Raw genomic sequence first — 57,671 nt, 5'->3', positions numbered from 1 at the left:
AGTATGCTGGAAAGATAAAGTGTATCTATATTGATCCGCCGTATAACACTGGAGAGGCATTTGATGAATATGATGATAACGTTGAACATTCTGTTTGGCTGCAGCTTATGCGTGCCAGGCTTAATCTGCTATGGTGCCTGCTTGCAGATGACGGAGTTATTTTTGTGCAGTTAAATGATGATGAAATGAACTATTGTAAAGTACTTATGGATGAGGTATGCGGCAGAAGTAATTTTATCAATCTCATCGTTGTAAAGACAAAAAATTCTTCCGGCGCTTCTGGCGGCGGGGAGGATAAGCGCCTTAAAAAGAATGTAGAATTTATCATTTGCTATGCAAAGCCCGGATTTGACAAATTCAATGAATCTTATTCAAAGGTTGAACTTGGCGAATACCTTGAAAGTATGAAAAATAACGGCAAAAGTTTTAAGTACACCACTGTTTTCAATGATTTTGGTAAAAGAACGTATTACACCACGATTAAAGATGGAGCCGGCGAAGATATTGTCATCTACAAACACAGTTCCTACAGCACAAAAAGTGTTGCGAAATTAGCCCGAGAAGATGGCATTACCGAACTGGAGGTATTTTATAAATACAGCGATTTGATATGTACTACAGAAAATGCGCAAACCTCGATTCGCACGCGTGTAAGAGAAGCGACAGATGAAGAAGACAACCTGTACTCTATTGAATATTATCCTATTTCCGGGCGAAATAAAGGAAAACTTACAACCATTTATTTTGTTGGAAAAAGTAAGCGTCTGGTAAGCTGGTTTAAAAATGTTACCATTATGCAGGATGGAGTTCTCTATAAACGTGAGAAAACAGGTTCGCTTTGGGATACACTGAACTGGAATAACGTTAATCGCGAAGGCGGCGTGGCCTTTTCCGGCGGTAAAAAACCAGAAGTTCTTCTGGAAAAGATACTTGAATTAGCAACGCGGCCAGGAGATCTCGTTTTAGATAGTTTTCTAGGCTCCGGTACGACTGCCGCTGTCGCTCACAAAATGGGACGAAAATATATTAGTATTGAAATGGGTGAGCACGCCTTTTCTCATTGTAAATATAGAATGGATCGTATCATATCTGGCGAAGATAAAGGCGGCATATCAAAAAATGTTAACTGGCAAGGCGGAGGCGGCTATCGTTTCTATGAATTAGCGCCGACACTTATCAAGCAGGATGTTTTCGGGGAAGAAGTCATCAACGAAGAATATGATGCTGATATGCTTGCTGCAGCCGTAGCTTTACATGAAGGCTTCACCTATGCCCCGGACAGCAAATTATTCTGGAAACAATCCAATGGCAGCGAAAACAGCTATCTGTTTGTGACAACAAGGCATCTGAACAGCAACTATCTCGATTCTATCAAAGACACCATGGAAGATGACGAGTATTTAATTATCGCCTGCCGTTCCTTTGAGAGCGGGTTAGATAAGGCTTATGATAACATTAGAGTGAAGAAGATTCCGCAAATGCTCCTTGAGCGCTGTGAGTTTGGAAAGGCCGACTATAATTTAAACATTGTGCATCCTCCTGTATATGAGGATGAGGAGGACTGTGATGAGTAATTTTTTTCCACAATATACAACTGATTATATCAGCGGCGTCATGTCACTGCGAAAGCCGCAGACGCACTCACTTAAAATTCTCGAAGAGATTGTAAACAGCGTTACTCTGCGAAAGGATATGAATTTAAAAGCTGCTCTTGGCGCTGTGCATGCGATGTATCCGACCTGTTCCGATTTTGAGAGGGACTTTATCTCTTTAACCTTCGCCCTTGCGACAGGCGTTGGAAAGACAAGACTGATGGGCGCGTTTATCGCGTATCTGTATACTCAGCATGAGATCAAGAACTTTTTCGTTGTGGCTCCGAATACCACAATATATGATAAGCTAAAGAAAGACTTGTGCGACAGCGGCAGCCCTAAGTACGTATTCAAAGGACTTGGCTGCTTTCGCACTCTGCCGCAGATTATCACGGATGATGATTACCGTGAAAAAACAATCTCATTATTTGAATCTGACATTCACATCTACATTTACAATATAGACAAGTTTAACAAAGAAGACGCCCATATGAAAAAGGTAAACGAGGTGATTGGCGACTCTTTCTATCAGTTTCTTTCCGCTCTTCCTGACCTTGTATTGATTATGGATGAATCACACCATTATCGTGCTGCGAAAGGCTCTCAGGCATTAAACGAGCTGAATCCTTTATTAGGTCTTGAGCTTACAGCTACCCCTTTCGTAACAAAGGGCCGCCGACAGGCACTATTCAAAAATGTTGTGTACGAATATCCACTTTCAAAGGCTATCGAAGATGGTTACACCCGTACTCCGTTTGCTGTGACACGCTCTGATATCGATTTTTATAATTTTGGAGATGAACAGCTTGATAAAATGATGCTTTTAGATGGTATCACCTGCCATGAAAATACCAAGAGAAAATTGCAGGTATACGCTGAAAATAATAAAGCTCGTCTGGTTAAACCCTTTATGCTGGTAGTCTGTAAGGATACGGAGCATGCAGCATGGGCAGAGACTTTTGTCAAGTCGGATGAATTCCGTGAAGGAAAATATAGGAACAAGACAATCGTTATTCATTCAAAGCAGAAAGGCTCTGAAACGGAGGCAAACACACGACTTCTTCTGGACGTAGAAAATTCGGAAAATCCAGTAGAAATTGTTATTCATGTAAATATGCTCAAAGAAGGATGGGATGTCAATAACTTGTATACCATCGTGCCGCTTCGTACTGCTGCTTCCAAGATTTTACGTGAACAGATGGTAGGCCGAGGTCTGCGTCTGCCTTATGGGGCGCGTACAGGAGAGCGTGATGTAGATGCGGTTATGCTTACTGCTCACGATAAATTCAGTGACATCATCGATGAGGCGCAGAAAGGCGATTCCATCTTTAAGGCTGGAAATGTTATTCAAGCAGAAGATATCCAGGAAGAAGAAATTACCTATACACAATTATCCTTCAAAACAGATCCAGATAAAGAATTGGAAAAAGCGTATGAAGAAACGCAGATTGAGAAAACCGAAAAGAATGCTGCTCTTATTAAGAAAGCGACATCATTAATAAAAGAAAAAGTATCTCAGCATATCCAAAAAACACCTGCACATACGGTTACTTCTGCGCAGGTAAAGGAAATAGCGGCTGCGGTTAGTCAAAAGTTGTCCGATGACAAAGACCTGGGCGAAGCATTCCATGAAAATGAGAATCCGCTGATGGCATGGTTAAATCAGCAGACAGAACAAACTCACAGAGAGGCCGTAGAAAAATTTATTCCTATTCCTCGTATTAAGGTGACGGATGAAGGTGTTGAAGAATATGTCTTTGTTGACTTCGATATTGATATAACAGAGTTTTCCCATGTTCCGATTAAAAACGAGCTATTGGTTCAAAATTTGGAGGATATGCAAGATAGACAGCGTATGAAAGGTGGAGTCATTGATTTCGAGGGTTATAATCCCAAAAAGATTCTGCTTGAGCAAGTGCGCTCGAAACCCGAGATCGATTATGAAAGATGTTCCAATCTGTTATTCAAATTGATTTTTCAAGTTTGTGATTATTATGAGAATCAGCATGGAACTAATGGTATGCAAAACATCGTCATGATGTATAAACGAGACGTTGGTAATAAAATCTACAAACAGATGCTTCAGCACTTCTACTGTGAAAACGGATTTTTACAGGAAGAAGTGATCGGAACTCGAGATTACAACCTACAGCAAACGTATACCTTTAAAGAACGCGTGAACTTATATTCGACTTATACAGAAAATATAAAATCGGTGTTGTTTGAAGGTATAAAAAAAGGAGTTTTCAGTACGGCAAAATTTGATAGCGAACCGGAGTTGATTCTTGCACGAGTGCTTGAAACCGATTCCGAGGTTCAGAATTGGCTTCGCCCGGCGCCCCAGGAATTTAATATTACCTATAATCACGGACATAATTATGAGCCAGATTTTGTTGTCGAAACGGTGGATATGATTTATCTTGTGGAGGTTAAGGGAGAAGATAAATTAAACGATCCGGATGTTATTGCTAAGAAAAATCGTGGTATTCAGTATTGTGCGGCAGCTACTCGGTGGAGCAGAGCAAACCATTATAAATGTTGGCAATACCTGTTTATTCCGTCTAAGAAAGTGATGCCAAACTCAACATTTTTACAGCTTGCAAAGCAGTTTAAAGCGCTCTAATGAGCTGAATTTTTACATAAAAAACAGCAGTCATTCAGTAGCATTTCGCCGCTGCATGACTGCTTGGCTTCCCTTGAGTAAATTACGTTTTCAAACTCTCTTCCGACGTTTCAGCAACAGAAACCGCCTGTTCCATAACGCCCTCCTCCCCCAACGCCTTAACCAACGATATACACGCCCCAATCATTACAAACGCAAATGGGAAGGCTGCAACAATCGATATGGTTTGGAGCGGTTTCAGCCCGCCGCTGACAAGCAGGCCAATAGACATAAAAGACTGCAGAAGACCCCATACAATTTTTTTAGCCCTGGGCGGATTCATATTCCCCTCTGAGGAAAGCATTGCCAAAACAAATGTCCCGGAATCAGCCGATGTAACAAAGAATATCAACAGTAGTACCAGTGCAATAACCGATAAAATCGTCCCGAATTGATAATGACTCAACACCGAAAAAACTCCCGACTCAGGCGCGGCAGCAATTTCCTGCATTTCTCCCTGCCCCATCGTGCCGTTCTGCCCCAGGTGAATCCCCATGGATCCAAAAATAGCAAACCAAATAACCGACGCAAGGGTTGGCGCCCCAACAACTCCCAGCACAAACTCCCTGATGGTCCTGCCCTTTGAAATCCTAGCAATAAACAGTCCTACAAAAGGCGCCCACGCAATCCACCATGCCCAATAAAAGATACGCCATGCCTTAATCCATTGGGCAGTCTTTGCATACGGGGAAATTGACAAACTATCCTGAAGGAAACCATTGATATAACCCCCGATACCATTCACAAGATTACTAAATATCTCGATTTTAGGGCCTACGAGAAACGTCCCAGCCATCAACGTAATCGCAAGATATACGTTCATATTAGATAAAATTTTTACACCTCTGTCAATCCCTGAAATGGCAGACGCCATAAAAATAGCCGTCACAATCGCAATGATAATAATCTGTACCCTGAGCGTGTCTGGTATGCCAAACATTTTATGAAAACCGCTATTAATTTGAAGAACGCCTAATCCAAGAGAAGTCACAATACCTGCGATACTTGCGAATGCAGCAAGTATATCGGTTGCCATGCCAAGCCATCCTCTCGTATTTCCCCCAAGGATTCCGGTTAACGCCGAACTCATTAAGCCTGGTCTTCCTTTCCGGTACTGAAAGTATGCAAGCGCCAGCCCGACAACTGCATAATTTGCCCAGGGATGGATTCCCCAATGCATAAAAGAGGCTCTCATAGCAAAATCCGCGGCTTCTGCTGTTCCCGGCTCTATTCCTGCCACAGGATTCACATAATGGGAAACTGGTTCCGAAATCCCCCAGAATACTAATCCAACGCCCATCCCCGCACAGAACAGCATTGCAAACCAGGAAAACACACTGTAATCCGGCTTTGAATCGTCCCTGCCAAGCCGGATGTTCCCGTACTTAGAAAATGCAACGCATAAAACAAAGACCACAAAGCCGAACATCACAAGCTGATAGAACCAGGAAAAGCTCTCCGTCAAAAAGCAAAATACTGCATTGGAAATGCGCGAAAAATGCTCTGGAAAAACAATGGCGTAAATAGAAATTACCAACGAAATTACCAACGATACGATATATACCACATTTCCGTTCTTTTTCATTATTCATTCCCCCTTTCTCTATCCCGATGATATGAAACCGATTCGCCAAATGTATCTGGATGATTCGGATCAAATATTTCATTCGCCCACATTACAGTGACAAGATTTTCTGTCCCACTTAGATTAATAATGTTGTGAGTATATCTTGTTTTCCATATCGATTTAACTCCGAATAATTTTGACGGTAAAATTCACCGCATGGCTGCAAGCTGCTCCTGTACATAATCTGTTGTGAGAATCTTATCTGCGACTCCGTCAACATCGAGCAGCGTGGTATTGTGAGATGTATAAGACTCCTCTGCCTGGGTCAAGACCTGTCCCTTCACAAAATATTTGTCATAGTTCAGGTCACGGTTATCTGCAGAAACGCGGAAATACCGCCCCATGTCTTCACTGCGCAATCTCTCTTCCCTGGTCATCAGCGTCTCATAGAGCTTCTCGCCATGCCGTGTCCCAATCACATATGTACCGGTATCTCCAAAAAGTTTCTGAACTCCTTTTGCCAGGTCTCCGATTGTAGACGCGGCCGCTTTTTGGATGAACAGGTCGCCTGGAGCCCCATGGTGGAATGCGAAACGTACCAACTCCACCGCTTCATCCAGATTCATAAGAAACCGGGTCATCTCCGGATTCGTAATCGTGACAGGGTTCCCCGCTTTAATCTGCTCAATGAAAAGGGGAATTACGCTGCCGCGGCTGCACATCACATTCCCATAACGGGTACAGCAGATCATCGTGCCGCCTTTCCTGGCAGCAACGCGAGCGTTTGCGAAAATAACATGCTCCATCATCGCCTTGCTGATTCCCATCGCATTAATGGGATATGCCGCCTTATCCGTTGAAAGGCAGACGACCTTCTTTACACCGGCGTCCACCGCCGCGTGAAGGACGTTGTCCGTGCCTTCTACATTCGTCTTAACTGCCTGCATGGGAAAGAACTCACAGGACGGAACTTGCTTTAAAGCCGCCGCATGAAATATGTAATCCACGCCCGACACAGCGTCAGCCACAGAACGCGGGTCTCTGACGTCACCAATATAAAACTTAACCTTTCCGGCATAATCTGGATGCTTCACCTGAAGCCCGTGACGCATATCGTCCTGCTTCTTTTCATCACGGCTGAATATGCGGATCTGTCCTATGTCTGTCTCCAGAAAATGTTTTAACACAGCAGCCCCGAAACTGCCGGTGCCGCCAGTGATCAGCAATGTTGCTCCACGAAACTCGCTCATAGGTTTTTAGCCTCCTTTTTAACCTCTCAATCTGATGCGCAGGCTTTTGAACGCCATTACGCACATTTCACCAAATCCGTATTCTTTTGAATATCTGATTGGTTTAGAATTTAATAATCGATATCGAAATCTTTGACGGCTTGCCTGATATCTGCGAATAAGGCTTTCGTCATAAGCAGTCAAGCCGCCTTTATCCGGCATGTCAGGATTTATTGCATCTTTAAGCCATGCCATCCCTGACTCCACAGCATCCGATATCTGCCTGTCAATCCTTTCATAATCTACTTGTGAAAGTTTAAATTCCCCGGATAATGCCGTTGACGCTGACTGCAGAATATATTCATCCAGTCCAAACATAGCGGCGTAATCATGGAACCTTGCCGCCCCTCTCTTCTGATTGACCACCGCCGTAAAATTCTTATGAAAGATGAGTGATACACACATTCCATGAAACGAATCAGTCAATACATACTCCGCATTTTGAAATAACCACAGCCAGTCCTCCAGATGAGCGTCTACGCGGACATAACCTTTCCATGCAGGATCTATTGCCTGGTTTGGATCTGTAACCACCACACTCTTACAGCCTGTCCTATTACAGATTTGGTTAAGCACATTAACCTTATCCTTTGAATAATCAAGAAGATACGCAAACACATACCTGCCAGATACATCCACACTTGCCTTTCGCGCAAGCCCGGAAAGCACGTCGGCGCCGGCTAAAAAAACCGGATCGATTACCCAATCCGCATGACAGCCAAACTTTTGACTGCATAATTCTACGCCCGACGTCTCCCGAACAGAAATTTTATGAAATCTATTTAAGCAAAACTGAAAGAACACCCTTTCTATTTCACTCCCTTTCCAGTAATTCCCTCCAAAAGAAGCCGCATATGCGATTTTATTTTTATTCGAGAACACAAAATCCAGCAAAGTGAATTCTCCGAAATGTTTATAAAGCCCATAATTCCAGACTTGATCCGAACCAACTACGAACGTATCCGCCAATGCGTTTGCTTCAATCATTTCAGGCCGGTTATCATACTGACGGGAAATATCATATGCAGGATAGGGATTGTCTCTGAACAGTTCCGCCGTTCCGACAGATTGATACTGTGCTTTTTTGTGACAGCCAATCAATACCGCCGAATACCCCATTCGATTCAGTATTTTGTAAAGAGAATAATAGGTAAGCTGCGAGCCATAGTTTTTTATATCCCAGCACCCGACAATCCCAACGTCATGACGGCACGAAAGGGCATAATTACTTGATTTGTTAAAATTGGAAGACGCTTGATATAGATCGTAGAATCTTTTGCATGCTTCGCTTCTTACAACGTCCGCATCTTTTCCAATTCGGTTGCCTTTTATGTATTTTAAATCGGTTTTCTTTATTTTCCTGAGCTTTTTACCGCAAAGCTCCAGAAGTTTTCTGCCTTTCTCACTGTTTACGATAACGATGCTGGTTCCCTTCTCATCCGCAAAACTCTTATCAAATTTTGCTATCCCCCAAAAGTCTCCCAATGTGATATCTCCCTGACGAGGGATTCTGTTAAAATTACACTTTTGACAATGCTCGCTCATCAGCAGATGCGAATGGAAAGCCTGTTCAAACAGATCGATATCCCGGGAACGGATGATTTTTTTCACAGTCCCATCCAAATTCTTTGTCCCTAAATCCTCAGACGTCTGCCGCTTCATATCCGGGACAGTGAAAACCGTTAGGTTTTCACAGTCCCATCCAAGTTCTTTATCCCGAAAATTCCAACTTTTTGCTGTTCCACGATAAGTTTCTTTTAAATAATCCTGGAACATCCGAACAGAGGGCGCATAGTAACACAGCAGGTCTATTGTATATAAATTTTCATCGTCTTTGCCCAAATATGAATATAATCCCGCCACCTGACAGGGACACCCACAGAATAGAACCGTCTCCTTGTTTTGCAGTAATTTCTTGATTTGGCGGAACGTGCCTGACATATGGCTCTGTATGTATTTAGAACCGCACAATTTAAGCAAGCCGTCAACATTATCTACGCCGCAATGATATAAAACCTCACCCTCCCATGCCGCGCCGAATACGGTTCCTTTTTTTACATCAATAACGGCTTGTGCGGCGGCAAGAAATACTCCTCCGGATGAACACTTGCTCCTGAGTTCGTCATGCATTTGGACAGCATAGGACGCCGGGCGTTTACCCCGATATGGATATTCTTTCGGTGAAAGGATTGGGCAGATGTTGCTGCATTTATTGCAATTGATACATTTCGACGCATCAAATTCCGAAACATAATATCCCGTTTCGTCTTGTACCATATGCAAAGCGTCCGTAGGGCAAACCGCCGAACAAGCGCTGCATCCTGTACAAAATTCTGTTCTGTTTGAATTCAAATACTCTCTAAAGCTCATTATCCCCCACCATTCCGTAAATCAATAAACATTTTTAGATAGCACATCCATCTCCGCCTGAATATCAAAATCATAACCAGGCCGATAAAAACCAATCCATATCTTATGATTGGATAACGATAGGTAAACATAAAAGCAAACCCCAGAAGAAGGAACAGCCCCGAACCAATTACTAACAGTTTGGTATCATAAGGCCTGCTCCCCTCCATATATGTATTACATATTTTAATCATAAAATAATAATGCAAGACCGCAAATAAAATGTAACAGACAAGCGTGGTATAACCGGCGGCAAAATATCCGAATAACCGGATAAATAAAAAGTTTAATATCAAATTAAGAACAGCTCCTGCAACAGAAGCGAAAGTTGCCAGATATGGTTTGTCATAATAGAATTCAAAATCTGCAAACAAACCATATGAGAAATTAAACAAACTGCTCATAGCTACCGGAGGAATTACCCAGATTGCTTCCCGATACTGCGGCGGCGCAAATATTGCAACCGCTTCCGGCGCGAAAATAATCAAAACTAAATTAACAAAACCGATAATGAAAAAGGCAGGATATACTACCGTCTTAATCTGTTTTGTATTCCTGTCTTTTATCTTCTGGTAAAGCCAGGGGTGAATCGTCTGAAGCAATGCGGAATTAAAAAAAATCATCGTCACCGCCACAGAGTATGCAAGGTTGTAGATACCGGATTCCGAAGAACCAGCCATTTTCTCAATCATAATTCTGTCAGAATTACTAAGTAAGGTCTGGGACAGATAATGGGGGATCAGAGGAATGTTAAACAGCAGCGCATACCTCCAATACCTGGTATTGATTATTTTCCCCCCGTTGAAAAACTGAGAAAAAACAGGCCCCATATAGACGAGAACATTCACTATAAAAGTTGCAAATACTCTTCCAAATACTCTATCCGGGAATATGTTTACAAATACGACGCCAAGGGATGGTCCGCATATTGCCGCAGTAAGCGTCGTGAGTATTAATTTCCGGTAATGATAATCGATTCTCTGTTCCGCCGCCCATAATCCATAAGCTGCAGACGTCCAGGACGATCCAAGCATTACCAGCATTTCTCTCGTACTAAGCCCCGTCATACGGTTCAAATTAACGTGAAACAATATGTAAATGAATATCCATATACAAAACAATACAAATGTTAATCCCTGAAATGATGCGGCAAATGATTTCCTGTCGCCGCTGTTTTTAACCATACCTTGCGTGAATACTCCGTATGACAGATTCAGGGTAACAAACACAGAAATAATCAAATCCCAAGAATTAAAGATCCCATAATGCCCATATTCCTGCGTTGTCAGCAAGCGTGTAAAGATGGGCGTAAATATCACTGCTACCGCCTTTTGTACAAAATTACAGATTAAGTACCAAAATGAGGCTCGCAGTTGTTTCGGGAGTGAATCATATTTTTTGATTAATCCATTCATTTTCCACTCTTTTCAACCTTCTCTTTTTCAAACAATATAGAAATCTGCAATATGCCCTGCCCACAGGATACATTGCCTTCAAATGTGCCTTGTCCAAGAACCGGAATATATAATTCACCAGTCCCCAATGAAACTGTTCCGAGTATCCTTTGAACGTAAACTTATTTCGTATCTCTGTAGTCTTAGCGCCAAAATTCTCAACCACAATGTTTCTATAATCAAAATAATATTTATAATTCTCAGGCTGCCGGACGCATAAATGGAACAGATAGCCGGATTTTAAAGCATATACCAGGTCAGAATATCCATAGATTGAATCGTCAAACTGCAGGCAAAGCCTGGCAAAGGACTCCGCCAATCTATCCTGTCCCTCTTTCATATAGCGATAGATTGCCAATTCCTCTTCTGATTCAAGAATTTTCGGTTCAATCATTTTTCCCTTTCTGTCATATCCGATAACAGGACCATGATCCGCCGCACATACTTTTTCCAAATCTAAATAGTTAAAAGACATCAGACTGTAATTTTTCTCATCTTCATAATTATCAAAAATTATTCCAATCTTTTTATTTTTTGCCGTTCTCACTGCATTTTTCAACCCAAAATAAAGACCGGTAATCTCTACTTTCCGCCCAAACGCCAAAAACAGATTATCCTGGATAGACCCCCGCCATCCAATATCTACCATCCAGATCGGGGAATTCCCATTTATCTGCCGTATATATTCTTTTAAAAGTAAATTTGCTTCTTCTCTCTTTTCATTAAATAGTCTGATAAATTCATCATTTTCAAGAAACTCATCAAATTCAGCCCTCTTTCCCCTCGGAACCGCAGGCATATCCCGTTCAATACCGGTCCTGCCAAGGACGTCCGCAATTTCACCTTGATTGAATCCAATATTATCTAAAAAATCTACGACCGTCAAAGAATCATAATTCAGGAACATACGAGAAAAATCCTCTTTTCCACATTCTCTCAAAGATGCAAGAAAAGTAGCCCTTCTCGATATATAGAGATACTCGTTGTCAATCCAATGATCCTTGTGTGCAATTTCTTGGTAGATATCAAAAAGCTTCTTTAACAGCTGCCCCTCTCTGGAGCAAAACAGTAGTTTTCGGCATTTTCCGACGGATGCAATCTCATATAGCCTGGCAGTAAATAGATACATAATTCCCACGTAGCCATCTAAAACATGTGCTCCATTGCTCATACCACGGGCAATCCGTTCCATTTCGTTTTTGTCAGTAATAAATCCGCTGACGCCCGTATAGCTCACCGGAAACACCTGAATCCCCATCTTTCCTGGTACTCTCTGATCCGATATCGGATGGTCGCCAATCATCAAACATCTTTTTGGAGGCGTATCATTTAATTTTAATACAACCTTATATAATTCTCCGGTGGATTTCCTTGCATTGTAATCGCAAGAGACGTAGATATCTTTGAAAAACTGACGAATCCCCAATTTTTTGCAAATATTTCCGATAAATTCTTTACTATGATAAAAATCCGAGATTATGATTACATCCTTTCCATTTTCTGTACATATCCTGGCAAGTTCCATATTCTCAGCATCCAGGAAAAGATGCTCTAATTCATATTGATACTCGATTTGGTAAGATTCGGATTCAAATTCTGAAATATTAATTTGTTTCAGGAAGCCCAAAGCTGTTAATTCTGAATGGATCCCACGGAGCATCTGACGGTATGTCACATCCTGGAATCCGGATTTGCGCAGTTTTATCTCAGATTGCTTTCTGATTTTATATATCTCCGATGAGGAGATACTTAAACTGTACTTTTCTTTTACCGCCTTTGCCCACATCGACAGTATTTTTTCAGGGTCGCACGTTCTATGTACAAGGGTATCAAAAAAATCGAAGGCTACTAAATCGACAGAATATAGCTTCTTAATATCCATTGAAACCTCCTCCTATATCCTTTGACCTTTATAGTCTATCTTGATTAAATCTGTCGTCAGGAAAAATTTGAATGCAATCAGGAAGACTACGAATTTTAACATATTGACCGTGAAAAACTGATAATAGAACCGATTTGAAAAATTACATTGAATATAGTCAAAAAACAGATAACCGTATATAACCATCGGAATGTTGATTCTGCCTCCCCTGAAACTATTAATCGTCATTTTCAAAAGCCACTGTCCGATAAATGCCATAAGAGCGCAATACAGCACAACAGCAGCCATCTCTCCATCATGATAATAACTGGCGAACATCGTATAAATATTTCCCGTTCCAAATCCTCTTCTTGACATGTATACATCGGACAGAAGACCTCTATACTGTAAATGTCCTTGTCCTGTCAGCCTATAATAAAAGTTGACCAATTCAACGAATGTATAATTTCTATCTGTCTTGTAAAATTCACTGTGTCTTAAATAAGTGTCTAAATTAGCCATTCCCCCTGATAAGTAGGTAAATAGCGTATCCCCTAATTCTTCAACCTCGCCTCTTCCAAGCCATTCTGACATCTGCCCAAACAAAAGCAGAAATACTCCCGCTATCACCAAGGCATAAAATACCTGTTTAAATGAAAACGCACGATAATACTTAAAAGTATATAGTGTAAAATAGATTGCAAGCCCCGCTATCAAATACTGGAGCAGACTCCCCCGGCTTCCCCCGATTAGCAGAGAAGTAACGGCGGCACAGACGATATTGATGATATAGTATTTATTTAGCTTTGATTTTATCTTGTTGACTGCGTTATAGAATAATAAATACAAAAACAGATAACTTGAGTATATGCACATACTCCTTATAACCCTGGTAAAAAACGGAAGGGCTACCGCGTCGCCTGTCAGATAAATCGAATTGCGATAGGAATTAATCGCCACTTGTAACGACAGAGTTCCAGTCTGAGTTCTTAAAAATTGAATTACCAGATAGAGATTCACAACCTGGATGACCGTCCAAATAATAACTCTTACTTTTTTTACGGAAATTTCTGAGCCATCATTCCTTCTTACCGCCTCTGCCAGATTACCATTCAGCCGATATTTATGCTGAAAAAATAAAGACACGAATACAATCGACGCAAAACCAGCCAAAACAACTAAGAGCGTGATTGCAGAAAATTCTAAATTCCACCGCTTTGCATATATCATGCAGCCAATCAACGCTAAAATAAAGCATACGAGCAATCCAAACTGCGGAGTTAAAAGATATCTCTTGAACGACAACATACAGATTGCCAGCATTGTCGTCAATACACATGTTAAAAAGATAATAGAAACCATACGGAAAATGTCCTCTTCAATTTTTAAACGCTTTTATTTTCTGAATACTATCAAATATTCATCAGACAGCATATTCCGAAGCGTTGCGTAGTGTTTATGATTTTTAATCTGAAAAAACAGTAATTTTACCAGCGCTCCTCTTTTTAACATCCTGGCTCTTTCTGTCACAAAACGGATATGTCCATTTATAATTTTTACTTTGTCATCCATGCCTTGCTCTTCGCATCTTTTTACAAAAAAACCGCAAAGCCTGACGCTCTCTTTCATTTCCTGATATCTTCTTTTTTTGCTTAATGATAGTTCCGGAGTCGAAGCGCTGTCTGAGTGCCGTCTGTATCTCATGGTTATTCTGTTAAACAGATATAATCCATCGTTGATTGCCGCATAATTCCACAACATCTGATCATGCGGCTCATGAATCAGGTCTTTTTCCCACAATTTATCAATCAGTGATTTCGCTGCACAATACGTACATCCGGGCCGCATTAACGTAAGGGCGTGCTCCTGAAACGGCAGCCGCGTAACTGAACCGTCGTTTTTATTCAAGCCGGGTATTCTTACTTTTTCTTCTCTGTCAATATCCATTACAGAATAATTAGAGACAAGCAGTGATATGCAAGGATTATTTTCCATAACCTTCTTCATTTCATAAATTTTGTAATCATGCCATACATCATCCTGATCGCATAAAAAGATGAAATCTCCCCGGCATTTTTGGAAGGCAATTCTGAAATTACGTTTCCAGCCCTGATTTTCAGGATTTTGGAATACCACCCAGCCAGATAGATTTCGCTCCCGTATATAATTGCAGACATATTCATATGTACCGTCCGTTGAACAGTCGTCGATAATCACAACCTCTTCCGGAGTATATGTCTGTCCTGCAATCGAGTCTAATTGTTCCTTTATGTACTTCATTCCGTTATAAGTTGTCAATGCGACAGAAACAGTCATGCTTCTACTCCTTTTTAACCAGCTTCCTCAGTTTTGACATCAGGATTTCCGCTTTCTTCGTTCCAAAAATCCTGAGTATCAGATAGTAGGCATAGGACACGGGATACATTCTCATATCAAGTTTTTTCAGCATATCCCAATACTCTTCAAAATACTTGATTCCTTCCTCTCTTGCCATCGATAATCCGGAATAAGAATGCAGGGAATATTGCTTTTCAAACGCCTTGATGATATGGCATCCGGTCTCTTCATCAAATTTTCTTATGGTTTTTATGAGTGTTCTATTAAATTCCAGATTTGACTTCACACTCTTTCGGTTCGCCAGAAGCTGATTCCCACCGCTTGAATCGGATATGCCATACGCATTTTCACCGTCTCCTACGCACACAACCATTGGTTCGTTTATATAATATGCGCCATATCGGAACATCATCTGCAAAAACAGATATACCTGAAAATAGTTATAATTAACGAATTGCGATGCGTCGAAATCCTGGACAAATTTTTTCTTGAATATCAAACCAGAAAATAAAATAGAGTCATAGACATACTTCGCTGCGTTTTCTTCTCCGGCAGATATATATCCATTACAACTTCTCACCCTGTCCCTGGTCTTGTCTCTCGAATATATAAACGGACCGTAGAGTACGCCGCATTTCTCTCCATTTTGTTTCAATATCGGAATCAGCCTGTCAATACACCCCTCAAAGACAATATCATCATCGCTCATAAAGAAAATATAATCGCCCCGGCATTTCTGAATGATTGCGCCAAGATTCCTGTCATATCCTAAATTCACTTCATTAGTGGTAAAACGAATATCATAAGGACTGCTTTCTTTCATCTTTTCAACCTCGGCTTTGAGCTGAGCAGACTGCGGTGAATGATCTTCGCTTACCAGAATTTCTATATCATCCACATATTTTGTTCCAATGCTGTTAATACACCTTACTAATTCATTCACACGTTTATAGGAGGTAATGCCAATAGAAAGAATCTTACTCATGCTTCTGCCCCTCCGCTAAAACGGTGCAGACCGCCAGAGACTCCCCGCCCTATGATTATCAAAAATATCGTCCTTTTTACCCCCCCCCCCTTATAAGAGAGGAATAGAGCGCCAGATATTGCTCTATTGTTCTATTAACTGAAACATCATACATCATTGGATCTCCCGACTCTAATTTTTTGCCTGCGTATTCCTTTATTGCTTTTTTCATTTCTTTCCTGTCCCCACGCTTCACCACGCATCCGAATTTTGACGCGCTTTCTCCGCTTCCTCCCGTATCATATGTAATAACTGGCGTCCCGCAGGCAATCGCCTCAATATTTGTTGTTGGATAATTATCATCATAGGTAGGATTTACAAATACATCCGCCGCCGAATATAGCTCTGCCAATTCCTGTACTGAATTCGTATGTTGAATTCCAATAATATTCGATGGCAACGACTCCATTTGCCTATTGGTAAGACCAACCACAATAAACTGATATTCCTCATCTAATTTCTGCGACAATTCTACCAAATCCATGAGCCCTTTTCTTTCATCCCATATTGCCGCTACTCCTAATGCAATCTTTTCCTTTTTGATTCCATATTTTTTCCTGATATCATGCTTGACCGGCTTAAAATTCTTTGTGTCAACTCCGTTATGTATCACATGAATCGGGTATATTCCTAAGAACGACTTTTTTGTAATGTCCGCAAGCCAATAGGACGGAACCACGACATTCAGTTTTGTCAAACTCCTTATCAGGTTTCTTTTTCTCCTCCAATTCAGCTCTGATCTATCCAGTAAGCTTTCCGGGTATGCTTTTTTCCTTGGGCAATCAAAACATCCCTCAATATATCTAAAACATGGAACCCCTACACAGAAAGCTGCATGACCGGTAAATGCCCACATATCATGTAAAGTCCATACAACCGGCTTATTTCTCTTTTTCAAAAAGTCAAAAAGGAGTGTTATATTCAGATAATAGCCATGAATATTATGAAGGTGAATGATATCTGGATTATATTCCTCTACCCATTTTATAAATTTTTTCGTTGCCCTGACGCTCCCGTATCCTTGTGCGTCAAACAGGCGCGACAACGCCGCGTGTGATAAATTATCAATACCATTCCCAACTCTGATGGACATATCTTGGAACTCAGCAGGCGCTTGCTTCCTGCCGTATGCTATTTTCACTTCATTGCCTGACTGCTTTAGAGCATAGGCAAGGTCTGTACAGATTCTTCCAGTGCTTCGGATGCCGCATACAACATTAACCATCAGTATTTTCATTCCCATTATCCCTGTTTACTGCTAATAATTTCATAGCACCTTTCCACGTGGTAATTATCGTTTAAGTAAGCGAACCCCTTTTCACCTTGCAGCTGTATATTGCTCTTTACCGCCTGCTCTACATATTTCACAAAACCATCCACATTATCACTTTCACACCACCATCCAAATCCGCCGTCCATAATTACCCTGCCGATATCGGTATTCGGATCTGTGACCGCCAATACCGGAAGTTTCGCAGACATGTATGTAAGAATCCGGCTGGGAAAATTCGGAATAGTAAAGCAGTGATCCAGGAAAATCATTCCCACATCGCAGGCACCGACCATATGGTCATAGTCTTCCTTAGGGAGTTTTTTCATAAGCTTAACATTCGCTGGATGTTCAGAATGAATAAATGTTTCCAGTTTTCTATACTCACTGCCGCTTCCAACGATTAAGAAATGTGCATCTTTTTCTTCCCGGCACCTTCGCAGACATTGAATCAGAAACGGGATTCCCTGTGGCTTTCCAAGATTCCCGCCATAAACGAAAACTTTTTTATCTAAGGGAATCCCATATTTTTCTCTGATTAATTTCCTTTTCTCATCGTCCACACTCTGATCGATTACTTCCATTGCATTAGGACAGATTTCCATTTTTTCTTGTCTGATTCCGGGGTTATTCTTTATTATGTAATCTACGTTTGCCTGAGACATGCAGCCGATGCGATCCGACAATGCATACAATCTTTTTTCTTTAGCGCGGAAATAATGATAAACCAGGCTTTTTACACCATCCTTTGACATCATCCCCAAATCAACTGCATTCTGAGGAAATATATCTTTCAGAAGCAAATAACTCCTTGCCCCGTCTCTTTTCTTCACATACTCAACCACTTTACAGAAAGTAATCGGAGGTGTAGAATACATGACTAACTCAAACCTGACATCAGAAAAATACCGCTTTATCGCCTTGATAAAAATCGGCTCAACCTTCATCTGCTCGACGCCTTTTTTCAGGATATTACAAGCGCCTGTGACATCCCCGGTTTGAATACGTAAAATATGGGAACTCTTCTCATGAATCATTTCCGTCTTCCTGCCCGTTTTCTTCTCATTCGGAGTTATGGTATATATCTCATGCCCGTGATCGCGGAAGCAGCGTAACAAATCCGGATAAATAGAATGCGCCTCTATGCTGTCAAATCTCCCTATAGTTAAAAACAGGATGTTCATATTTTTCCTCACCCTATTTCCTGATAATTTTTAACTCGTTATACTTCATCATATAAATGCCTTCCTCATAGGCGCCAATATGCTTCCTATTTGCCCTGCCGTTCAAGTTATTCCATATTAGCTCCATGTGATTGCAGCCGGATTCATAGGCGTGCGGATATCCGCCGCCAAACCGCGGATTGATCTCAGAAATGTAGTATTGTCCGTTGATACGAAAGATATCGATATCAATCTGCCCTTTAAAACCAGCTTCCAGCACAAATTTCTCAATGAACGCAAACAGTTCGGGATCTTTAAAACTGACAGCTTTATCCGTTTCCCCGGCGCGCATATGAATTTTTTTCTTTGTGAAAATAGACACAACTTCGCCTGAGAGCATATCTATGTACACGTCTGCGCCGATCTCCTGTCCGTTGAGAAACTCCTGAATCATCAGGTTATCTTCATGGGTAAAAAGATTATCAACCGTCTCCTTGTCATAGACCTTGGAAATGCTGATGGAGGCGGAACCATACGCAGGTTTCACAAATACCGGATAAGTTATGCCGCCTTCTTTTACCTCCTTATAAAACTTGTCCCGCTCCATCCAAGACCGCGCGCAGTTGTATCCGCGAGAAGCTAACCACTGATACATCCGGTATTTGTCTAATGCGAGTTCACACAGCTCGTAAGAGCTTCCAATCACCGTCGTCCCGATGGCTTTGAACTTCTCTTCGTTCGCTGCCAAAAGGCTCAGCTCAGGATCTATCAGGCTCAAAATGCCATGAATCTTTTCCTTCTTGCAAATACTTAATATTACATCCAAATACCCAGATGCAGTTATGGGCGGTACAATATAATATTTGTCAGCATCATAAATTGCTGGTCCCAGTTTGCTTGAATCCGTAGCAACTACCTCTCCGTCATCTCTTACCGTGTTTCTAAAATATTGGACAATTTTATTTCTGGTTCCAGCCGCAAGTATCAGGATGTTCATATTCTTCTTCCTCCCTGAAAATATCAAAAAATAACGGCGTCCCGCCTGTATGGATGAACAACACATTTTTATTACGAATTTCCGCCAAATACTCATCCATCCCCAAAAACGCCTTACCTGTATATGTCATATCCAACGGAATACCATATTGTTTCAGCACATTTTCTACAGTCTCTTCTACCTTTCTCTCCCTTTTCCCATACCCGTTTGCATAATCATCAACAAATATTGTCGCACCTTCAGCAGCATCCATATCCGCATCTTCTCCTAAATAAGATTTTATACTTTTCAATACAACATCCCGCCCTCTTGGATTCTTCCGCGCGATACTGATACCGACAACCTTTCGCTCATCGCCGTTCATAATCTGCCCGCAAACTAACCCTGCATGGGTAGTTCCTGTCCCTGATGCAAAAAAGATATAATCAAAGAAAACCCCTAATTCCTTTTCTTGTTCTTTTATTTCCCCATAGCACTGTACATAAGCCTCTGTTCCGATATTACCGTGACCGCCGCCTTCAATGAAATAAGGGTGATATCCGTCCCTGCTTAGCTCATTCAATTTCTCTTCAATCGTGTCATGGACCCTGTCCACGGGAACTGTGATAATCTCTGCCCCGAATAACTCCATCATTCGGCTGTTGAAGGTCTTTTTACTTACCTCCTTCGGGCTAATAACACAACACTTCAAACCTCTCTGGCAACATATATTAGCAACCACGCGACAATGGTTGGAGCTTCCGCTGCCATACGTCACAACGCTGTCACATGCACTTTGCTCAATCTCCCGGAGGAACAACTGTACCTTACGCGCCTTATTGCCGCCAAATGAAAATGGAATCAAATCTTCCCGTTTCATCCATAGACGATTGCCTTTAAAATCTCCCAGAGATTGTATTATCGTTTTGTACTTCAAAACTGCCGCCTCCCTGACTGTGTTATTTCGTATACCTTATCTGACGAAGTCCGCCCACAGGGCATGCATTACGGTGTGCCCTTAGGTATAATCGTCTACACCAAGCTGGAAATCTCTTCTGACTGCATCGAAATCCGTAAAATAGAGAATCAAATCCTCTCCTTCTTTATTCAGAATCCTTAGATTCTTATTAATCGCATCAATCTTCTCAATCATTTCCTCGCATGTTGCGCCATAAGCCCTGATAACTCCCATGGCGCTATGATATCTGGCTCTGCTTCCCTCTCTCTTAGGCATATCAATGATGACGTCGGGAATCTTTGCAACCTCATCAAGCCCAATAATCTTTGCAATCTTATCCTCTTTTACGGCAAACAAATAGTAAGCAGCCGCGCTTCCCATATACAAACCGGTAAGGGCTGCAGGAAGATTCGCCGCAGTATGCTTCACACCCAGGCTAGTCTCTACCATCCATTTGATAGAATTGAAACCGCATACTTTTTCATAGGATGCATAGGACATATCGCCGCCGTATCGGTAGCCGCACTCAATCAGGTAAAAATGCCCATCGTCGTCAAGCATCACTTCTACCCACGCAATACCTTCTTTAAACTCAGCTTTCTTGAATACTTCAATTACCTTTTCATTGGCTTCTTCAATAAATTGTTTCAGGTGTCCTGACGAAGTGTTCATCAAGGAGTAGAGATTTGCCAGCTGCCCTGGCTGATGATGCTCCCTACTGAAATAAAACAGGTTAATTTCTCCGTCCGCCAGAATATAGTTCACCGTCCATTCCGGTCCATGAAGCTTGCGCTCAACAATAATTGTCTCGTTGTCCGAAACGCTCTTCGCATACCTGTATGCCTCTCTGAGTTCTTCTACATTCCTGCAATAACTCATTCCTCTGTTACCGCTTTTGTCAACAGGCTTCACTACCACAGGAAACGGAATCTTTGCAAGCTCCTCGTCTGACATATCCTCAGAGTAATGCACATCCTCAGCAATCCTCGCTCCTACCTCTTTACACACCTCTTTGAATTTACTCTTATCTGTAGCAACTTCCCACGCCCTATCGCTTTCGCAATAAATGGGAAGATGAAGCCTTTTACACAGTTTGCGGGCGCAATTGATGTTAAAATCGCTTGCACCAACCATAATTGCAGTAATATTTTCTTCAATACATTTTTGTTCCAAAGAATCGATATCCGTTGTGCTGATCATCCATGCTTCATCTGCAATTTCTTTCGTAGGCGAAGTTTCCATCAAATCTGTGACAACTAGATAAATCCCCAGGTTTCTAGCTTCAACCGCCATGTCATAAGTTCCATAATCGCTTCCAAGAATCAAAGCTTTACGTCCCATTTTTATCCTCCTGCCATCCATGTTGAATGGACTCATTATTGATTAGAAAGTGTCTCTTTTGAATACTGCGATAACGGTTCTTAATAGAATCAATATATCCATTCTAACCGAAAAGTTCTCCACGTATCTGACATCTACCGTAATCCTTTCATCCCAAGTCGCATCACTCTTCAATTCAACTTGCGCCAGACCTGTCAAACCCGGAAGCAACTCAAATCTTTTTTTTGCCCATTGTGGATAATTCTGATATCCATCATAAGGATGATAGGTAACAGGCGGGCGCGGTCCCACTAATGACATGTCCCCTTTAAGAATATTAAATAACTGGGGGAGCTCATCGAGACTGCTTTTTCGCAGTATCTTTCCTATTTTTGTGATTCGCGGATCACTCTTTTCGTTTATATAGACGCCCGTTCCCATATGTTCCGCATTGACAACCATTGTCCGAAACTTTAAAATCTGAAACGACTCGCCATGTAATCCAAGCCGCTCTTGCTTAAATAGAACCGGACCTTTTGACGTACATTTAACCAGCAATAGGATAGTCAAGAGGATTGGACTGATTAGGATTATACTAATCAGGCTTACAAGAATATCTAACATCCTTTTTATACTTAGATTTAACATCCTCATTTTCCACAACCTCATTCATCTGCCTTTGATTGACAATTATAGGAAACATCTGTGAATAATGTCTATCACCATATCCTGCTGCTCAGGCGTCATCTTATTGTCGCTTGGCAGACACAATCCTCTTCGGAAAATGTCTGCGCCAACGTCAATACTGCTGCTGGCGATATACGCATTCGTACTACCTCTTCCATTTCCCTGTGCCGTCACAAAGGGATGTGTACGGTAAATTGGCTGCAAATGCATCGGTTTCCAAATCGGCCTGCCTTCTGCGCTAAATGCGGCCAAGGCCTCTAAGATTTCGGTCGGGCAGGATTTTTTGCTCTCCCTGAGGTACAAAGCATCTGTTTCTCCTCTCACCGTCTCACACATCGCTTCTTCGTCAATTATGAGACAACTCAGCCAAAAGTTAGGAATGCTCTCTACTCCATATGGGTTCATCTTCACAGGAAGATCTGCCAATCCGCTCTGATAACGCTTATAGATTGCCTTCTTCTGTCCAATATGTTCTTCCAGATATGGGATTTGACCTCTCAAAACTCCTGCAATAAGATTGCTCATCCGGTAGTTATATCCAAGCTCCTCATGTTGATACCAGGGAGCATTTTCCCGGCTCTGTGTAGACCACTTCCTGACTTTATCCGCATCCTCCCTGTCATCCGTCAGGAGAAACCCTCCGCCAGAACCGGTTACGATCTTATTACCGTTTCCAGACAAGATGGATGCCGTACCAAAACAGCCTGTTTGGACATGTTGATAGGCAGCTCCAAAAGACTCAGCAGCATCTTCCACAATTAAAGCGCCATGACGGCAGGCGATTTCCTTGATCACGTCAATCTTTCCCGGCGTGCCATACAGATGCGCCACAACAATAAGCCTTACATCTGGATAGAGTTCAAACGCCTGCATAAGAGCCGCCGGATCCATATTCCAAGTATCGCGTTCTGTATCGATAAAAACTGGAATGCCGCCTTCATAACAGATAGGATTCACTGTCGCATCAAAAGTCATGTCGGAAGCGAATACCCGCTTTCCTTCCAGTACGCCATGTCCCACTGCCGGCTTGCCATAGAGCTTTTCTCCGCATAGCTTAATGGCAAGATGGAGGGCTGCAGTACCGGTGGACAGCGCTACCGCAAACTTCCGGCCAACTTTTTCCGCCACCTGCTTTTCAACTTCATCTATATTTTCTCCAACTGTAGATACCCAGTTCGTCTGAATTGCGTCGTCCACCCATTTCTGTTCATCACCATGCATCGTTGGGGAGGACAGCCATACTTTTGATTCAAATGGTTTTATGCCGTCGAATCGGGGATCTGTAAAAAAATTATTCATTCCTACCCACATCTCCTGTTTCTGTTTGTTCTGTTTCTCCTACCATCTCAATCCCCAGGTAAATCACCGTCTTACTCCCCATAAACTCTACCTCCACCGCCGCAGTCCTCTTATGCAGGTTCACTTTCTTAATCTGTCCTTCCAGATTTATAAGCGGTCCGGACAAAATTTTAATCTTTTTTCCTTTTTCTACTGCAACTTTAGAAATCTCTGCCTCTAACACATTGTTCTTCCCTGCCCCATCCTGAAGTTTCCCCATCATCCAGACATCCGCTTCCGGCAATGGGACAAAATATTCCTCACAACGCCCAAGCATACGGGTCAGTCGCGGAATCTGTTTTAATTCTTCATATAATAACTGAGGTTGTTCTGTAATCAGGAATACATACCCTGGAAATAGCTTCTCCGTCACCTCATGCCACGCTCCCTGGAACTTCTTCCTGAGTCTGCGCGTAGGAATAAAGCATCTTTCTAAAATTCCCTCAGAAACCATGCTTTCCACTAACATGACCGTCCGGTTTTCCTGACCGGAAACCACCTGCATTACGTACCACATACACGTTCTCCCTGCTATTTTTCCGCCCAATATGCATGGCTTCGCCATCCATGCCCATACTTATACAGCCACAGTTATTACCTCTATGTCTATCATTCCTGAACCCAAGTGCCAAAGCTTCAAGGGGCATTCCTGATATCCTTTGTACTACCTATATTTCTCCGTTATTTCCAATCCTACTTGAATGTAACTTAATTCCCCGCCACTTCCTATCACAGTCCGGATATGCGCCAGCCGTTTGTGCCGGTCAACCTTACAGATCCGATTCTCCATTCCTTTCAGCGGACCTTCTGTGATCCGAGCGGCTCCTTTGAAAAGAATTCCTCTGGACATTTTCAGATGACAAGCTTTCCCATACAGTGACTTCAAGAACTCCTCTTCTTCCGGATTTATCCTTACAGTACACCTTCCGGACTCCGATATTCTTCTAAAGTCTTTCAGTTCTTTTAACAGACGTTCTTCATTTTCACTTTCCAGCAATACGCACGCCGGGAACAAAAGCCTTCTCTCCAGATGCCACTTCCCTTCATAACGCCGCATTCTATCGTATGTTAATAGAAAAGAACTTCTAAGCGCTTTCTGTGACAAGTACTTATTACAGGACTCCATTATTCTCTGTTCTTCCTGCTCATGGCAGGTCAATAAATACCAGATAGCAATCCCTTCTTTCGTGGAGTAAGATACTCTGCGATTTTTCTTTAAACAGCGTATCTATTATATCTATCTAAATTTGATTAGTCAATACTTTATTTGTTTTTGTAAAATTTTGTAAAATTTTACTCTAAATTTACATTCATATAACGAATAAAATTCTTTTAATTTCTAATTAAATTCAATATTATCTGATATATATTCAAATAATATCACAAATTTCCACAAAACAATCAACCATATTTTCGCAGAGTATCTTATTCTGCGATTTTTTGTGGATTATATAAATTTATTCCGCCACCTTCTCAGAAAAAGTGTCCGGATTGTCGGGATCAAAAGGCTCATTTGCCCACATAACCGTGATCAGCTCTTCCGTATCCGACAGATTCGTAATGCTATGGGTATAACCTGGCAGCATTTGAATCGCCCGCAACTCTTCACCTGTGACCTCGAATTCATATACCGGATACCGCGCCCCCGTCTCCGGGTCGACGCCCACCTTCCGCTCCCGGATTAACCCATGGCCGGAAACCACGATAAAAATCTCCCACTTAGAATTATGCCAGTGTTCCCCACGGGTAATTCCCGGCTTTGCAATATTCACCGACACCTGCCCGCAGTTCTGTGTGCGGAGCAATTCCGTAAAACTCCCCCTCTCATCGCTGTTCATCCGGAAACCATATGACGTCTTAGGCTCTGGAAGATACGACAGATAAGTACTATATAGTTTCTTGGCAAAGGAACCCATAGGAATCTCAGGTACCATAAGCGTTTCCGGCGCAGCCCGGAATGATTCCAGCAAATCTACGATCTCCCCCAACGTCGCATGGTGCGTAACCGGCGCATAGCAGTAACGTCCATTCTCCACGGGAACCGCATCCACGCCTTCGTACCCGCACCGATGTTCTTTCCCCTCCAGTGCGTCAAGCAGCTCTGCCGTCAGATCATCAATATAAAGCAGCTCCAACTCCGTAGCACGGTCATTTACCGTATAATCACGCCCATTGGCCACTGCATCGCAAAACGTCGCAACCGCTGAATTATAATTAGGCCTGCACCACTTCCCGAACAGATTGGGGAAACGGTAGACCAATGCTTTAGAGCCGGTAGCTTCTGCATACTGAAAAAACAACTCTTCCCCGGCAAGCTTGCTCCTGCCATACTCCGACTGCGCATACCGTCCCGCAAGGCTTGCCTGTATAGAGCTTGCCAACATAACCGGGCAGGTATTGCTGTTTTCCTTTAAGGCTTCTAACAATTCAGAGGCAAACCCAAAATTCCCATCCATGAATTCGGCGTCGTCTTTCGGCCTGTTTACCCCTGCCAGATTAAACACAAAATCACATTCCCGGCAATATTCGTGAAGAAGCGCCGGCTCCGTATCTTTATCATATTCATAGATTTCCGAAATGGATAGACCGGGTCTCGTCCGATTCTTTCCGTCTTTTATATTTTTCAGATTTTCAACCAGATTTTTCCCTACAAACCCCTTACTGCCTGTTACTAATATCTTCACTCTTTTTAACTCCTCTCCGGAACATGTTCCCATTGATATTTTGTACTCATTAGAATATTTCGACCGTTTTCCCATGTTCCTTAATCATTTCATATCCATAGCATGATGTTATTTGCCTGCTATCTGCTTCTCCTCCCAGCTTTCATTAGTTTTCAGCTATGAGACCTTACTAATGCTTCCTGTACATAATCTGTAGTCAAAATCTTCCTGACCGTCCCCTCAACGTCCAGAAGCCTTGTATTATGGGATGTGTAAGCCTCATCCGCCTCGGTAGCCACCTGCCCGTCAATAAAATATTTATCATAATTCAAATCCCTGTTATCCGCCGATACACGGTAATAATCCCCCATGTCTTCTGAACGGAGTCTCTCTTCCCTTGTCATCAGAGTTTCATACAGCTTCTCCCCATGACGTGTGCCGATAATATGAACCCCCGTTTTCCCGAACAATTTTTGTACCGCATCTGCCAATACTCCAATCGAACTGGCATCCGCTTTTTGGATGAACAGATCTCCTGGACTCGCATGTTCAAATGCAAACCGGACCAGCTCCACAGCTTCATCCAGATTCATCAGAAACCTGGTCATATCTGGATTGGTAACCGTCACCGGATTGCCACTTCGGATCTGCTCAATAAAGAGGGGGATAACCGATCCTCTGGAACACATGACATTCCCATAACGCGTACAGCAGATGACCGTATCCCCACGCTCTGCCGCAACCCGGGCATTTGCCCGGACAACATGCTCCATCATTGCCTTTGACGTCCCCATCGCGTTAATGGGATATGCCGCTTTATCCGTACTCAGGCACACGACCCTCTTCACCCCTGTTTCAATGGCAGCGTGCAGGACGTTGTTAGTTCCTTCCACATTCGTCTGCACTGCTTCCATCGGGAAAAACTCGCAGCTTGGTACTTGCTTCAACGCCGCAGCATGAAATATAAAATCCACCCCCGGCATAGCGTCATGCACAGATTGTGGATTACGGACATCCCCGATATAGAATTTTACTTTTGAGACAGCATCGGGATAGTTTGCCTGTAATTCATGCCGCATATCATCCTGCTTCTTCTCATCCCGGCTGAACCGTAACTTCCTAAACTTAGGTATTATAGAGTCAAGAAATTACATAAGAATTAGCTATGGCTCTTTTTTATATGCGGGAACAAATGGAATCAGTCCTTTTTCATAACATATCTCCTGTATTTCTACTGGAAGCATTCTGGCATCAAATACCAATCCATCTATGGAAACCATCCATAACATAGGATTACTGGCAGCTTCTGATGGAAGACACCATTCAGCGTGAAAATAGTCAATTTTCAACATTTTCTTAATCTGGGCTGCCTTAGAAGATGCTGTAGATGCAGCAACCTCGAATGGGGCTGCCAGATCTTTCGCTGTCATATGGATTGGTTGGTTTTTATCAAATATAAAATTATTACTCCCAATTGCATAGACAATCCCTGCAGCCCAGGTAGTACTCCTGCCACTTTTTAATGGCGACGGCCGTTTACGGCATAACTTTTCAAGTGCATGAAGGCACAATTCTTCATATTCTTTATTCAGATATTTTTCACTATACTCAATCAACAGCTTTGAAATTTTCTCATAGGTTTCTCTCATTTCTTTTGGAACATTCATCTTTAGTCTCCTTCTCTGTTAGAAGTATTAGTTCTTTTTATTCGATTTTTCGGGAACGATTCTTTTCATTTCTTCCGGAAAAATATTACGCAGTTTATCTATAGAGACCTTTGTTGGAATTTCCCGGATTTCTTCACCGTTGATTTTCTGGTAAGTAAAACGTTTAAGGTATGTCATTATGTCTTTGACAGAATACCTAGACGTGAGGCCGGCTGCTTTAATACAGTTAAATACACGATAGTAAAGCATCATGGAAATATGGTTCAAAAACAACCATCCATTATAAGCATCCGAATCCTGCATATAGGACTTATCATCTTCCAGAACATCTTTATAGACTTTATTTGCATCTTCTATGGATTCACGTTCTTTGTAGGTTTCATAAAGTTTTTGCGCTTTCAAATCCATGTCAGTCCGAAGTGTCAGTGTGCCCATACGTACTTCCTTTTCCTGAAAATCCACAAAGGTGTATCCTTTGCAGCCACGCTCAATACGTTCATTATAATCTTTGATTTCCTGGTTCTTCAACCCTAGATCCGTAAATGTTATGACCAAATCTTGCAAAACAGTTATTTTGCGTTCCGCTCCTGCCTTTACCCGTCCGCGTTGTTTGACCGCTTTATATTTTTTCATAGTGCAGTAGTAAATCGTCCGGTTATGATATTGGAACATTCCTTCCATATGGCTGATTCCTTTCTTTAGACTTTGATAGTCTATCATGGAATCATTTCTTTTGAGCGGCACGATATAAGAGATTCCATTGTCCTGAAGATATCGAAAATTTTCATCCGAACCAAACCCCTTGTCGGCAATCATTATAAAATTTATCATACCAAATTCATCTAATGCATTTTTCAGGACGGATACATCTGGTTTATCGCCGGCATTTACTTTGAAATAAGCAGGCCCGAAAGTCGGACACAGACTAAAGCAATACAGAAGGTTCATTTGAGGATCCTGAATGGAGCAGTGGTTATAACCAATCTGGGCAAGGTTTAAATTCTCTGAATAAGACACAATGCGTGTTCCATCAAAAAGAAGGAATTCACTGCCTACCGTATAAAGTTTCATAAAATTCACCTGTGCCAGCCGGTTTCTGCCAATTTCCCTAAGCAGAGCGGTAAGCTCGTTTTTTCCAAGTCTTATGCGGGGATGAAGTACCGTATCATAAGAATTCGAGTAAAGGAAATCCACTCTTTTTAAGGCAGTTGGTTCAATCAACCGTATTTTGCCTATAATAAAGATTGCTTCCGCAAGTTCATCCCGGTAAAAAAGCTGAAGGTTTTCCAAAATATCCGAACCTAAAAGCTCCAACATCTCGACAGCGCCGGCTTCAAGAGGCCTGCCAAGCTCCAACGGTTTCATAAGGGTAGCTTTTTGTCTATGTTTTGCCGGGATCAACCCGGAATCTTCGGTAATCTTTCCAAGATAACCCGTAGATATTTTTTTTGGTTTTTTAGTCATCGGATCATAAACTGTTTTGAAAGTATATAAATAATAGCAAGAGCCTACTTTCTTAATTTCACGACCTTCTCCCCTGAATTCTTCTACCCATTTCGGATAGTTTGCTCGTTTACTCTTCATATCTTCATCTCCTGATATAATACCTAATAGGTATTATATCATAAAAAATACCGAAAAGCAAGGAAATCCAATGCTTGTCGGCATCCTATAATACCTTTATGAATATGGAATAAGAGGGTAATACCTAAACTAAGGAAGTTACGGGCTGAATATCCGGATTTCCTTGATATCGGTATCCAGAAAATGCTTCAGGACAGTGTGTCCGAAAGAACCGGTTCCCCCTGTAATTAATAAAGTTGAATTATTAAATAATGACATATTTCCTATCTCCTTGCCAATAAAGCTTTTCCTATTGCTACCGTAGACACGTAGGCAATAACAGCCGTAATTATACCCGCTGTTAACGCATATCTCCATTCTCCCAACCATCCGAACGTAACAAAAACATTCAAAATAATCACATGGTATAGGAAAAGCCCATAAGAGATATCTATTGGAATTTTAATTTCAGGAAACCTGTAGGCAAACCCAATTACTCCCGCAACCAGAAACATACTCCAAAATACCCCGTATCCACAGTAAAAATCTATTTTAAAAATATAGATGCCTAAAGCAACTGCCAATATCAGCCACCAATATCTTTTGCATATAGGCAGCATATAGCTTTGAAAAGCAGCTATAAACATCCCGGCATAAAAAAGCCAGAAATAATGCAATATAGTCTGACCGTACAATTTATCTATGATTTCATTATGGAAAACCCAATGTACCAAATAGCTTCCACCCGCACTAAGACTGACAGCGGCTGCAAATCCGGCAATCCAAAAACCTACTTTCCTGCCTTTCATATATTTGTAAAATCCCCATGCAACAATATAAAACTGTACCATTATTCCAATCGTCCATAAGGCGTCATTCGGAGTACCGATCCCATATCCCCTAAGGCATTCGGGCGTCCAAAATTGAAACACCGTTGCCTGACACAGGATAAAAGGAATCAACCATTCTATCTCCCAACTGTCATATAAAAACAGCATGGGCAGTATTTCCAGACAAACAGCAACCCAAAGTTCCGGATATATCCTCCGAACACGCTTTCTCAGATACTGCGTATAGGAAACTGACCGCTCCATGGAAAACCAAATCAGATACCCGCTGATACCCAAAAAAATAGGTACGCCACTAAAAAAATATATACCTAACGAAAAGATCCTGTTGACAGGTAAATGAAGATGCATAATAAAATGCCCCACCATCACCTGCACTGCCGCAACTAGCCTAATAAAATTGAAAGAATTGCTTGCTAAATAAGTGTCCATTCATCGAAACCCCTTGTCAATATTTATTCAGAATATTTTTTCTCCTTATTTTTTCTTCAATAAACCTACACGATAAAACAATCTTAAAGCGGGCTTTTCTACCACATTTGTTAAAATAACCGAAAGCGCCAACGCACCCCCTGCTAACACACAGTACCCCAACATCCACCTCAAGCAGGCATTCATGTTTATCCGGCCAATTCAGTCCCTTTGCCCCATAATGCCCAAGAAGCACTCCCAATATTGCCGTACCCTTAAAGCGCATCCAAAACATCTATGTGTTTCCTCTCCACCCCATACACCACCCATTCACAATCTTTTCCTATTATCGCCTACGGAACAAGTCAGAAACAATACCTTTTTCATATTCATTAAAAATAAAAAAATAACATACCACCGCATATCCCATCGAATATACAAAAATACGCGCCGCCAACCCAACCATGCCGCTCCATAGTCCTATTTTCCGATCAATAAACCACATTATTGCCGCATAAATAAGCAGCCTTACCGTAATCCCACCTATATTTTTCCAGAACTTTGGAATATCCAATCCCATTCTGTCATAGTAAATATTAAGAATCACACCGCTAGTCAATAACATAGAAATCCCGGTCGAAAGAGCCGCCCCGTTCATCCCAATCCATTTCATAAAAATAATCGTCGTAAATATATTTAAAACCGCCCCTACAAAATATATTTTTGCACGGAAATGATATCTATTAAGAACCTGAAGGATTGTAAGCCCCACATTCTGTACCAGGTCGATGGAGAACGGTATCATAATAATTAACGCTACCTCATATGCCGCCGCATAATTTTCTCCTACCCAATATCCGATAAATTCTCTTCCAAAAACAGCAAACCCGCTTAGCATCAGGAACAAAACATAATATACCACCCGCCCTGCCTTTATAAAAAAATCAGATAGCTTAACCATATAATCTGGTTCTTGATAGAGCCTGCTGAGCTTTGGATAAAAAATTGAATTTACCGACGTGCCTACCTGCATATAGTTTGAGTATATCTGACTGCCCACAGAATAGATTGCCACCATCGCAGTGTTATACATTTTCCCGATAATTACCTGATCTGTCTTCCAGAAAATCTGGTTTGCAATATCCCCCAAAAGCATAGAGCCTGCAAACGCTAAAATACTTCCAGAAAGCTTCTTGCCGTTTCCGTGTCTGACTGCTTTAACCCTTAGTCTCCTTTTTGCATAAATGAACCGAACTAATACTTGAACCATATTGAACAGTAACTGCGTCAGCACGACCGCCAACGCATATGGATGACGGACGATCACCAAATAGCATAAAACCGGCTGTCCAATCTGAATGCAGATTGCTGTTACCCTCAGAAATACAAACCGTTCATTACCGCTGATTGCAGCAAGATAAATTGCATTCCGTAAAATAATCAGGAGATTCACGAGCAAGGCTGCCAGCATAAAGCAGCCCTCCACCAACTCCGTATGGGAAAACGATGACCGGTAAAAATAATAAAATACTACGACCAACATACTGCCTGCGGCTAAAACAATGAGGCTCAAGATGTTGTAAATATATCTGGCAACCGCAAGAACATTTTCAACCGCATCCTCATCCTTTTTTGCTTTCGCATTACAATAAAACCGAAGCACCCCCACCGAGACACTGGATTCAAAAATCGCAATATATGAAAAGAAAGACGCTGCCAGCTGGTATAACCCATACTCTGAATCACCAATATAATGAATAAGCAAAGGAGAATAGATTAAATTAACAATAATGTGTAAAATCGTCAGCAAATATGAAAGCAGCGCAGCCGATACCCTGTCCCCTTGTTTCTTCTGTATCCGCATTCTCTATGATACCTCGCATATCCTCGTTTTAGCAGAATCATAAAACCCGCCAACCGATAAAATCAGATAACCCATAATGGCAAAATGCCCTGCAAACAACGTGGACTCGGCAAACCCGATTACCATAAGCGCAAGATACATCATGCGGCTTCTCTGTGTCTCCCGCCTCTCAAGATCTGGCTTATTAAAAAAGCCAAACAAGAAGGTCATCATGAGAATATAGGTTACCAGGCCGCAGCAAATAATAATCGTAAAAAAAGAATTATGGAAATTTCCTCCAAAACTATCGCTGATATAATGGCTCCCAATTCCCAGAAGCAGGTTTTGCTTAGACTCCCCTAACTGATCCAATGCAACCGCCCAAAGGGACTCTCTTCCCGTAAAAATATTTTTCTTAAAATAGCGTAAAGACAATCCGGTGACAGTCTGTGTAAATGTATTATTATAATTTCTTGCAAGCCAGACATATGCAATCGGAATACAAATCCCGAAGACAGCTTCCGCCCAAAAAGCGATCTTAATCCACATCCCTTTTATCTTTTTTTTCCTGCTCACCATAAGGTAGAGAAGGATTAAAACCCCGGATACAAATGCCGTCCGTGATCTGGTATATAATATTAAAAAAACAGAAATTGCATTCATAAATATCCCAGCCCTTCCTCTCCGGTTTTCTAAAAACATATTGATTATGACCATGTCAAAAAGAGACTGCATCCCGATTGTATTGGGGTTATAAACACCTATATACCCAATTTCATTAAATCTATTATATAGTGTGTAAAAAAAGAGGTAGAGCTGAAACACATAAATTAATTTCGCAAAATAACGATAATCGTCCCATTGAAAAACTAACTCATAAAATACAAAGATATAAATTACGGAGGACAAGTTATTGACAACGCTTCCCAAACCTCCTCCAACAAGAACATAACTTAATACGACCAAGAATACCAAAGTAAGCGCCATAAAAAAATTCCGCGCATTGAACCTAAACTTCCTCAGGATGAGAAAATAAGAAACCAGTATAATAAGCGGCATAACAGCCATTCCATAGCTACTTTCAAATGACATTGCCATATTTCCGTAAAAGTAAAAAGTGGAGCAAAGAAAGAGAATCGTCAAGAACATCCTGTTACTGCTTTTAGAACCCATATTCATCTTACCTCTTTCTCTGCCCGTACTTTTTTAATTTCTCCATATTCCTCAAAAATACCGTCGGATCTTTTAAAAGGACAATCGGGGATAGCAGGTTAAAACGGTTATAAATACGGCGGATCCTGCATGCCTTGGCCATGAGGCGAAGCTTGGGGAGTTTCCTGTGCTTTTCATAGTACTCGTATGCCCAGATTAATGCATACCTCTTTTCTGCCGGCAGATGCCAGAGTATGATATCCGGATCGGCATAATTGACCTTATCTACCCAGTATTCCCGGAACCCAATATTTGCAAGCAATACATACGCCTTTGGGCTATACACCTTCAGGTTGGTTTTGCCAAGCGCAAGCGACCAGATAATCTCATCCCCTGCCTGAGGCATGATATCTCCTTTTTCCATTATCATCCCGTATGCCTCTCTGCATTTTTGCAGCACAATCTCTAAATCATTTTTTGTTCCTGCAATAAAACCGGAGCTTATATGCGGGATTTTTCTCCCATCTCTATAAATCCGATTATAGATATCATTGATTTCTCTCCTGACACCCGCACTGAGGCAAGACTCGTTCGGAATAACCAAAAATGCATTCTTCACCTCTTCCCATATGTCCTCAAAGGAAGACACCCCAAACGTATCGCAATCTATAAAGCAATAATTATCGTAATGATGTTGTACTAAAACATATTGAAATGCACAAATCTTGTAATATGACAAAGCATAAGTAACGGAAAGCGGCATCTTGAAACACTCAAACGGACACTCCCATACAAGTATCTTTTCCTCTTCAAAACGTTTCCGCCACTCCTTCCCCAGCTTGAAATTCACCACGAAAGCAACATCCGTAAATCTCTGGTTTTTATTATGCGCTTTTACAGATGCCAAACTGATAAAAGCGTTTTTCAGATACACATCCCGCACTTGTTTCGGATTTTTCATATTCTGCATACTTGGACTTGGCTCGCCTCCATTTTCAAAAGCCAACGCCTCGAATATCAAATTCTTCATATCATCTATCTCCAAAAATAATTTGTCTCTCCCGTTAATTACCGGCTAACCGAGACTTATAATATCCTTTGCCGCTTCTAGCAGACTGCCAACCGTCTTGACCCTTCTCTCCCTCGAAACATCTGCCTCAAAGAAGCCGCCTTCACACCGACTATACGCCAAGCCACATGACATTCCGTCTGACAGCTCACTCGATAAATGTCTCTCCGGATGGCTGCCTGATATTCCCACCAGATAACCCCGGCATGTTTTTTTTCACAGATTGCAAGATCACGAAGCTTATCTCCTATGGCGAAACTCTGCGAAAAGTCAATGTCATGCTCTTTGGCTGCACGGATAAAAAGCCCGATTTCCGGTTTCCTGCAAGGACAGATACATCTGTATTCAGGAATCTTCCCCTCTGGATGGTGCGGGCAATAATAGGAGCCTGCAACTGAAATACCTGACTTGCGAAATTTTTCAAACATATAATGCTCCAGCTCCCGATATTCCCGCTCCGTGAAATAGCCTCTGGCAATGCCCGACTGGTTCGTGATAATAACCAGCAGATATCCTGCATCCTGAAGCATTTTAAGCCCCTGCAATGCCCCTGGCAGGAACTCAAAGTCCTCGATTTTACAGACATACCCGACATCTTCGTTTATCGTACCATCCCGGTCTAAAAAAACTGCCTTTTCCATATCCAGCGCCTTCCGTATTACAACATCCGTTCCACAAGGTCACACACCGTATGGATGATGCAGATGTGGCATTCCTGCACCCGTGCCGTAACATCACTTGGGACCACAATCGGATAATCCACCAAACCTGCGATCTTACCTCCTGTTTTCCCTAATAGCCCCACAGTCTTGCCAGAGAGTTCCTTCGCCTTCACAACCGCCCTGTATATATTTTCAGAATTTCCGCTCGTGCTGATTCCAATCAAAATATCCTCCGGGTTCATATAAGCCTCGACACTTCGTTCAAATACCCTCCCATAGCCATAATCGTTTGCGATTGACGTCACAGACGCCACGTCCGCATTCAACGCAATGGCAGGAAACCCTCTCCGCTCCTTTTGGAACCTCCCTACGATTTCCCCGCAAAAATGAAGGGCGTCGGATGCCGAGCCGCCATTTCCGCAAACCAGTATTTTTCCCCCGTTTTTCAATGATTCCGCAATCTCCTCGGATATCTTCGCGACAGCATTCAGAATTCCTTCATCCTGCGCCACCCTTTTTTTCAAGGACGCGCTGTCTGCCAAGGCAGCTCTGACAACTTTCTCCTGAAATACAGATGTATTATGAATTATGTACATTTTCAGCCACCTTCCGTCTTTACCTGACTTTATCAATCATATTTGTTGTAGATCTTCCTTCCAACAGCGGGATAAGCACCACCTTGCCTCCGTTTTCTTTCACAAAATCTGCTCCTGCCACGGCTTTGTCTTCGTAGTCCCCGCCCTTTACCAACACGTCCGGCTTCACAGCATGAATCAAGTTTTCTGGCGTGTCCTCGTCAAAGACGACCACATAAGATACACATTCCAATGCCGCAAGTACTGCCGTCCGGTCTTCTGCTTTATTGACCGGCCTCGCAGAACCTTTCAGCCGTTTTACGGACGGATCGCTGTTTACCCCAACTATCAGGATATCCCCATACTCTGCCGCTTTCTGCAAATACATCGTGTGCCCTGCATGTAAGATATCAAAGCAGCCGTTCGTAAAAACAATTTTGCCTTCTCGTTTTTCCCCATGCGCCCGTCCAAGTTCCACCATCAGTTCTGGAACCGTCACGACTTTGCCCTTCCTGCCCTTCCATGCCGTCTGCCCCATTCCCAGACATCTTTCCACCTCTCCAAGAGAAACCGTGGCCGTGCCTGCCTTACTGACCTTAATTCCACCTGCCACATTAGCAATTCTAGCAGCCTCTAAAATCTCCATTCCATTGGCGGCACATGCCGCGACATATGCAATGACCGTATCCCCGGCGCCACTGACGTCAAACACTTCCTGCCCCACGCAAGGGATAAAATCAGCAGTCTCTCTGATGGATTTTCAGCTGCCAAACTGATTCCTTATGAAGAACATGAAAAGAAGGGAGGTAAAAAAAGAAATAATCTTGAAAGCAGATATGAATACTATGATGCGGAGGAGATAGCGGAGTATCCTGACGACAGACATAAGCATGCCGTGATTTCTTTGGACAAGTCAGGGAAAACTGGGGCCGGGACTAAAGAGTTTATGACAGCGACCATCGATCCTGGGACGTCGGAATACCATATTCGCCTGAAGACAGACAATAAGCACACAGTTCGCAGAGACGGCAGTAAAGTACACATAAGAATGCCTGCAGTGGAAGCGCTTAGAGAAGAGCCGTATTATGGCTACAATATTGAGGGTATCATGGATGAGCTTGAGAAGAGAAACTGGCGGGGTTTATCCCTTTTTTCTGACTTCATGGTAGATGGAAATGCCGTATGGATTCCATCTCTTAACATAGACGGGCGTTTTGAAGGATTTGATTATCCTTCTAACAATTACGTGATTGACAGGATTGAACCAGACGCAACTCTGTTGAAGCCCTACATAGAATGGACAAGCGACACCTTACAGCTGTCGCCTCTGCTTGTTTTCACTGATTTAGATGAAGAAGCCCAAAAGTCAAAGCAAAATATCATAAGCGCTATCTTGATTGCGATATCTGGGATTTTGATATCCAATTTTGTGTCGGAATCGATAAAGGAGAATTCAGAAAGTATGTCAAAAAGAAAATACAGCAAACGAAAAGGCGGCGGTGCGTCAAAAAATCATGCCGTGGGAAAGGGCGCACAGTCTCAAAGCAAAGCACATTCCCCTACGGAAATAATTACAGTTGGTACAGAAATATCAGATAATAAGCAGCCGCAAAGCATGGATATGAGACTAAACTTTTTGAATGCTGCCATTACAGATATTTCAGGACACATGAAGCATAGTGATAACAATGTCTGCATCTTTATATTGGCACACAGCGTGATAATTACAGGACTGACCTCGTCTGTATTGAAGATTCAAACTATTTTTAGAGAGAATTTTTTGCAATGGGAGCGTATAGTCTTTTGGATTACGATATTAGTATTTGCGATTTTTACAATGTTTTTCTATGTGTATAGTGTCCGGACTCTGTTATCGCGCAAAGACAGAGATAGTGATATGGTATTGTCATTATGGCATATCAACCATCCTGAAGATGAATATTCTTCCGAGAAATATTTGAAAGATTTCAGAGAGACTTCGGATAAGTCCCTTATTGATAATATGGCACTGCGGTTGTACAAGCTGAATGAAATCAATTTTGTAAAGATGAGATATGCCAATAAGACAATTCAATGTTTTTTGGGAGTACTTGCAGCATTTGTTATATTGCTTGCAGAGCTGATTTTCTTATAACATTATAGTTTGTGAACTCCCATCCTGTCCGCTTTCCCTCTCGTAATTTGGACAGGAGGGGAGTGTTTTCGATGCTTCTCAAGCAGGCTAAAAAGTAGTACATTCATCAACAACACTTATAGTTCCAATAGCTAACAGACACTTAAACCTCAACTGTATGAATCCGCCCTTCCAGTTCTTCCTTCACATAATTCGTTGCCATAATCTTAGCAGCCACGCCATCCACATCAAGCCTTGCAGTGTTATGGCTGGTATACGCTTCATCAGCTTCCGTAGTCACCTGTCCCTCAACGTAGAACTTATCGTAATTCAAGGAGCGCCCATCAGGAGAGATTCTAAAATAATGGCCCATATCAGCAGAACGGAGCCTTTCTTCTCTGGTCATCAGAGTCTCATATAATTTTTCTCCATGACGAGTCCCAATAATTTTCTTCTCCGTTTCGCCGAACACTTTCATCACACCATCGGCAAGGTCGCCGATCGTAGAGGCATCCGCTTTCTGAATAAATAAGTCTCCGGGTTCGGCATGCTCAAATGCGAACGCCACCAGATCCACAGCTTCATCTAAGTTCATAAGGAAACGCGTCATATTCGGATCCGTGATGGTAATCGGAGCTTTCCGCTTAATCTGATCAATGAATAGCGGGATAACGGACCCACGGCTGCACATGACATTGCCATACCGGGTACAGGCTAAGACCGTGCCGCCGCGCTCGTATGCTTTCTGCGCCCTTGCGGCGACAATCTTCTCACCGATAGCTTTTGTCATTCCCATGGAGTTGATCGGATACGCAGCCTTATCCGTACTCAGAAATACAACCCGTTCAATCTTATTTTCGACCGCCGCCGTTATCACATTATCGGTACCGATGACATTAGTCCGCACTGCCTCCATCGGGAAGAACTCACAGGACGGGACTTCTTTCAACGCCGCAGCATGGAATACATAATCTGCACCGTACATGACGTCCCGCACAGAATTGATATTCCTGACATCCCCCACGTAGAATGATACCTTACCGGCATACTCCGGATAATCAGCCTGTAATGTATGGCGCATTGTGTCTTGTTTCTTTTCGTCACGAGAGATAATTCTTATCTCACCTATATCGGTTGCCAGAAAATGCTTCAGCACTGTGCTTCCGAAACTGCCTGTGCCTCCTGTGATAACAAGAGTCTTTCCTCTGAAGGCCTCTGTAATAGTTTGCATTTTCTCCTCTCTTTCCACAGCCGCAGTATGGCTGTCATATTCATTCACAGACAGTAGAATCTGCCGTTTAAGAAACAAAAGATTCTAACGTCCACTTAAACATCGTCTCAATATTTGTCACAGGTTTCCATCCCAATTCCTGCACTTTACCTGTATCCAGAATAGCAAGTTTGAAAGGTAAATACTGTAGCTTAGCGTCCTCAGAAGCAAATCTAACCTTACAAGTACTATCCGGAACTAATGTAACCATCATCTGCGCCAGGTCGCGGATACTTATCAAATTATTCTCATTGGCAACATTGTAAAGTTCATCTCCACCCTTATCCATGATTAGGAACATAGCGTTTACTGCGTCTGCAACATATGTATAGGTTCTCATCGCTCCGCCATCTGAATGAAGGACAATATCTTGATTCTTCAGAACGCAGTCCATAAACTCAGCAAATCCCCGGCCATCGTCAAGAGCAACACCCGGACCAAGCGTATGGCAGAGACGAACCCCGCAATAAGAAATTCCGTACTGCTGCTTATATGATGCCAGCATTGTTTCGCAAAGCCTTTTGGCTTCAGGGTAGCAAGCTCTGGAGTTAAGATGGCGCATGGTGCCCATATCAGTCTCTCTAATCTTTTCATCACTCTTCCACTCACCATAGGTTTCGACGGTAGATACATAGAATACCCTCTTCGTTTGATGCGTTCTGGCACACTCCATAACATTATGCGTACCATTAACATGAGCCCAAATGGTATCTACAGGCGTGTCGTAATCTTTCGGAGCTGCAGGTCCCGCTGTGTGAAAGATATAGTCGATCTTTTCATTGTACCCAATTGAAGTATTTACATCCTGATAGAGGAATTCCACATTTGGAAGATCCAGCAGATTATCAAAGACTTCTCTCGCCTTCTCCTCACTTCTTGCCAGACCCAATATTCTCATATTTAGATTGTACTTCAAATCAACATCTGCCAGCGTCTCCATAATATATCTGCCGAGACGCCCCGTTGCTCCGGTAATAAGAACTGCGCAGTTAAGATACATTCTCCAATTGACTGCGCAATTCGTGATAATATCCAAATCTCTTTTTTCCATGAAACTAACCTCCTTAATTAATTCCAAAAACATACCGATTTTCTTCAAGTTTCAGCATTGCTTTCAGGATATAGTAATCTTCCGGGGTGGTCACTTTAAGATTATTGTTATTTTCTTTAATAATATGGATATTGTTCCCAAGATATGTAAACACAAGCGCTGAGTCAAGCAGAGGCATAGGTGTGTCTTTGCCTCCAATATCATTATACGCTTTTGTCAGCACGTTAAGCTGAAACGACTGAGGGGCTGTGAGGCTGTATGTATCATCACGTTTTTTGAAATCACCAAACTCCGCCTCATCGTTGCCTGTTATCACAACAGACTCAATGACAGGCCTAACCGTCATTGCACTGCCATATTTCTTTGCTACCCTGACATTCTCACTCAGGATACTTTCCTGGATAAGCGGTCTCACGCCATCATGAATGACAATAATGTCATCACTTAATGCACCTTTAGACTGAATATACTTAATTCCGTTCAATACACTATCCTGCCGGTCTTTGCCGCCCGAAATTACGGCTTTAATCTTCTTGAGTGCATATCTCTGAACCATCAATTCCATATATTCTTTCCAGGAAGAATGACATACGATAATGACTTCATCAATATCTTCACAATACTCAAATTTTTGCAATGTATAGATGATGATAGGTTTCCCAAATACTTCCAGGAACTGTTTTGGCATTCCTGTCCTTCTCATCCTTTGTCCAACGCCCCCGGCAAGAATTAAACCGTAATTCATAGGCAATTTATTCTCCTTCCAATCTTATTTCTGCTTTATTTTAATAAAATTGCGACAGCCAGTTGTCCAGCAGCTCATAGTCCATCCTGACGTTAGTTTCAAATCTACTGTTGATCTTATCTTCCAATTCCTCAATATCGTCTCTTTCAATTATATTAAAATTGTTTACTTTGCTCATATTCCTTGCACGATTGTCGATATTGACAATCAACGACCTTACCTTATGCTGCATAGCAAAAACACCGCCATGAAGTCTGGTTCCAACATACTCAATGTTGCCGGAATCAAGGACATCCCCATACTCCGACAATGAAGACCCAACAATTTTAATTCCTTCAATATTCCTCATGCCCAAAAAATATTCCATGTCCCAAATTGTCTGATCGTAGAAAAATACTTCTTTATAATTCTTTTGTAAAATATCAATTAATTTTTGATCTCTTTTCGGATCCCTCTGAACGCCTGTCAAAGTAAAAATAACTCTATCAGATTTCTCACATGGAATCTGCAAGCAATGCTCTGGAGTAAGGGACCACAGAGTAGGACACCCGGTAACTACCGCTCGAAATCCCATACTTTCAAGCATATCTTTGGTTTCAACATCCCTTGTGCTATGAACATATTGGCGTGATAAAACTTTTTTGTAAATTGCTTTCGTATATACGTCGATGTTATGATGAAGCACTGAATTGCCAACGCCTACCAAGACAGAATCCGCCATCGGCGAACAATTCCAAAGATTTATGTTTAAGTCATTAACGGGCCTTAATAATGTCTTCGCGAGCAGATTCGTTCCGCATATGAATTTTATATCTGCGTTTCTTACCCACTTTGCTTTCCACCATATTTTTGTTTGAAACCAACTAAAAGGGGTTATATGTGTTGGAATATTAACAACATAATTTCCTTTAAGAACCGGCGCAAGCCCCTTCGCTGCCGATTGCATAATAATGTCGTCGCCTTTATTTGTGGTTCCAACTGCCACATCAAATAAAATAATGTTCTTCATGCTGCCGCCTCCTGATTGACCGTTTTCTCATTTCCGTTCAATCGAGAAAGGGCAAATTTACAGAATATTACTATTACATAATACCCCCCCCCCCCAAATTGATTTATCCATTTATCAATTTTTTCTCGTTCAAGAATTATATTAGTCCCAAATTCACTATTGATCATGCTTTCTACCTTATCTATTTTCTTCCTCTCAACGCAATTTATATTATTATTTAATTTAATATTGCGTGCTCTATGGTCAATCGCAATAATAATGGCTCTTTTTCTATGATGCATGGCAAAAATGCCGCCATGTAATCTTGTTCCTACATAATCGACATCATGGTTAGCAAGAAAATCTGAATACACATTCAGATCGCCGGAAACAATATTGATACCCCTTATATTTTCAAACCCATTTAAATAATCTAAATCAAAAATTGTTTGCGGCCAGAAATAGACCTTCTTATAATTTCTTCTAATTATATTAATGAATTTTTGGTCATTAATATGGTCTTTCCCCGTTCCGCTTAGCGTAAAAATGACCGAGTCACTTTTATTTGCAGGGATTGTTGAACAAAACTCTTCATCAAGGTTCCATAGAGTTGGACATCCTGTAACTATAGCTTTATAACCAAGTTGTTCTAAAAATACTTTCGTTTCCTCATCCCGGGTCGAGTGTACATAATCATGTGACAGTACTTTGGAATAAAGCATCTTCGTATATAAGTTAATATTTTTAATGTTCTCAAACGCACAGCCACATCCGCAGGCAACCGTACCTGCCAACGGGCTGCAGTTAAAGATATTAATATTCCACAAACACAAAGGATGGAGCATATTCTTCCATAAAAGATCTGTACCGATAACAAGCTTTATATCTGCATTTTTAACGAGGTTAGCCTTTTCCCATGTTCGTGATGAAATGGCTGTAAATGCTTTCGTATGAGTTGGATATCGAAGCTTATAATAATTCCCCAGTAATTTTTTTAAGTTTGCCTCTGCAGATCTGACAATAATTTCATCTCCCATATTGTTTGAAGCAATAGATGTATCGAAAATAACTGCTGTTTTCATATTTACCTCCAATCTACCGTAATGATGCAGTAACTTCATTCTTCTAATTTTCTAAGAATCCAATCAAAACACTTCTTGCATGCTTCGGAATTTTCATAGCTGCCAAGTTTATTGTTTAGATCCCGAATACCATGAATAATCTGCGATTCATCAAACTCGTTTATTTTATCTATTATCTCACCATTACTCTTTATCATCACATAAGGCCACTCATATGGATTCATGAAGAATCCCCTATCGTCATCATATTTATCAAGGTCTGGGACATAGATTATGATTGGCTTTTCCATAAGGCCAAAATCCCACATACACGAAGAATAATCCGAAATTAGTATATCCGAAATATAAATTAATTCTTGCATGTCCGGGTATTGTGAAACATCATAATATTCGCCGGAAAGAAAGGAATCTTTTATAGCGTGATGTGCCCTGAAAAGAAAGACAACAGGGGCGTCATACTTCTTTTCTAAAGCCTGCTTTATCAATTCGATATTAAGCGGCTCTGAGCCAAAATAAAGTTTTCCATTTTCTGATACCCCTCTATATGTAGGCGCATACAGCACCACTTTTGCTTGCGGAGCAATTTTCGCTCCGATGTATCTTTCAACATTAGAAATAAACTCGGGGTGGTTTTGGAACAACACTTCGTTTCTTGGCATCCCGCACTTTATTGTATCACCATAAAACAGAAAAGAGTCTTGAACCACCGTCTTTTTAAAATATTCAGAGCTTAAAACATAAGCGCTGATATTTCTGCCAGGCACTGTATTCAGCCATTTTACATACTCATTCGCACCAGGCGAGGTCATACTAACCGTTTTATAGACGCCGCCTCCATGCCAAGTATTAATTAACAACTGCTCTTTTCTTATTGGAATAAAAGATTCTATTCCATCATTTATTATTATCACTTGTGACGTTAAAATTGTGTAATAATAGTGCAAACTCTTATTTCTGACCTTTTTTATTGACTCAGGTAAATCAATAAAATCAATAACGTCTTTATTGAACACCCATATTTGAGAAATATCCGGACAATTTCTCTGAATATATTGACTTAAATATTTAGGATTGTCATTGTATTTGGTTCCGCAATAACTAATAAAAACCCATTGTCTTTTTTGAATGGGGAAAATATAATAAATCTTCATCAAAAGTGTCAGACACTTTATACACACTATCTTAATTCTCTCTATTCCTGTCATAATTATATTCTCCCAATCAAAATCGATTTATCTTCCTGAGTAATAAGTGTCTTATAAAATATAAGGGTATATATTATCGTATAAATAAATATTTTTATTATGAGTACTCCGATTCTTTCCGTAATGCAGAAACGAAAATTTATAAACATTCCCAAAAGCAGCAGCGTGATTGATATTGCTCCGGATTTCGCAATGACAGAAACGTAGAACTTCCTAATGTCTAACTTGATGGCTTTACTGTAATATATATTCATAATTACAACATTTCCAAAAACCAAAAACAAAGCCGTGACAAGTACGCATCCTAATCCTCCAAGGATATGGCACATCGGGATTGACAGGCCTACATTCAGTACGGCTAAAGCCACATAAAGATATGCCCTAAATTTTTGCTTATTACATGCCCTTAAAATGCTTAGGCAAATTGATTGAGAAAGCGGAATTAATAACGCAGCCATGGGAACCAGAGCCAAAATATATACATCTTCATATCCGTTTCCAGCCCAAATTCTTACAAATTCCTGTCCGAAAATAATAAAACCTGTCAATATCAAAGAAGCAATAAAAAACTGTATTTTTGATATGCTAATAAAGATTCTATTTACCAGCATATTATGATCGTTATCCTGACAGTCCATTATTTTTGTTAATCTAGGCAGAAATATTCCATGAATAACAGATGCAAATGCACGATATTGTGAGACAATCAGGCTTGCAGTGCCATAAACAGCTACTTCTACGGTACCTTTAACCGCGCCTAAGATCATCGAGTCAGTACTCCAGTAAAGCTCGTCTACAACAATATTCAGGAGCATTAAAAATGAGTAGCTAAATAACTCCCTTATTATCTGTATATCAAATCCATGATATTTTATCCTTATATGATATCTGTATCTTCCGCAAAGGTAATACGACAAAAGCAATACGAAAGACATACAAAGCTGAATAAAATATATCCAATAGACTCTAGGCTCAATTGAAATCACCAGAATCGTTATAATGGGTAATATAAGCGTGCGGAGCAACAGCAATAGCTTTACAGCCAGGAACCTTTCAATCGCCTGCAATATTGAACTATAAAAATTAGACCATATAACAAACACTGCATTCAAAAGCAGAAGCAAGTATATCTGCTTCACTTGCTGTAACTCTGCAATTGAAAGTCCTTTATTATAAATGTTATCTATAAAAAAATAGAAAACCGAACCCAAAATCAATGTAGCAGTACCAATTGCAATATACACATTCCTTGCAATGGCCAAAAAATTTTCTTTTGCTTCCTCAGTTCCCGAAGAATCATACTTAGCATAATACCTGGTGACAGTGCCGCTCATTCCCAAATCCAGCACAGTTAAAAAAGCCATAAAAGAACCCATCAATTGGTAAATTCCATATTCACTTGTAGATAGTTTATTTATCAGTACAGGAACATACCCTATACCAATTATAGCGCTTACCAAATATTGCAAATATGACAAGATGATACCTACGCTAATTTGATTTTTCCTTTGGCTCATTGCTATGAATCAACCTCTTCCTAAAAGTAAAGCACACATGCTATGCCTAATATTATAGAAGCAAGGCCAATCGCCTGTTTAAAACTTCTATTTTCCCTATTCCAATAATAAGAAAAATGCATATATGAAATTGGGAGCAAGCAGAAATAATGCCGATATATCATAGTAGACATGATAAGCGTCGAAAAATAGAAAAACATAGTTCCCCAGTAAAAAACCATATCCGTTTTCTTTTTTATCATTTGAACAACATTGCCCAAAACAATCGGGATTGCAATAACATTGATCCGTGCAATCATTCCATACCATGTCTTAATACTTACATTAAAGTCGACCGGGAGCAATGCAACAATTGCATATGAAAACGGAAGTTTTATTACATCAAGTGGAGAACTTATTGCCATATATCGCATTATTCTGCTTCCGCTGTAATTACGTCCGCCCAAATAAGAACCCAGCTTGTATATAACCTTTCCCAGCAGAGCAGACCCTCCTACCATCAAAACAAACGCCAACATTATTATGATGGATATTGTTTTAAAATTAAGTCGATTCCGTCTGAAACTGTCAATGATTACATACAAACCAATAAATGCTATCATCATCATATCAAGACCAGACCTTGTAAAATGAATAACTGTGATATGCAAAGCTATGATTATGTAATCTTTAACAGAACATTTGTTTTCCTTATACTTCCAGACAAAGTTGAAAAAGTACAATAATATCATCATTACAAATTGATCTTTAAAGGGAAAGCAGCAGAATACAACAGGGTATGGCATATAGGCCAACAGCCCTGCGGCTTTTACCGCGCTCTCATTATCATATAATCTCTCTGTAAGGTCATATAGTAATCCAATGGATATTCCTGCATATAAGATATTTAACAGCCGAATGATATATTCTCCACGGAATATCTTCATTAAGATGCAGTTATATATAAACCAAAAATTTTCATTGTTTATGGAAACATATTGCCTTACACTAGCGGCAGCATCTGCAAATGCATTATAATCCCACAATGAAGAGGACTGTTCTACATAGTATTTTGCGCATTGGATGTATTTAAAGTCATCATGCACCGTATCTTCTGGCATGAAGTATAGTCCAAATTCTTCAGCCATAGCATAAATCAATAACAGCAATACCAATCTAATTATGACGCCTCTATAGACCAATGCCCGTTTTTTATCAGCACACCCAATAGGTATTCTTAAAATCATAATTATTTACGTCCTTACGCCATTCAATTTTCTAAAAAATTTATATATGCTATGAGGTGTGTAGAACAACATCATAGGCAATATTTTTCCTTTTATGCCCTTAACATTGCTTGTCCTGTAAACTTCTGCATAGTCGATTGCTCTGTAAAGCTGCAAGAATTCTTCATAGTTAAGAACTAACGCTGCAGCATGCAGGCATCCGGAAAAATGTCTTATCAGAAATTCATTTTTTATCTTGCGCATGTTATATGAACATTCTATAAAGCGTTCATATGTACGCCTTGACGGCGTCTTCACAGATGCAAAACGTTTCCAATTTCCAGATGTCATTGAAGAATTAGAGTGGAAAACATACTGATAAACCGGCTCTTGTAAAAGAACCATCTTGTCCATCTTACTTAGAACCTTCCACACGAAAAGATCATCCTCTGCAAAATAGCAATCTTCATCATATTCTATTAAATTATCTTCTAAGAAGCTCTTTCTTACAAAACAACCCGGCGAAAATAATTTAATCTTTCGTTCATAAAATTTTCTGGCCGCTTCTTCTCCCGTATAACTTTTAACACTGAACTTTTCAATAATTTGTTCTTCAAATCCAGTAACTATCCTATAATTCGTAAAAACTACATCAGATATCATCCCTGCCCTAACCATATTTTCAATAGCGTTAAAATCCAGGCAATCGTCGCCGTCTACGGCAATAACCCAATCCCCTGCGGCAAGCTTAATCCCTTGATTTCTAGCCGAAGAAACGCCGCCGTTATCCTTTGTTATAATCTTGAATTCTTTTCCCGATTTTTCCAGTATCTTTCGCGCTACTGTTTCAGAATCATCTGTTGATCCGTCATTGACAACAATAATTTCTATGTTTCCATATGTTTGATTAACAATTGATCTAAGTACGCTCTCTATATATTTTTCTACATTATACACAGGAATGATAACTGAAACTTTTTCCATAGTACCCATGGTCCTTTCGCAAACATTTCCCAAATTGCTAATATATTTCGTCCGTATTAATGGAAATCGTTTTCCCATCATATCTTTTCAAACTCTGGCCTGTAATTATCAGTTCCCCTACTGTTACATTAGGAAACAAAAATGTTCCAAATCCAAATAGCAGCATTGGAAATATATCTTTCTTTGCTGATAAAATTTCAACAAATCCTCGTTCCGGATTTCCTATATATACCTTTGAATTATAACTCTTTACTCCTTTGCCTTTGCGATAGGACAACATATACCGTAATCCCTTGATCCTGCTGTCAGGTTCAACGGATGTAGAGAGGGCATATAATTCTTCTCCAATTTTCCTTCCATAAATACATGGTCCTTCTATCTCTAAGACAGATTCCGGTTTAATACCAAATTCTTTCATGTAATAAATATGATTTTTCTCCAACGGAGAATCCGTTGCATAAAAAAAACCTGCTTTAAAAGAGTAACCGACACATGCGCGATATTGTTGGCTTCCGCCCCCAATAATTTCATATGATTTAAAATTATCCATAAACTTCCATATAGCAGACTGCCTATCTTCGTCTCCTGCCAATACATATACACATTTGTTTTGACAGTCTCCTACAATATTATGAATATGCCTAACCGTACCTGACGGGAAACAATAAGCTACGGCCCATTTTCCTTCATCCGTACGCCGATATATTCTTACTTCCTCTTCTTTTGCATTTCCAAAATATTCTCCATAGTATACTCCGTCGCCAAACCCCTCAATCCCTGCTAGTTTGCAAAAAGTTAAAGGATTGTTCATATCTTTTCGGAATTGATGTTCAATTTCTATTTTGTTTTCTTCGATTTCAATTCTTATTACATACCCATAAAATGAAATGATTGCAATAGATTCGCTTACAAAAATGCCGCACCTTGGCGCAAGCCTGAGCATTCTTTGAAGAATTCTATACTTTGAAAGCCTTACATGTTCTATATTCATATTTGCCAGTGTCCCAAGGAATACATATTCAGCCGTGTCGTTTCCAGTTGAAAATATATTGCCGTTTTTATACCACAGCCGATACTTCCTTGATGAACACAGTAAAATTTTGTCGCTAATAATATTTACCCTCATAATTGGTTAACTTTCATTATCGTCTTATATGCAACATCTACGCCATATTTTTCCTTCAAATACTTAAATTCATTTTTCTTCATCAAATTGATCTGGCTTTGGTCTAACGAAATTATGTACTCTATTTTTCGGGAAAATTCCTCTGCGTCATTGCTCTCGCACCACCATCCAAATCTACCCTCAACAATAATTTCTCCAATGTCCGTGTTTGGGTCTGTTACTGCTAATACAGGAACTTTAGATTTCATATATGAAAGTAATCTGCTTGGGAAATTCGGTATCGTAAACCTATGGTCAAGAAAAATCATTCCTACATCACATGCTGCAACCATTGTCTGGAATTCATTACTCGGCAATACTTTCATAAGTTTGCAATTGCACGGTTTTTCCTCATTTATGTATTGCTCTATCCTTTTATACTCAGTTCCTTGTCCTACTATCAGGAAAAAGCAGTCTTTTTCTTTGCATTTTTTCAAACACTCAACCAAAAATGAAATGCCCTGTGGTTTTCCCAAATTTCCGCCATATATAAACACTTTCTTATTCAAGGGAATATTATATTTCCCTCTTATTTCCAATCTTGTATTTTCGTTAACGCCAGTATCCTCTATTACCGTTGTATTCGGGCATATTTCTACTATTTTGGGGTTGAGTTCAGGATTATGCTTTAGTATATATCTTACATTTGCCGGGGACATGCATCCTATGTGGTTTGAGATTTTGTATAGTCTTTTTTCCTTGTTCCTAAAATATGTATATAATATTCCTTTTATCCCACTTGTACTCATCATTCCAATATCGACAGCATTCTGAGGGAATATATCCTTAAGCATTAGATATGTATCTGCATTATCCCTTCTTTTTATGTACTCAACCGCGCTAACAAAAGTAATTGGAGGGGTTGTGTATAGAACCAAATCAAATTTCACTTTTGTCAATTTTTTTTTAATGGCATTCTTAAATTGAAATTCAACAAGTAAAGTATTCATTCCTTTTCTAATTGAACCAGTCCCTTTAAGTTTCCCCGTACGAACTCTAAGTACATGTATTCCATTTTCATCTTTTAGTTCTGTCGGACGTTCTTCGTTCTTACATACAAGCCAAACGTCCTGGTCTTTCGCAAAACGTTTTAGTATATCTATATGGACTGAGCTTTCATTAAGGTCATAAAATGTCCCTAAACACATAAAAAGCACATTCATTCTTATTTCTCCCTGCAATATAACTTCCCTTTGTAATATGTATAAGGTTTTTCAAAATCGACGCATACATACCCATGATGGAACGCCCTTTGTTCTTCCGGCGGCAGCTGCATGTAATCCCCAAAGGTGAGCTTTAGGTATGAATCTGCATCTGCCTCTACAGGTACATATATCTTCTCAAACGGCACCCATTTAACTGGGAATATTTGATTCTCCGGGTATTTGATCCCGGCCTCATCTCCATAAAGACTGGAAAGATAGCCTGTGTGTTTATATGACTTCATAACCCTGTAGTTTTTTCGGATCAGCCAACTTCTTGCACCTTCCGGAACAATTTTCAACAGAACAGCCGCTCCAATTTTCATAACAATACCACGATTTTGCGGAACTACGCCATATAGCATCAGCCTGTATATCATTGATGCTATTACCAGTTTCTTTGCGCCCCAGCCAGCCTTAGGGCTATTGAAAAATGGATAGATGTCCACAAAAATGCCATGGTTAATATCACGTTCAACCTCTGATTTTTCAATCAGCGTTGTATTGCTGTTACGCAATCTCGTGATCATGAGCCCATACTCCGGATCACTTTTGTGATGCTGAAGGAAAAATTCATTTTTAAACAAATTTGCGTTCGTCTGAAGAATCTCCAAATCTTCGATTCTCATATATACATCAATATCATCATCCCAAGGAATAAATCCTTTATGCCTAACCGCCCCCAGCGCTGTTCCAAACGCCAAACAATACGTGAGTTTTAATTCTTTACACACTCTGTCTAATTCCATTAAAATGTTCAACTGTGCTTCTTGGAGCTTGCGGCCTACTTCTTGGTCATTGAAAGCATTCATAGAATATTCTCCATCTTTACCGAATCTCTTGTACCTTTCCGGTATAGAAATCTGACATCACTTTTGTAATCTGCTTTGCAACCTCATCCGAAATGTAATCAGGCTTTTTCCCTAACTTGATTGCCTTCATAAAAGCAACCAGCTCATAGCGGATTCCCTCTCCGTCCAATTGATAAAAATACCGTTTATTGTCCTCAGGATTCTCATACCGAATTTCAAAATAATCCGTCTTCCACCACGGAGCCGGAACATACAGGTAGCCTTTTGTTCCCGAAACGATTAGTTCACCTTCGGATTTTACGCCTCGTCCGACCTTGATGGATGCAACAGCTTTATCATAGGTAAAGTCAATTTTAGTAAAAGCATCAAAGTACTTTTCCTTATCCAGATAAAGGCTGCTAATTTCTGAGTTCTTGTAACCCGTTCCTAATATATGAAAAACAGGAAGCATTGCGGTTGGTCCCCAGGCCGATATACTGTTCCAGATATCGCCATATGCCTTATTCTCTTTTGATGCATCTCGTATGCTTGTGCATACCGCGTCTACTGAGATAATTTTACCTATTTTCCCTGCCTTCAGAAGGAGCAATAAGCGATTATAGGCCGTTGCATAGGCGGTTTTCATTGCAGGCATCAAGATAATGCCTCTTTCTGAAGCAAGACGGAGCAACTCGTCATGCTGAGCCGGATCAAGAACCACCGGCATTTCTGCCAGTACATGTTTTCCTGCCTCAATCGCTTTTTTAATATAATCATAATGATTAAGGGGATGTGTCAGAATAAATACAGCATCGCTTCTATCCAACAATTCTTCATAATTCTCTACATCAGGTATATCGCCGTGTTCTTCCCTGACCTCTCTGTCATCAGTGCATAACGCCGACACCTCCGCGCCATTGACAAACTTTGTTTCCATGCAATACTTATTTAGTATCCGGCTCTCATTATTGCCGATTAAGCCTATTTTTAAAGCTCTTTCTTTAGCCCGAAGTTCCGTGCTGGATACGCCTTTGGTCCTTGGAAGATACACCACTTTGCAATACTCGTCCAGATAATCAAAATAACCTTCCCAATCTGAGCCTACAGTGAAGATATCAACATCATATCGTTTGATATCATCTATTTTTTGCCCCTCATACTCCTCAACAATAATAAGATCCGCTAATCCTGTTTCCCGGACAGCTTCAAATCTTTCTGTGAGAGACTGCTGAAGGTTGATCTTGCCTCTTGTCTTGTCATAATCATCACTGGTAATGCCTACAATAAGATAATCTCCTAAAGCTTTTGCCCGTTTAAGCAGTCTGATATGACCATAATGAAGCATATCATATGACCCATATGTTATTACTTTGACCATATCAATCCTCCGTTATAAGTTTCATTCAAATCATTCTTAAACATTTCTAATGTAGTCACAGTAAGCCTCTCTCGTTCATATCATGCAAAGCTTTCGTCAGTTTCAGATTATCCTCTTCTGTTATATGTCCGATATGCCCAACCCTAAACACCTTATCACCCAGTTCTCCTCCGTTAGGGCAAACCCAAATTTGATACTCATCCTTGAGAGTCCTTACAATTTCCTTTGCTCCTCCATGAATCGGCCTTAAGCACGTTACTGCATTGGAAGGAGACTCTGAAACAAGCTCAAATGGCAAATCCTTTATATTGCTTCTAAAACCTTCGGCAACCAAAGAAATATTTTCCCGCTCCCGTGATATACCTCCATGCTGGGTAATCTGTGCCAGCCTTCTATTAATCTGCAAAAGCGTGGTTACGGCCGGAGTAAAAGGTGTTTGTCCACGTTCACCATCTTTCAATGCTTGTTTAAGGCTTAAATACATGCACACATCAGTATTCTGTTCCACACGTGACAGAGCTTGCAGAGATAATGCAATCATTGAAATCCCGGGCTGGACAGCCAGAGCTTTCTGCGATCCAGTGATGATTGCCGCAGCTCCCAGCTTTGCCATATCCACCTCATCTGACAGGAAGGCAGAGATCGCATCAACAATTAAAAGTATGTTATTCTTTTTACAGAATTCAGACACCATATCCATATCATAGAGAATACCAGAAGATGTTTCATGCATATTAATCAGGAACGCTGTGTGGTCTTCTAACCCGTCAAGCTGCTCCCTTCTCAGTTGTTTCCCGAATTCGCATTTAACCTCGGTAAAGCTTAGTTTGTGAAGTCTGCAAAGCTCGACAAAACGATATCCGAAACTCCCACCGTTAACCACAATAACCTTGTCAGAGTCACTCAGGATGTTCATGACACATGACTCCATTGAGCCTGTTCCCGAAGCAGTAAGGAACACTGCGCGGGAGCCGTACGGAGCACTAAGAAGCTCAAGGAAAATTCGTTCATTTTCAAACATTACATCTGAAAACTCCGTCGTTCTGAAATATGGCGTTGACCGATTAGCCACATCAATGATTTCCGGGGCAGACATCACTGGCCCAACTGTAAAATTTAGCATTGTTTAACTCCTTCTTAAAATTCATCCTTTAGCGCTTTTATCAACGCCGGAACCATAGCAATCATAATGAACAAGAAAGGCAGTGATGCCGCTATGGATGCTGTCTGCAACGCTTTAAGGCTTCCTACGGAAAGCAGGACATATGCTACCGTGGCCTCAATTATCCCCCAAACCACCTTCTTATACTTCGGGGCATCAATATCTCCATCAGATGACATCATGCTCAAAGCGTACGTTGCCGAATCCGCTGATGTTATAAAAAAGACTGCGAGCAAAGCAATTATAAGGGCAGAAATCACCTTACTTAGCGGATACTTGCTGAAAATTATGAATACTGCCGTCTGGGGACTTGCCGCCAGCTCCTTTACCGCCTCCAACCCCCAATCTCCAGTTGCGCTCAAGGCAATGGTACCGAACACTGAGAGCCATACGATGGTAAACACAGTCGGAATCAGTACCGTTCCAACTATAAATTCCCGAATCGTCCGTCCTTTTGATATCCTTGCAATAAACATTCCAACGAATGGCGTCCACGCAATAAACCAGGCATAATAGAACACACGCCAATTCATGATCCAGCTATTGTCTCCAAAAGAACTAATCATGAGAGAATCGCCAAAAAAGTTTTGGATATGTTGTCCTACGCCATTTACCATAGTATTGAAGATTGAGATCTTCGGTCCTACTACGAAGGCTAAGATTAATAGAGCAAAGGCAAGATATGTATTTACAGAAGACAGAATCTTAATGCCTTTATCCACGCCGCTAACCGCAGATGCCAGAAATATGCATGTGATAACCACAATAACCATCAACCATGTACTAGCGTTATCAGGAACGTCTAATAAGTAATTCAATCCTCCACATATCTGTGAAACGCCGAGTCCGAGAGATGTAGCCACTCCCACAAAGGAAACAACGACAGAAAATATATCAATTGCCTTGCCAAACCACCCCTTTGTCAGGTTCTCTCCTACTAATGGGCTCAGCAGGTTGCTTATCTGGGCATTCTTCCCTTTCCTGTACATGAAATAAGCAATCCCCAACGCTACAAAGGCAAAACACATCCACTGTGTAATTCCCCAATGCAGGAAACATGTCCTGATTGAAAAGTTTGCAGCTTCAACTGTGCCGGATACCACGCCTTCCGGCGGCTCTGCGTAATGGGATAATGGCTCGGCAATACTCCAGAAGACAAGGCCGATGCCGGTTCCGCCGCAAAAAAGCATTGCATACCAGTGAAAATTACTGTACTGCGGCTTCTCATAATCCTTACCCAGTTTTATCTTGCCATACCTGCTGAATGCCAGCCATGTGAGAAAGATACAGAGGAAAAACACGAAAGCGATATACAGCCACCCGAAATTTGTACTTACCCAGGCCATGATGACGCCGGATGCATATACAAGGCTATCATTGAAAAAATAGCCATATAAAATTACCGCAGCAGCAATCATTACCGAAATTACAAAAACCTCATTCTTAACTTTATTTTTTGGCATACACTACCTCCATCAGCACACGAATTTTACCCGAATAGCATTCATGCCTTTATAGAGAAGAGACGTGAAAGCAGGCATTTTATCCTTTCTGTTATAAAAGAACAAACAGTCGCAGCTTCTAACCTCTTTTATCCAATCCTTCAATGTGATCCTATGCTTTAATACTCTTTGTTTAAAATCAGGGAATTCAGCCATTGCTTTATAGCCAGTAGGTACATCAACCTCTGCGTTCTCTGGAAACTCTCCATATAGACACCCCTCTGCCCATAGAATCACAAAATTCATTCCTAATGCTGTTCCGGCATATGTCCATGTTGAACTTCTGAAATTCTCTTCCAGAAACCAAAGATTATCTTCTTCATCTACCATAAATTCTAAAGAGAAAATCCCTTCAAACCCTATGTCTTCAAACATAGAATCTAATGATTTTTTTACTTTTTCATAGTGCTTTTCCTGATATAAATTCGATATATTCATCTTTGCGCTATATCCCTCTGGTATCGCATATGGGTATCTTGATGCAATACAAATCCATTGCCTGCCGTGATTTACTATCACTCCATCCAGACACAGTTCCGTTTTTTTGACTATAAATTTCTGCAAAAGAAGATGGTCTGCTTTAATTACTTTATAAGCTTCTCTTAATTCCATCTCATTTTGGCATATATGATAGTCTGTTTTCCATCCTCCTTCATTTGATGAAATTGTTTTAGTAATAATGGGATATTCAATATCCTCCGGGATTTTGCCTCTTTTTACTTTATAGGTTTTGGCAACATTCAATCCATGTTTTTGAGCCATCTCATTAATATTGTTTTTATTCTGGAAAAATACAATTCTTCCTTGTTCTTCTTTTGCGTTTTGAATATAAAATTTATCCTTTAACCTATCATAGTTATTGTCGCAAATCTCAGCAAACTGATCGTCGCATGGGATTACAAACGGCTTTACAACACTCCGTCCCCCATATTGTGAAATAAGCAAACCCAATCCTTCCTCCACATCTTTTACATAATGAATCCTGGAAATGTATTTACTGGCAGAAGCAACCTTGGACCATTTGTTCTTTAATATAATGACAATAGGATGGATACCAACTTCTCCCAGGCTTCTAATGATTCCTAATGGGGTGTAGTGTTCATAACACATAACTATGAATTCATGTTTCCTTATTTCATCTAAGTGAATCATGACATCTGCTCCTCTAACACTATTCACATATTGCTTTTTTTCGTAAATCTCTGCCCGTTTTCTCCACCTAATATACATATTCCATCAAGTCAGTAATTTTTAAAATACCCATACTATTTCCACTGAAATCCCGATTGTATAACCCGTCGTTATTCTTAAACCACAGCCCCATAATTCCTAACTGCCGCCCAGCTTGGAAATCCTTTCCGGGATTGTCGCCAACATACACAATCTCCGCAGGATTCATCCGCCATCGCGCGGCCATAATCCGAAATGCAATATCACAAGGCTTGCGGAACTGTGAACCGCCTAATTCATCTGTAATAATGACATCATCGACTTCAAGCCCCAGCGCTTTAATTTTATTCCTTTGCCCTTCCGGTCTTCCATCAGTGATAATGCCAACCTTGATTCCTCTGCTTTTTAATTTCTCTATCATTTCGGCCGCGTCCTCATAAAGATGAATAGAAGGCTTATGGTTTCTATATATTTCAAGGCATTCCTTACCCTCCCCGGTTCTTCCCAATTCCTCCAAAAGCACAGTGATTGCCGCCTCTCCATTTTCAAATAGCTGCCATAACTTCTCTTCAAACCCGCCCCCAAGATAATCGCTCACGGCTTTGAACCCACTCTTTACATACTCTTTTTCACTATAAAGGGTGTCGTCCAAGTCAAAGATCACGCCTTTCATCTGCCTCTTCCCCTCAGCAATGCAAACAGACTGGTCAAAACGGCTGTAGATAGCCCCGTCTGCAATATCGTACTGATATTCAACTCTTTCCCCATCCAGAAGTTTCAG

At 40.9% G+C, this 57,671-nt stretch carries 47 protein-coding genes and 3 pseudogenes (2 of these 50 only partly in view); 3 read left to right on the top strand and 47 right to left on the bottom strand.

Features of this window, described 5'->3' with window-relative positions:
* Nucleotides 1-1,574, top strand: partial view of a site-specific DNA-methyltransferase gene (locus AC6I3O_RS03805; protein ID WP_497849793.1) — the 3' portion only. The gene continues 172 nt to the left of window position 1, outside the view; the window shows 1,574 of its 1,746 coding nt (coding positions 173-1,746); its start codon lies off the left edge, out of view; its stop codon occupies nucleotides 1,572-1,574.
* Nucleotides 1,567-4,215: a DEAD/DEAH box helicase gene (locus AC6I3O_RS03800; protein WP_497849792.1), complete on the top strand. Its 2,649-nt coding sequence runs from the start codon at nucleotides 1,567-1,569 to the stop codon at nucleotides 4,213-4,215. The genes AC6I3O_RS03805 and AC6I3O_RS03800 overlap by 8 nt, the downstream gene beginning before the upstream one ends.
* Before the next feature lie 82 nt (nucleotides 4,216-4,297).
* Here AC6I3O_RS03800 and AC6I3O_RS03795 read toward each other — a convergent pair whose 3' ends face one another.
* From AC6I3O_RS03795 to rfaE2, 30 genes and pseudogenes are all read right to left on the bottom strand, one after another.
* Nucleotides 4,298-5,839 (bottom strand): BCCT family transporter, encoded by a 1,542-nt coding sequence (locus AC6I3O_RS03795; RefSeq protein WP_497849791.1) that lies wholly within the window; start codon nucleotides 5,837-5,839, stop codon nucleotides 4,298-4,300.
* Nucleotides 5,839-5,982: pseudogene (locus tag AC6I3O_RS03790) on the bottom strand (polysaccharide biosynthesis C-terminal domain-containing protein); the annotation flags it as partial. The gene AC6I3O_RS03795 and the pseudogene AC6I3O_RS03790, both read right to left, overlap by 1 nt.
* Nucleotides 5,983-6,030: 48 nt before the next feature.
* Nucleotides 6,031-7,071 carry a polysaccharide biosynthesis protein gene (locus AC6I3O_RS03785; RefSeq protein ID WP_497849790.1) on the bottom strand — a complete coding sequence of 347 codons (1,041 nt, stop codon included), beginning with the start codon at nucleotides 7,069-7,071 and terminating at the stop codon, nucleotides 6,031-6,033.
* Between the two features lie 18 nt (nucleotides 7,072-7,089).
* Complete coding sequence (locus AC6I3O_RS03780) at nucleotides 7,090-9,480, bottom strand: polysaccharide pyruvyl transferase family protein (RefSeq protein ID WP_497849789.1); 2,391 nt, start codon at nucleotides 9,478-9,480, stop codon at nucleotides 7,090-7,092.
* Complete coding sequence (locus AC6I3O_RS03775; protein WP_497849788.1) at nucleotides 9,480-10,934, bottom strand: lipopolysaccharide biosynthesis protein; 1,455 nt, start codon at nucleotides 10,932-10,934, stop codon at nucleotides 9,480-9,482. Before AC6I3O_RS03775 ends, AC6I3O_RS03780 begins: the two co-directional genes overlap by 1 nt.
* Nucleotides 10,909-12,855: an HAD family hydrolase gene (locus AC6I3O_RS03770; protein ID WP_497849787.1), complete on the bottom strand. Its 1,947-nt coding sequence runs from the start codon at nucleotides 12,853-12,855 to the stop codon at nucleotides 10,909-10,911. Before AC6I3O_RS03770 ends, AC6I3O_RS03775 begins: the two co-directional genes overlap by 26 nt.
* A 12-nt stretch (nucleotides 12,856-12,867) precedes the next feature.
* Entirely contained in the window at nucleotides 12,868-14,196 is a 1,329-nt protein-coding gene (locus AC6I3O_RS03765; protein WP_497849786.1) for an O-antigen polymerase, read from the bottom strand.
* Nucleotides 14,197-14,229: 33 nt separating this feature from the next.
* On the bottom strand, nucleotides 14,230-15,150 hold the full coding sequence (locus tag AC6I3O_RS03760) for a glycosyltransferase (protein WP_497849785.1): 921 nt from the start codon (nucleotides 15,148-15,150) through the stop codon (nucleotides 14,230-14,232).
* Nucleotides 15,151-15,154: 4 nt separating this feature from the next.
* Nucleotides 15,155-16,156 carry a glycosyltransferase family 2 protein gene (locus AC6I3O_RS03755; RefSeq protein WP_497849784.1) on the bottom strand — a complete coding sequence of 334 codons (1,002 nt, stop codon included), beginning with the start codon at nucleotides 16,154-16,156 and terminating at the stop codon, nucleotides 15,155-15,157.
* A 76-nt stretch (nucleotides 16,157-16,232) separates the two neighbouring features.
* Complete coding sequence (locus AC6I3O_RS03750) at nucleotides 16,233-17,432, bottom strand: glycosyltransferase (RefSeq protein ID WP_497849783.1); 1,200 nt, start codon at nucleotides 17,430-17,432, stop codon at nucleotides 16,233-16,235.
* Nucleotides 17,433-17,437: 5 nt separating this feature from the next.
* On the bottom strand, nucleotides 17,438-18,649 hold the full coding sequence (locus AC6I3O_RS03745; RefSeq protein WP_497849782.1) for a glycosyltransferase family 4 protein: 1,212 nt from the start codon (nucleotides 18,647-18,649) through the stop codon (nucleotides 17,438-17,440).
* A gap of 13 nt (nucleotides 18,650-18,662) precedes the next feature.
* On the bottom strand, nucleotides 18,663-19,625 hold the full coding sequence (locus AC6I3O_RS03740; protein ID WP_497849781.1) for an ATP-grasp domain-containing protein: 963 nt from the start codon (nucleotides 19,623-19,625) through the stop codon (nucleotides 18,663-18,665).
* On the bottom strand, nucleotides 19,588-20,541 hold the full coding sequence (locus tag AC6I3O_RS03735) for a 1-aminocyclopropane-1-carboxylate deaminase/D-cysteine desulfhydrase (RefSeq protein WP_497849780.1): 954 nt from the start codon (nucleotides 20,539-20,541) through the stop codon (nucleotides 19,588-19,590). Before AC6I3O_RS03735 ends, AC6I3O_RS03740 begins: the two co-directional genes overlap by 38 nt.
* Nucleotides 20,542-20,622: 81 nt before the next feature.
* Entirely contained in the window at nucleotides 20,623-21,903 is a 1,281-nt protein-coding gene (locus tag AC6I3O_RS03730; protein ID WP_497849779.1) for an ATP-grasp domain-containing protein, read from the bottom strand.
* 42 nt (nucleotides 21,904-21,945) lie between these two features.
* Nucleotides 21,946-22,536, bottom strand: coding sequence for a sugar transferase (locus AC6I3O_RS03725; RefSeq protein ID WP_497849778.1), 591 nt, complete (start codon nucleotides 22,534-22,536; stop codon nucleotides 21,946-21,948).
* A 36-nt stretch (nucleotides 22,537-22,572) separates the two neighbouring features.
* A complete protein-coding gene (locus tag AC6I3O_RS03720; RefSeq protein ID WP_497849777.1) occupies nucleotides 22,573-23,868 on the bottom strand; it encodes a DegT/DnrJ/EryC1/StrS family aminotransferase in 1,296 nt (431 codons plus the stop codon).
* Entirely contained in the window at nucleotides 23,861-24,424 is a 564-nt protein-coding gene (loaP, locus tag AC6I3O_RS03715) for an antiterminator LoaP (protein ID WP_497849776.1), read from the bottom strand. The genes AC6I3O_RS03720 and loaP overlap by 8 nt, the downstream gene beginning before the upstream one ends.
* A gap of 147 nt (nucleotides 24,425-24,571) precedes the next feature.
* Nucleotides 24,572-24,964 (bottom strand): hypothetical protein, encoded by a 393-nt coding sequence (locus tag AC6I3O_RS03710; RefSeq protein ID WP_497849775.1) that lies wholly within the window; start codon nucleotides 24,962-24,964, stop codon nucleotides 24,572-24,574.
* A gap of 400 nt (nucleotides 24,965-25,364) precedes the next feature.
* On the bottom strand, nucleotides 25,365-26,591 hold the full coding sequence (locus AC6I3O_RS03705; RefSeq protein WP_497849774.1) for a polysaccharide biosynthesis C-terminal domain-containing protein: 1,227 nt from the start codon (nucleotides 26,589-26,591) through the stop codon (nucleotides 25,365-25,367).
* A gap of 152 nt (nucleotides 26,592-26,743) precedes the next feature.
* Nucleotides 26,744-27,718, bottom strand: a pseudogene (locus AC6I3O_RS03700) (polysaccharide biosynthesis protein); the annotation flags it as partial.
* A 15-nt stretch (nucleotides 27,719-27,733) separates the two neighbouring features.
* Nucleotides 27,734-28,237 carry a DUF6398 domain-containing protein gene (locus AC6I3O_RS03695; protein ID WP_004072069.1) on the bottom strand — a complete coding sequence of 168 codons (504 nt, stop codon included), beginning with the start codon at nucleotides 28,235-28,237 and terminating at the stop codon, nucleotides 27,734-27,736.
* 27 nt (nucleotides 28,238-28,264) lie between these two features.
* Nucleotides 28,265-29,821: an IS1634 family transposase gene (locus AC6I3O_RS03690; RefSeq protein ID WP_290451292.1), complete on the bottom strand. Its 1,557-nt coding sequence runs from the start codon at nucleotides 29,819-29,821 to the stop codon at nucleotides 28,265-28,267.
* A gap of 144 nt (nucleotides 29,822-29,965) precedes the next feature.
* Nucleotides 29,966-30,079, bottom strand: a pseudogene (locus AC6I3O_RS03685) (polysaccharide biosynthesis protein); the annotation flags it as partial.
* A 5-nt stretch (nucleotides 30,080-30,084) separates the two neighbouring features.
* Entirely contained in the window at nucleotides 30,085-31,080 is a 996-nt protein-coding gene (locus tag AC6I3O_RS03680) for an acyltransferase family protein (RefSeq protein WP_497849773.1), read from the bottom strand.
* Nucleotides 31,081-31,405: 325 nt separating this feature from the next.
* Nucleotides 31,406-32,923: a lipopolysaccharide biosynthesis protein gene (locus AC6I3O_RS03675; RefSeq protein WP_497849772.1), complete on the bottom strand. Its 1,518-nt coding sequence runs from the start codon at nucleotides 32,921-32,923 to the stop codon at nucleotides 31,406-31,408.
* A gap of 3 nt (nucleotides 32,924-32,926) precedes the next feature.
* Nucleotides 32,927-33,565, bottom strand: coding sequence for an O-antigen ligase family protein (locus AC6I3O_RS03670; protein ID WP_497853415.1), 639 nt, complete (start codon nucleotides 33,563-33,565; stop codon nucleotides 32,927-32,929).
* A 517-nt stretch (nucleotides 33,566-34,082) separates the two neighbouring features.
* The gene (locus AC6I3O_RS03665) at nucleotides 34,083-35,084 is read right to left on the bottom strand and encodes a hypothetical protein (RefSeq protein WP_497849771.1); all 1,002 of its coding nucleotides are present in this window, start codon (nucleotides 35,082-35,084) and stop codon (nucleotides 34,083-34,085) included.
* 77 nt (nucleotides 35,085-35,161) lie between these two features.
* Entirely contained in the window at nucleotides 35,162-35,764 is a 603-nt protein-coding gene (locus AC6I3O_RS03660) for a D-glycero-alpha-D-manno-heptose-1,7-bisphosphate 7-phosphatase (protein WP_497849770.1), read from the bottom strand.
* 17 nt (nucleotides 35,765-35,781) lie between these two features.
* Nucleotides 35,782-36,381 (bottom strand): D-sedoheptulose-7-phosphate isomerase, encoded by a 600-nt coding sequence (locus AC6I3O_RS03655; RefSeq protein ID WP_497849769.1) that lies wholly within the window; start codon nucleotides 36,379-36,381, stop codon nucleotides 35,782-35,784.
* 19 nt (nucleotides 36,382-36,400) lie between these two features.
* Complete coding sequence (gene rfaE2 / locus AC6I3O_RS03650; RefSeq protein WP_497849768.1) at nucleotides 36,401-37,084, bottom strand: D-glycero-beta-D-manno-heptose 1-phosphate adenylyltransferase; 684 nt, start codon at nucleotides 37,082-37,084, stop codon at nucleotides 36,401-36,403.
* Between the two features lie 222 nt (nucleotides 37,085-37,306).
* On the opposite strand from rfaE2, the gene AC6I3O_RS03645 reads away from it, so the two are divergent.
* On the top strand, nucleotides 37,307-38,494 hold the full coding sequence (locus tag AC6I3O_RS03645; RefSeq protein WP_497849767.1) for a Pycsar system effector family protein: 1,188 nt from the start codon (nucleotides 37,307-37,309) through the stop codon (nucleotides 38,492-38,494).
* 142 nt (nucleotides 38,495-38,636) lie between these two features.
* Here AC6I3O_RS03645 and AC6I3O_RS03640 read toward each other — a convergent pair whose 3' ends face one another.
* The 17 genes from AC6I3O_RS03640 to AC6I3O_RS03560 all read right to left on the bottom strand — a co-directional run.
* The gene (locus tag AC6I3O_RS03640) at nucleotides 38,637-39,704 is read right to left on the bottom strand and encodes a polysaccharide biosynthesis protein (RefSeq protein WP_497853414.1); all 1,068 of its coding nucleotides are present in this window, start codon (nucleotides 39,702-39,704) and stop codon (nucleotides 38,637-38,639) included.
* A 67-nt stretch (nucleotides 39,705-39,771) separates the two neighbouring features.
* Nucleotides 39,772-40,794 carry an NAD-dependent epimerase/dehydratase family protein gene (locus AC6I3O_RS03635; protein WP_497849766.1) on the bottom strand — a complete coding sequence of 341 codons (1,023 nt, stop codon included), beginning with the start codon at nucleotides 40,792-40,794 and terminating at the stop codon, nucleotides 39,772-39,774.
* Nucleotides 40,795-40,807: 13 nt separating this feature from the next.
* On the bottom strand, nucleotides 40,808-41,539 hold the full coding sequence (locus AC6I3O_RS03630; protein WP_497849765.1) for an IspD/TarI family cytidylyltransferase: 732 nt from the start codon (nucleotides 41,537-41,539) through the stop codon (nucleotides 40,808-40,810).
* Nucleotides 41,540-41,579: 40 nt separating this feature from the next.
* The gene (locus AC6I3O_RS03625; RefSeq protein WP_497849764.1) at nucleotides 41,580-42,548 is read right to left on the bottom strand and encodes a polysaccharide pyruvyl transferase family protein; all 969 of its coding nucleotides are present in this window, start codon (nucleotides 42,546-42,548) and stop codon (nucleotides 41,580-41,582) included.
* A complete protein-coding gene (locus AC6I3O_RS03620; RefSeq protein ID WP_497849763.1) occupies nucleotides 42,545-43,609 on the bottom strand; it encodes a polysaccharide pyruvyl transferase family protein in 1,065 nt (354 codons plus the stop codon). Before AC6I3O_RS03620 ends, AC6I3O_RS03625 begins: the two co-directional genes overlap by 4 nt.
* Before the next feature lie 35 nt (nucleotides 43,610-43,644).
* On the bottom strand, nucleotides 43,645-44,814 hold the full coding sequence (locus AC6I3O_RS03615) for a CDP-glycerol glycerophosphotransferase family protein (RefSeq protein ID WP_497849762.1): 1,170 nt from the start codon (nucleotides 44,812-44,814) through the stop codon (nucleotides 43,645-43,647).
* A 2-nt stretch (nucleotides 44,815-44,816) separates the two neighbouring features.
* Nucleotides 44,817-46,331, bottom strand: a complete 1,515-nt coding sequence (locus AC6I3O_RS03610; RefSeq protein ID WP_497849761.1) for a lipopolysaccharide biosynthesis protein — start codon at nucleotides 46,329-46,331, stop codon at nucleotides 44,817-44,819.
* A gap of 20 nt (nucleotides 46,332-46,351) precedes the next feature.
* Entirely contained in the window at nucleotides 46,352-47,557 is a 1,206-nt protein-coding gene (locus AC6I3O_RS03605) for a glycosyltransferase family 39 protein (protein ID WP_497849760.1), read from the bottom strand.
* 6 nt (nucleotides 47,558-47,563) lie between these two features.
* On the bottom strand, nucleotides 47,564-48,520 hold the full coding sequence (locus AC6I3O_RS03600; protein ID WP_497849759.1) for a glycosyltransferase family 2 protein: 957 nt from the start codon (nucleotides 48,518-48,520) through the stop codon (nucleotides 47,564-47,566).
* 37 nt (nucleotides 48,521-48,557) lie between these two features.
* Nucleotides 48,558-49,646, bottom strand: coding sequence for a hypothetical protein (locus AC6I3O_RS03595; RefSeq protein ID WP_497849758.1), 1,089 nt, complete (start codon nucleotides 49,644-49,646; stop codon nucleotides 48,558-48,560).
* Entirely contained in the window at nucleotides 49,643-50,848 is a 1,206-nt protein-coding gene (locus AC6I3O_RS03590; protein ID WP_497849757.1) for a glycosyltransferase family 4 protein, read from the bottom strand. The genes AC6I3O_RS03595 and AC6I3O_RS03590 overlap by 4 nt, the downstream gene beginning before the upstream one ends.
* Nucleotides 50,849-50,850: 2 nt before the next feature.
* The gene (locus AC6I3O_RS03585) at nucleotides 50,851-51,699 is read right to left on the bottom strand and encodes a LicD family protein (RefSeq protein ID WP_497849756.1); all 849 of its coding nucleotides are present in this window, start codon (nucleotides 51,697-51,699) and stop codon (nucleotides 50,851-50,853) included.
* A 16-nt stretch (nucleotides 51,700-51,715) separates the two neighbouring features.
* Nucleotides 51,716-53,056 carry an adenylyltransferase/cytidyltransferase family protein gene (locus AC6I3O_RS03580; RefSeq protein ID WP_497849755.1) on the bottom strand — a complete coding sequence of 447 codons (1,341 nt, stop codon included), beginning with the start codon at nucleotides 53,054-53,056 and terminating at the stop codon, nucleotides 51,716-51,718.
* Between the two features lie 55 nt (nucleotides 53,057-53,111).
* A complete protein-coding gene (locus tag AC6I3O_RS03575; RefSeq protein WP_497849754.1) occupies nucleotides 53,112-54,179 on the bottom strand; it encodes a pyridoxal-phosphate-dependent aminotransferase family protein in 1,068 nt (355 codons plus the stop codon).
* A gap of 14 nt (nucleotides 54,180-54,193) precedes the next feature.
* Nucleotides 54,194-55,681: a BCCT family transporter gene (locus tag AC6I3O_RS03570; RefSeq protein WP_497849753.1), complete on the bottom strand. Its 1,488-nt coding sequence runs from the start codon at nucleotides 55,679-55,681 to the stop codon at nucleotides 54,194-54,196.
* Nucleotides 55,682-55,693: 12 nt separating this feature from the next.
* Entirely contained in the window at nucleotides 55,694-56,872 is a 1,179-nt protein-coding gene (locus AC6I3O_RS03565) for a biotin carboxylase (protein WP_497849752.1), read from the bottom strand.
* Nucleotides 56,873-56,939: 67 nt separating this feature from the next.
* Nucleotides 56,940-57,671: the final stretch of an HAD-IA family hydrolase gene (locus AC6I3O_RS03560; RefSeq protein WP_497849751.1), read on the bottom strand. It continues 849 nt past the right edge of the window; only the last 732 of its 1,581 coding nucleotides appear in the window; its start codon lies off the right edge, out of view; its stop codon occupies nucleotides 56,940-56,942.

Source organism: Sporofaciens sp. St.21A7 (genome assembly GCF_059728535.1).
Note: the sequence above shows the minus strand (reverse complement) of the source record. Positions and strands in the feature narration are given on the sequence as shown.

What these genes read in the sequence shown, in the direction of transcription:
- AC6I3O_RS03710 (WP_497849775.1), bottom strand. Translation starts at nt 24,964, where the DNA reads ATGCGGCGTTATGAAGGGAAGTGGCATCTGGAGAGAAGGCTTTTGTTC.
- AC6I3O_RS03720 (WP_497849777.1), bottom strand. Translation starts at nt 23,868, where the DNA reads ATGAATAATTTTTTTACAGATCCCCGATTCGACGGCATAAAACCATTT.
- AC6I3O_RS03640 (WP_497853414.1), bottom strand. Translation starts at nt 39,704, where the DNA reads ATGCAAACTATTACAGAGGCCTTCAGAGGAAAGACTCTTGTTATCACA.
- AC6I3O_RS03770 (WP_497849787.1), bottom strand. Translation starts at nt 12,855, where the DNA reads ATGGATATTAAGAAGCTATATTCTGTCGATTTAGTAGCCTTCGATTTT.
- AC6I3O_RS03590 (WP_497849757.1), bottom strand. Translation starts at nt 50,848, where the DNA reads ATGAATGTGCTTTTTATGTGTTTAGGGACATTTTATGACCTTAATGAA.
- AC6I3O_RS03610 (WP_497849761.1), bottom strand. Translation starts at nt 46,331, where the DNA reads ATGAGCCAAAGGAAAAATCAAATTAGCGTAGGTATCATCTTGTCATAT.
- AC6I3O_RS03780 (WP_497849789.1), bottom strand. Translation starts at nt 9,480, where the DNA reads ATGAGCTTTAGAGAGTATTTGAATTCAAACAGAACAGAATTTTGTACA.
- AC6I3O_RS03680 (WP_497849773.1), bottom strand. Translation starts at nt 31,080, where the DNA reads ATGGACACTTATTTAGCAAGCAATTCTTTCAATTTTATTAGGCTAGTT.
- AC6I3O_RS03630 (WP_497849765.1), bottom strand. Translation starts at nt 41,539, where the DNA reads ATGAATTACGGTTTAATTCTTGCCGGGGGCGTTGGACAAAGGATGAGA.
- AC6I3O_RS03730 (WP_497849779.1), bottom strand. Translation starts at nt 21,903, where the DNA reads ATGGGACGTAAAGCTTTGATTCTTGGAAGCGATTATGGAACTTATGAC.
- AC6I3O_RS03775 (WP_497849788.1), bottom strand. Translation starts at nt 10,934, where the DNA reads ATGAATGGATTAATCAAAAAATATGATTCACTCCCGAAACAACTGCGA.
- AC6I3O_RS03755 (WP_497849784.1), bottom strand. Translation starts at nt 16,156, where the DNA reads ATGAGTAAGATTCTTTCTATTGGCATTACCTCCTATAAACGTGTGAAT.
- AC6I3O_RS03795 (WP_497849791.1), bottom strand. Translation starts at nt 5,839, where the DNA reads ATGAAAAAGAACGGAAATGTGGTATATATCGTATCGTTGGTAATTTCG.
- AC6I3O_RS03615 (WP_497849762.1), bottom strand. Translation starts at nt 44,814, where the DNA reads ATGACAGGAATAGAGAGAATTAAGATAGTGTGTATAAAGTGTCTGACA.
- AC6I3O_RS03575 (WP_497849754.1), bottom strand. Translation starts at nt 54,179, where the DNA reads ATGCTAAATTTTACAGTTGGGCCAGTGATGTCTGCCCCGGAAATCATT.
- AC6I3O_RS03665 (WP_497849771.1), bottom strand. Translation starts at nt 35,084, where the DNA reads ATGAAGAATTTGATATTCGAGGCGTTGGCTTTTGAAAATGGAGGCGAG.
- AC6I3O_RS03635 (WP_497849766.1), bottom strand. Translation starts at nt 40,794, where the DNA reads ATGGAAAAAAGAGATTTGGATATTATCACGAATTGCGCAGTCAATTGG.
- AC6I3O_RS03690 (WP_290451292.1), bottom strand. Translation starts at nt 29,821, where the DNA reads ATGAAGAGTAAACGAGCAAACTATCCGAAATGGGTAGAAGAATTCAGG.
- AC6I3O_RS03595 (WP_497849758.1), bottom strand. Translation starts at nt 49,646, where the DNA reads ATGAGGGTAAATATTATTAGCGACAAAATTTTACTGTGTTCATCAAGG.
- AC6I3O_RS03620 (WP_497849763.1), bottom strand. Translation starts at nt 43,609, where the DNA reads ATGAAAACAGCAGTTATTTTCGATACATCTATTGCTTCAAACAATATG.
- loaP (WP_497849776.1), bottom strand. Translation starts at nt 24,424, where the DNA reads ATGTGGTACGTAATGCAGGTGGTTTCCGGTCAGGAAAACCGGACGGTC.
- AC6I3O_RS03760 (WP_497849785.1), bottom strand. Translation starts at nt 15,150, where the DNA reads ATGACTGTTTCTGTCGCATTGACAACTTATAACGGAATGAAGTACATA.
- AC6I3O_RS03565 (WP_497849752.1), bottom strand. Translation starts at nt 56,872, where the DNA reads ATGATTCACTTAGATGAAATAAGGAAACATGAATTCATAGTTATGTGT.
- AC6I3O_RS03600 (WP_497849759.1), bottom strand. Translation starts at nt 48,520, where the DNA reads ATGGAAAAAGTTTCAGTTATCATTCCTGTGTATAATGTAGAAAAATAT.
- AC6I3O_RS03570 (WP_497849753.1), bottom strand. Translation starts at nt 55,681, where the DNA reads ATGCCAAAAAATAAAGTTAAGAATGAGGTTTTTGTAATTTCGGTAATG.
- AC6I3O_RS03645 (WP_497849767.1), top strand. Translation starts at nt 37,307, where the DNA reads ATGACAGCGACCATCGATCCTGGGACGTCGGAATACCATATTCGCCTG.
- AC6I3O_RS03670 (WP_497853415.1), bottom strand. Translation starts at nt 33,565, where the DNA reads ATGAATGCAATTTCTGTTTTTTTAATATTATATACCAGATCACGGACG.
- AC6I3O_RS03695 (WP_004072069.1), bottom strand. Translation starts at nt 28,237, where the DNA reads ATGAATGTTCCAAAAGAAATGAGAGAAACCTATGAGAAAATTTCAAAG.
- AC6I3O_RS03585 (WP_497849756.1), bottom strand. Translation starts at nt 51,699, where the DNA reads ATGAATGCTTTCAATGACCAAGAAGTAGGCCGCAAGCTCCAAGAAGCA.
- AC6I3O_RS03625 (WP_497849764.1), bottom strand. Translation starts at nt 42,548, where the DNA reads ATGAAGAACATTATTTTATTTGATGTGGCAGTTGGAACCACAAATAAA.
- AC6I3O_RS03580 (WP_497849755.1), bottom strand. Translation starts at nt 53,056, where the DNA reads ATGGTCAAAGTAATAACATATGGGTCATATGATATGCTTCATTATGGT.
- AC6I3O_RS03800 (WP_497849792.1), top strand. Translation starts at nt 1,567, where the DNA reads ATGAGTAATTTTTTTCCACAATATACAACTGATTATATCAGCGGCGTC.
- AC6I3O_RS03660 (WP_497849770.1), bottom strand. Translation starts at nt 35,764, where the DNA reads ATGGAAAAGGCAGTTTTTTTAGACCGGGATGGTACGATAAACGAAGAT.
- AC6I3O_RS03750 (WP_497849783.1), bottom strand. Translation starts at nt 17,432, where the DNA reads ATGAAAATACTGATGGTTAATGTTGTATGCGGCATCCGAAGCACTGGA.
- AC6I3O_RS03785 (WP_497849790.1), bottom strand. Translation starts at nt 7,071, where the DNA reads ATGAGCGAGTTTCGTGGAGCAACATTGCTGATCACTGGCGGCACCGGC.
- AC6I3O_RS03655 (WP_497849769.1), bottom strand. Translation starts at nt 36,381, where the DNA reads ATGTACATAATTCATAATACATCTGTATTTCAGGAGAAAGTTGTCAGA.
- AC6I3O_RS03605 (WP_497849760.1), bottom strand. Translation starts at nt 47,557, where the DNA reads ATGATTTTAAGAATACCTATTGGGTGTGCTGATAAAAAACGGGCATTG.
- AC6I3O_RS03725 (WP_497849778.1), bottom strand. Translation starts at nt 22,536, where the DNA reads ATGAGGATGTTAAATCTAAGTATAAAAAGGATGTTAGATATTCTTGTA.
- AC6I3O_RS03745 (WP_497849782.1), bottom strand. Translation starts at nt 18,649, where the DNA reads ATGAACATCCTGTTTTTAACTATAGGGAGATTTGACAGCATAGAGGCG.
- AC6I3O_RS03740 (WP_497849781.1), bottom strand. Translation starts at nt 19,625, where the DNA reads ATGAACATCCTGATACTTGCGGCTGGAACCAGAAATAAAATTGTCCAA.
- AC6I3O_RS03765 (WP_497849786.1), bottom strand. Translation starts at nt 14,196, where the DNA reads ATGGTTTCTATTATCTTTTTAACATGTGTATTGACGACAATGCTGGCA.
- AC6I3O_RS03675 (WP_497849772.1), bottom strand. Translation starts at nt 32,923, where the DNA reads ATGCGGATACAGAAGAAACAAGGGGACAGGGTATCGGCTGCGCTGCTT.